This is a genomic window from Streptomyces laurentii, assembly GCF_040635425.1.
GTDB lineage: Bacteria > Actinomycetota > Actinomycetes > Streptomycetales > Streptomycetaceae > Streptomyces > Streptomyces laurentii.
On sequence record NZ_JBEYHT010000018.1, the window covers coordinates 55,647 to 111,351 of the forward strand.

Consider the following 55,705-nt stretch of genomic DNA (forward strand, 5'->3'; position numbering starts at 1 on the left):
GCCGGGGCGGTGCTCACCCTTCCTCCTCGGTCTCGGTGGTCTCGACGATGAATTCCTCGGTGAACCGCTCCCGGAGGCCGCCCGCCGCCCCTTCGTCCTCGCCCACGGCGGGCAGGCACTCCTGGAAGGTCAGGCCGCCCTGGCACCGGCGCAGCGCCCGCTGCCAGGCGGTCACGCTGGTGACGCTGGTGAAGTCCAGGAAGGTGGGCTTGCGTTCGGCGGAGGTGGGGAACCGGGCGAGGGTCCTCGCCCAGGTCCGCTGCTCCTCCCGGGACATCGGGACGAGCGGGTCGGGGAGGGTGAAGCCGCGGTAGAAGACCTGGTCGGGGAGGCCCAGCGACTCCTGCCAGCGCCGTACCTCCGCGAAGGCCGCGACACCGGTCGCGCCGGCGAGGCCGGGGAGCCGGGCGTCGGGGACCTTCCAGGTGCGGCGGGCCAGGACGAGGCTGCCGGAGCGGACCCGCGGGTAGTGGCGTACGGAGTCCGTACCCGAGCCGGCACCACCACCGGCACCGGCACCACCGTCGGCACCGGCACCGGCTTCGCGGCGCTGGTCGACCCGGTCCCACCAGGCGAGGTTGGCGAGGCTGCCCGAGCTGAAGAAGTTGAGGAACTGGTAGAAACGCGGGGCGAGTTCGTTGAGCAGGAAGTTCAGCATGACCAGCCGCAGGACGGGACCGTCCTTGCCCAGGCGCGGCAGCAGCCGGCCCGTGTCCGCGTCGTACACGACCCAGCAGTCCTCCAGGGAGACGCCGGTGTTCCCGCCCCACTCCTCCGGGGTCGCGCAGGGGTAGCGGAGGTGCCGGCCGAGCAGCGGGGAGTGCACGTTGGCGTTGATGCCGAGCACGGCCGCGAGGTCCGTGAGGGGCGCGGACGGGTCGTCGTCCCGGGCGATCTCGGCCGTGACCAGGTCGCCGAAACCGGCGTCCCCGGCGGCGGCGTAGGCGGGCAGGAAGCGGGAGATCGCGCGGCCGAAGCCGATCGATCCGCCGTTCACGACGAGCAGACCGCCGTCGGGGGCGGCGTGGTGCTGGACGTGCCAGCTCGCGCGGGACCAGCGCGGGATCCAGGACGGCAGGTCGTCGGCGAGCCGCGCGGCCCGCTCCGGGTCGACCGTCACCGTGTCCGCGCCGCCGTCGGGATCGGCGAGCGCGAACACCGCGTCCTGAAGGGTGCGCAACCGGGTCGGCAGCGGCGCCGACACGTCGGTGAGCCGCTCGGTGAGGACGGCCTGCACCTTGGCCGAGGACAGCGCCGCGAACAGGGGAAGGAGCCGGTGCGGCCCGGGCCCGAAGTGGGTCCTGACCACGTCGGCGACGATCGCGCGGACGTGCGCGGCGTCGTCGAAGAGCGGCAGCAGCCGGTGCCACGGGGCCAGCGCGGGCAGATGCCGCCCCCACCGGCCGGGCGCCTCGGCGCGCGGGACGGCCACGACCGCGTCCTCGTAGACGAGGGTGCGGGCGACGTCGATCGGCGGGGTGGCCACGCCGGTGAGTTCGGCGACCCGGGCCACGTGCTCCTTGATACGGGAGACGAGTTCCTCGCGCCGTTCGAGGCCGGCGGTCTCGAACGCGGACTCGGCGCCGGCCAGCCCGGTGACGGCCGCGCGCAGGCCGGCGTCGCAGTCCGGGGGGAGGAGGGCGGCCAGGCGGGCGAGGGGGTGCGGGTGCTGGTCGCCGACGCCCAGGTCACGGGCGAGGACGCCCTGGCCGATCAGCGCGTCGAGGGCGGCACCGGCGGCGGCCGGGTCCGTGCCGGGCAGGGCGGCGCACCGTTCCCGCAGCTCCCGCTCGGGTACGGCGGCGTCCGCCGCGAGGGCCAGGACCGCCGTGACCACCACGCCGGGCGGAACGCGGACGAACCGTTCCTTGGCGGCCGGCTCGTGGGTGCCGTCCCGGCCCCGCAGCAGGAAGACGACGCCCTCCTTCGAGGAGCCGACGACCGGTGCGCGGCGCAGGACGGCGACATGCCGGAAGGCGGGCCGGCCGGCGAGGGAACGCTCCACCCAGCTCACGAGCTGGCGGGGGAGCCGGCAGACGGAAACCGGCCGCTCGGCCGCCTCGTCCGTGCCGGGAGCGGTGACGGGAGCGATGACGGGCGTGGCGTCCGTCGCGCGCTTCGGCAGGAGGACCGGCCGGGTGTGCACCAACTGCCCGAAGGGGGAAGGCTTGAGGGTGCTGCGGGTCAGCAGATGGAGGACGGTGGACTCGGTCATCCGCTCCCGCTTGCCGGGGGCGGTGCCCTCGGCGACGGCGGCGGCGTAGCGGTCCATGTTGCGCAGCAGACCGTCCGCGCTCAGCTGGGCTCCGGCACGCAGGGCGGGGTCGAGGGCGGCGGAGGCGAGCACCTTCCGTTCCGCGTTCAGCCCTTCCTCGTACGCGCCCTCCAGGCGGGCCGCGAGGTCGTCGCGGCGCTCGGCGAGGGCCCGCAGCGCGGCGGCCCCGGGCGCCAGGGGCCCGGCCACCGCGGTCCCGGCCGCCCCGGGCCCGTCCGCCGAGGTTCCGTACGCGAGGTTCAGGACGTCGAGGTCGGCGGCCGGGACGTCCGCGGCGCGGTGCAGCCGGCGGCGCAGCGCGAGAACGGTCCGCCGCTCGTCCCGGTCGGTGAGGAGGGGGACCACCTCGGTGAGTTCCTCGGCGACCCGGGGGGCGAGGTCTTGCCAGGTACGCCGTACGTCCCTGAGCTCGTCGCAGACGCGGGCGGCCTCGCGCGAGGACAACTGGGCGATGACGTCGGCGGGTTGGGAACAGACGCGGACGACGCCGTATCCGGCGTACGTGATCTCCGGACTATCCATGGGTGGCCGCTTTCCGGGCGACGGGCTCGGTTCCGGTGCCGGCCTCGGGCGGTACCGCCGGTTCGGCCGCGGCCCTTTCGGCCGCGCGCCGCCGCTCGTGGAAAGCGGTGCGCCCGGCCGTGACCCGGTCGGCGAAGTCCTCGACGGTGGCGGCGAAGACGCGCGGCGCGTCCATCGGTACGACATGGCCGGCCCCGGCGATCACCGCGACGTCGGCACCGGCGGCGGCCGCCGGACCGATCGCGTTCCGCTCGTTCTGGAGCAGTGAGCCGTTGACGAGCTGGACGGGTACCGGGAGGTGCTCCAGGTCCGCGACGCCGGGCAGCCGCAGGCAGCCGTCGGACAGCTCGGCGAAGGTCGCGGTGAGCAGATTCTCCCAGGTGGGGCCGTGCAGTTCGGCGAAATGGCGCTGGGCCGCGGGCTGATGGGAGGCCATTCTGGTGAAGCCCGCCAGCCAGCGGTTCAGGGTGTCCGGCGACACCAGGAACGAGTAGCCCGACATGACGATTCCGGCCACGGTGGCGGGAAAACCGGCCGCGGCCCGGAAGGCCACGGCGGCACCCAGATAGGAAAGCCCCACGACCACGGGAGGTTCCGGCTGTTCGCGGATGGCCTCGCGGACGCGGTCTATCGCCGCGGCGGCGGGATGGGGTGGGATTTCGCCGCCGGTTCCGTGGCCTGGAAGACGTATTTCCGTGACAGGGCGGGTCCACCATTTCCGGCACCCCGCGTAATGCGCGTCTTCCGTGCCCAGGAGACCGTGCACCAGAATTACGGGTCGCACGTGATATCAGCTTTCTGTTGCCGTAAACAGAATAAGGGCCGCTCAATACCCGGCGGAGCGTCATTCGGGGCCCGGCGCACCCGACGGGAAGCCCGTCCGGGCATGCGGGACCGACACTCCGTTCTCTCGGCCGTATGGGGCCGTTTCCGCGGCCATGGGAGGCCGTTTGAACGGACGTGCGAAAGCCGTCCGCGGTGCAATAGGACATGCCGAAGACGTACCGCCGGAACTAGTTGTCCACGCCGTCATCGGGCATAGTGAGGGTGCTCGTCCGGAGGCCGGCGGCGGGTCCGCCGACAGCCTCCGAGCGAGCACGGCCGGAGATGACTCCGGGTCGGGCCCCGGACCTGCTCGACTGCAACGGGCAGGTCCGGGGTACTCCGGGTCGGGCCCCGGACCTGCTCGACTGCAACGGGCAGGTCCGGGTCCCACTCCCGGTTAGATCGCGGACCTGGTCGACTGCAACGGTCAGGTCCGGCGGGCGGGGAGGAACAGTCCTCCGCGCCGGGTGTTACCTCAGGAGCTGCAGCTGCAGGTGCAGATGCAGGTGGTGCAGGAGGCGGACGCGATCATCGTGACGGTCAGGTCCTCACCGTCGAGCAGCGTCTCGTCCATGTAGTCGCTGATCTCCAGGGTGTCGACGTCCAGACCCGTGAGTCCCTCGACACCGATCTCCAGGGCGGCATTGCTCATGCCGTTCACAACCTTTCGGCAAGTCTGCGGTCGCGTCGATCGCGCCGCACGTGGGCCGGCCACGGGAAACTGCTGTAGCCGGCTTCCGGACTCCGTCGCCCGGCTGATCTCGACCATAGGCAAGTCAAGTTGAAGCGCTCAAGGGCACCTCCGGATAAATGGCTGTGACGTAGATCACATACGGAAATGTTTACTCTCCGGCTGAGTCGAGAATCGATCTCTGCATAGGCTCGGTGCAGTGATGCGCCACTTCGGCCGTCGAATTCTGGACACCTATGACGTCCCGAGGCCCTGAGCGTGGCGAAGCCAACCCATGGGGAATCTCGAAATGCATATAGCCAGCTGTTCAATTCCGAACGACTCGGCTCTCGCGCGTTTCCGTGACAGTGGAGAGCACACCCACGCGGAGGCGGCGGAGGTGGCGATCCCGGACCATCGGAGGATCGACGCCAGGGAGCTCGCCCGGCTGACCATGGACCGTCCCAGCCTCACGCCCGACCGGGCGTTCTGGCTGGTCGACCTGTGGATCCGGGTCCAGGGCGTCGTCATGCGCCCCTTCGGCGTCAAGCCCAACACGATGCGCAGCAAGCGGGAACAGCCGCTGCCCCGGGTCGGGGAGCGCCTCGGTCCGTACGAGGTCTTCGAGGCGAGCGAGCGAGAAGTGCTCCTCGGCGACATGGACAAGCTGCTCGAACACCGGATGTCCTTCATCGTCGCCGACGGCAAGGCGTACATCGGTGTCGTCCTGCGGACCAGGAACAAGGCGGGCGACGCCTACTGGGCCCAGTTCCGGCACAACCAGACGGACATCCTGCACTGGTCGCTCCGCCGCGGGATGTCCCGCGCGCTCGGGATCGACGACGAGCCGGCGGCGACGGGTACGCCCACCGCGCCTGCCGCGCCTGCCGCACCCGCCGCACCTCCCGCGTCTGCCGCGCCCGCCGTCGGCGAGGCGACCGAAGGCCGCTGACGCGCGGCCGCGGATCCGTGGTGACCCTCACCCGGGCGCGCCGGCGCCCGGCTCTCTGCGAGAAGAGCCCATGTCGAGTTTGATCGAGACCGCCCACTGGATCGCCTGCGCCCGGGCAGCCGAGTCGCTCCGTCCCGACGGCCGGCTGTTCGAGGACCCGCTCGCGGTGGAGTTCGTCCGGCGCACCGACCCGGACCTCTACGACCGCCTCCGCACCGAACCGAGTTCCCGCTTCGACGTACTCGCCGTGCGGACCGCGTTCTTCGACGACCGTCTGATCCGCGCCGTGACCGGCGGCCCGGCCCGGCAGGTCGTCGTGCTCGCCGCCGGCATGGACGGCCGGGCCTTCCGGCTCCCCTGGCCCCCGGGCGTCACCCTCTACGAGGTGGACCTGCCCGAGGGAGTGGAGGAGAAGAGCGCCTTCCTGTCCCGCTCCGGCCTGGTCGCCGACCGCTGTCGGCGCGTCCCGGTCGCCGCCGACCTGACCGGCGACTGGCCCGCCGCGCTCGCCGAGGCGGGCTTCCGCCCCGGTCTGCCGACCGTATGGCTGGTCGAAGGAGTCCTCTATTACCTGACCGAGGCGCAGGTGGACGCGGTCGTCGACCGGGTCACCGAGCTCTCCGCCGCCGGCAGCGTGCTCTGCCTGGAGCAGGTCAACACCGATCTATACCGGGCCCCTTGGATGCGGGACTGGCTGCGGCAGATGCGGGACGCGGGGCGCCCCTGGCGTTCCGGGGTGGCCGAGCCCGAGGCGTGGCTCGCCGGCCGCGGCTGGCGGGCCGAGGTGCGCGAACCCTGCGACCTGGACGAGGCGGCCGGGCGGATGGTGCCGCGGACCCCGCCGCGCGGGACGCCCGGGGCCGCCCGCACGTGGCTCGTCGCCGCCGAGCTGGTCACCGGCCCGGCCGTCATCGATTCCGTCCCCGATTCCGTCCCCGATTCCGTCCCCGATTCCATCCCCGATTCCGTCTCCGATTCCGTCTCCGAATCCGCCTCCGCTTCACCCACCGTCGCCTGACGTGCGGCCTCCGAACCCGCCTCCGTTTGCGCCTCGTTGTGACCGGCGTCCGTGTGACCGGCGCCTCCGGAGCGACCGGTGTGACCGGCGCCCGGCGAAGGCCCTTCTCCTCGTGACACCCCTCCTCCGACAGCTGGAGTCCTGATGCACCTCCTGATCACCCGGCCGGCCCGGCAGCGGTACGTCGAGCTGGCGGAGGACATGGCCGCGGTCTTCCGCGAGCGGGCCGCCGAGCACGACCGGACGGCCGCGTTCCCGTTCCGCAACATCGACGAACTCCGCGCCGCCGGCTATCTGGCGCTGACCGTGCCGCGCGAACTCGGCGGGCTGGGCGGCACCCTCGCCGACATGGCCGTGGCCCAGGAACGGCTGGCCGCCGGCTGCGCCTCCACCGCCCTCGCCGTCAACATGCACCTCTCCATGGCCGGCCAGATGGCCCGCGCCTGGCGCACCACGGGCGACGAGCGCGCCCGGAAGACGCTGACGGAGATCGTCGAGGGCCGCGTGATCCTCATGGGCGCCACGGCCGAGCCGGGACACGCGCTCGTGCGCACCACCGGCGCCAAGGCCCGCAAGGTGGAAGGCGGTTACCTGGTCACCGGCGACAAGACCTTCGGCACCGGCTCGGCCGTCATGACCCACATGACCTCGATGGCCGAGTACCGCGAACACCCCGACGGCCCGCACGTCCTGGTCTTCCGTATCCCCGCCGACAGTCCCGGCGTCCGGGTCCTCGAAGGCACCTGGAACACCTCGGGACTGCGGGCCACCCGCAGCGAGAACATCGAACTCCGCGACGTCATGGTGCCGGAGGAGAACGTCCTCACCTCCTACCCCGTCGGGAGTCTGGACGGTTCGCTGCTCCAGACCGTGTGGGGCTGGGCGATGCCCACCTTCGCCGCGGTCTATCTCGGCGTGGCCGTCGGCGCGTTCGAGACCTGCGTACGGGACGTCCGGAGCCGCGGCTGGGAGGACCGGCCGTACATCCGCGCGGAGATCGCCGCCTGCGAGGAGCTGATCGAGACCTCGCGCGCCCTGATCGAGCGGACCGCCGGCGAGGTGATGGGCAACGGCTTGTGGAACGCGCTCACCATCCAACAGGGCATGGCCCGTGTCGTGTTGACCAAGAACGTGGGCACCAACAACGCCGTGGAGATCGTCGACCGGGTGATCCGGATCATCGGCACCCCGGCCCTGCGGCCCGGCTCGGTGTACGAGCGGGCCCACCGCGACGTACGGGCCGGGACGATGCACCCGTACAGCAACGCCGACGCGTGCGACCTCATCGCGGCGACGACGCTCGGCGAGGAGACGGCTCCCGTGCATCCGCCCCGGCTGGACCGGCTCGCCGAGCCGGCGCCCGAGGCCGAGGCCGAGGTGGAGGCCGGGGCCAAGGCCGGCGACACGGCCGTACGCCCTGCCGCCTCCTGACACCCCCGGCCTCCCCCGCCCCCCCGTAACCCGTCCTGCCCCGCACACCCACCGGACCGGAAGGCGATCCCCGTGGACCGAGCATCCGTACAGCAGCTCATGGAGCATTTCCTGGCGGCGTACAACGAAGGAGACCCGCGCCACCTGGACCACTGTCTGCACCCCGAGTACCGGCACCCCAACCCGGCCGTCGAGCGCGGCATCGAGGGCATGCGGGCCGCGATCCGCCGCTGGGCCTCGACGGTGGAGGACCTCAGCCTCACCCTCGACGACCTCGTCGTGGAGGGGGACAAGGCCGTCGCGCGGATGACCTTCAGCGGCCGGCAGGTCGGCCCGATCCTCGGCATCCCGGCCTCCGGACGGCGCTTCTCGGTCGGCCTCATCGACATCTTCCTCATCGAGGACGGTCTGTTCGCCCAGCACTGGGACGAGATGGACCTGCTCGGGCTGCACCGGCAGCTCGGCGCGCTGCCGGACTGACCCGGCGGGCGCGCCCACGTACCTCGCGAGTCGTCGGAACGGCAGGGCAACGGCAGGGCAACGGCAGGGCAGCGGCAGGAAAGCGGCAGGAAAGCGGCAGGAAATGGAGGAGGACGGATGTGCGGCATAGCGGGCTGGGTGGCCTTCGGGCGGGACCTGGGCGCCGAGCGTTCCGCGGTGGAGGCGATGACACGGACGATGGCCTGTCGCGGCCCCGACGCCGGGGGCACCTGGTACGGCGGCCCGGTGGCCCTGGGCCACCGGCGGCTCGCCGTCATCGACATCGCCGGCGGCGCGCAGCCCATGCTCGCCGAGGAGAACGGGCAGGTCACGGCCGCCCTCTCCTACAGCGGGGAGATCTACGGCTTCGACGAGCTGCGCGCCCGGCTCGTCTCCGCCGGCCACACCTTCCGCACCCGGAGCGACACCGAGGTCGTCCTGCGCGCCTGCCTGGAGTGGGGCGAGGACGTCACCCGGCACCTCACCGGCATGTTCGCGTTCGCGCTCTGGGACGCCCGCGGCCAGGAACTCCTGCTGATCCGGGACCGGTTGGGCGTCAAGCCGCTCTACTACTACCCGACCCCGGACGGTGTCCTCTTCGGCTCCGAGCCGAAGGCGATCCTGGCCCACCCCGAGGCCCGCGCCCGGCTGACCTCGGACGGTCTGCGCGAGCTGATGACCTGGGTGAACACCCCCGGGCACGCGATCTTCGACGGGATGCGCCAAGTGCGCCCCGGGCACGTCGTCCGCGTCGCGCGCGGCGGGATCACGGAGCGCGCGTACTGGGAACTCCCCGCGCGCCCGCACGAGGACGATCTCGACACCACGATCGGCCGGGTCCGTGACCTGCTGGGGTCGTCCGTCGCCGGCCAGACCGTCGCGGACGTGCCGCTCTGCTCGCTGCTCTCGGGCGGTCTGGACTCCAGCTCCGTGGCGGCGCTCGCCGTCGGGGCGCTGCGGGACCGCGGCGAGGACCCGCTCACCTGTTTCTCGGTCGGCTTCTCCGCCGCCGGCTCCGGTCCGGGCTTCGGCACCGGCCCGCGCGGCGGCGACGACAGCGCGTACGCCGCCGAACTGGCCCGCCACATCGGCGCCCGCCACGAGGACCTGACCCTCGACGCGAAGCTGCTGTCCGACCCGGCGGCGCGGGCGGCCGTGCTCCGGGCCCGCGACCTGCCCCAGGGCCTCGCCGACATGGACACGTCCCTCTACCTGCTGTTCAAGGCGATCCGGCAGCGTTCCACGGTCGCGCTGTCCGGCGAGGGCGCCGACGAACTCTTCGGCGGCTACCCCTGGTTCCACGACGAGAACGCCGTCCGCGCGGAGACCTTCCCCTGGATGTACATGGCGGGCGTGGCCGCCGCCGGCGGCCCGGCGTTCCTCGACCCGGCCCTGCCCGAGCGGCTCTCCCTGGACGCGTACCGGGCCGACCGGTACGCCGAGGCGGTCGCCGCCGTCCCCGTCCTGCCCGGGGAGGCCGAGGAGGACCGGCGGATGCGGAAGGTCGGCCACCTCTTCCTCACCCGCTTCCTGCCGATGCTCCTGGAACGCAAGGACCGGATGAGCATGGCCGTGGGCCTGGAGGTGCGGGTGCCGTTCCTCGACCACGCCCTGGTGGAGTACGTCTTCAACGTGCCGTGGTCGATGAAGACCTTCGACGGCCGGGAGAAGAGCCTGCTGCGCGCGGCCATGGCCCCCGAGCTCCCGGACTCCGTACTGACCCGGAAGAAGGAGCCGTACCCGACGATCGCCGATCCCGCCTACGACCAGCTGCTCAAGGGCCGGCTCGGCGCACTCATGGACGACACCGGGGCACCGGTCCGCGCGCTGATGGACGAGAAGAGCGCGGCCGAGGCGTACGCCGCGGTGCGGAAGGCGTCCCCGGAGGAACTGCGGTTCCTGCGGGTGGGATTCGAGTCCCTGCTGAAGATCAACGACTGGATGCGGGACTACCGGGTGGAGCTGGCGGAGTGACGCCGGGCGCGACGGCGCGCGCGGCTCGGTGGACCGGCGACGAAGGGAAGAGGGAACGATGACCGAGGAGACGACGGCACGGCGGTTCGCCGGCGTCCGGCACCCGATCCATCTGCACGTCTGGCCGCCGGAGACGGCGCCCCGCTATCTCGCGGTGTTCGTGCACGGGTACGCCGACCACGCGGGCCGCTACGGCCGGCTGGCCGACGCGCTGACCCGGCACGGCGCCGCCGTGTACGCGCCGGACCACGCCGGCAGCGGCCGCTCGGGCGGCGCACGCGCGCTCGTGACGGACCACGACGAGCAGGTCGCCGACCTCGCCACGGTCGTCGAGCGGGCCCGCGCGGACCACCCGGGGCTCCCCGTGGTGATGATCGGGCACTCGGTCGGCGGGATGGTGGCCGTCCGGTACGCCCAGCGCCACCCCGAGGACCTCGCCGCGCTCGTGCTCGCCGCGCCCGTGCTCGGCTCCTGGCACACGGCGACCTCGCTCCTCGCCTTCGCGGAGATCCCCGAGATGCCGGTGGACGTCGGCTCGGTGATGTCCCGCGACCCCGCCGAGGCGGCCCGCTACAACGCGGACCCGCTGATCTGGCACGGCGCGTTCGTCCGGGACACCCTGGAGTCCGTCGTCACCTGCCTCGAACGGATCAACGGGGGCGAGAGCCTGGCCTTCCTGCCGACGCTCTGGCTGCACGGCGACGCCGATCCGCTGGCCCTGATCGACGAGACCCGGGCCGGCGTGGAGAAGATCCGCGGCTTCCACCTGGCCGAACGCGTCTATCCGGGAGCGCTGCACGGCCTGTTCCACGACGAGGGGCGCGACCGCGCGACCGCGGACCTCACGGCGTTCCTCGACGACGCCCTCACCGTTCCCACGCGTCCCTGACCCGCGAGGAGGTGCGACGACATGACGGGAGTCACCGAACCGGGAGCGTCCGGCCCGGAGCACCGGCTTTCGCTGAACGAGATGCCGGCCGTCCCCGTGACCGGCCTGGACGAGGCGCTTCGGGACGCGCTGCGCGGGGCGCACCGCTACCCCGACCCGTTCGCCCGGGAGCTGACGGCGGCGATCGCGGCCACCCACTCCGTACCCGAGCACGACGTGGTCACGGGCCCCGGCTCCGCCGTGATCCTCCAGCACGTCATCCAGTGGGCGGCCCCGCGGCGGGGCGAGGTCGTCTACGCCCGGCCGTCGTTCGACGCGTACCCGCTGGCCGTGGCCGCCGCCGGGGCCACCGCCGTCGAGATCCCGCTGCGGGACCACCGGCACGATCTGCCGCGCATGCTGGCGGCCGTCACCCCCGACACCCGCGCGCTCGTCGTGTGCAACCCCCACAACCCCACGGGCACCGCGCTCGGCGCCGACGCCCTGCTCGCCTTCCTCCGCGCGGTCCCGGAGCACGTGGTCGTCGTCCTGGACGAGGCGTACCGGGAGTTCGCCGGGGACAAGGACACCCTCGACGGGCCGGACGTCTACCGCGGCCTGCCGAACGTGGTGGTCCTCCGGTCCTTCTCGAAGGCGTACGGGCTGGCCGGCCTGCGCGTCGGCTTCGCGCTCGCCCGCCGCGAGGTGGCGGACGTCCTGCGCACCCGGCTGCTGCCCTTCGCCGTCGGCACCGTCGCCGAGGCGGCCGCGCGGACCGTTCTCGCCCGGCGGTCCGAGGTGTACGCGCGCGTGGACCGCGTCGTCGCCGAACGGGACCGGCTCACCGCGGAACTGCGCGGGCAGGGCTGGGAGGTGGCGCCGTCGGCCGCCAACTTCTGCTGGCTGCCGCTGGGCTCCCGCTCGGCCGCCTTCGTCGCGGCGGCGGCCCGCGAGGGCATCCTCGTCCGCGCCGTCGCGGGCGAGGGCGTCCGCGTCACCGTCGGCGACCCGGCGGCCAACGACGCCGTCCTCCGGCTGACCGCCCGTCTGGCCAAGGAGCGCGAGGAGCCGGTGGGGCCGGCGGCATCAGTGGAGGGGCCGACGGAGCCGGGGGAGGCGCCGGGAGACTGAGCGGGCACACGCAGAACCGCCCCTGACCTGCTGTCGCAGATCAGGGGCGGTTCGAGAGCGGTAGCGGAGGGATTTGAACCCTCGGTGAGTTTCCCCACACTCGCTTTCGAGGCGAGCTCCTTCGGCCGCTCGGACACGCTACCGAGAGAGAGCTTAGCCCAAAGGCGCCCAGGACTGAAATCCGTATCCCCGCGCAGGTCGGCGGGGTCGTCGGCCGGGTGTCAGCGGGTGCGGAAGAAGGCGGTCAGCTGGGCCGAGCACTCCGCCTCCAGTACGCCGTGGATCACTTCGGGGCGGTGGTTGAGGCGGCGGTCGCGGACCAGGTCCCAGAGCGAGCCGGTCGCGCCGGCCTTCTCGTCGAAGGCGCCGAAGACCACCCGTTCGACCCGCGCCTGGACGAGGGCCCCCGCGCACATCACGCAGGGCTCCAGGGTCACCACGAGCGTGCAGCCGGTCAGCCGCCACTCGCCCGTCGCCGCCGCGGCCCGGCGCAGGGCGAGCACCTCGGCGTGGGCGGTCGGGTCGCCGGTCGCCTCGCGTTCGTTGTGGCCGGTGGCGAGGACGGAGCCGTCCGGGGCGAGCACGACCGCGCCGACCGGTACGTCACCGGCCAGCGCGGCCAGGTCGGCCTCGGCGAGCGCGTACCGCATCGGGGCACGCCAGGGGTCCCGTACGGGATCCCCTACGGGGTCCATCGCGGGGCCCGGTCCGGATCCCGCGGCGGGTTCATGGACCGGTTCCGGGACCGGCTCCCGGATCGGCTCCCGTACGGGTTCGGGGCGAGGGGCGGCGCCGGTGTCCTCGCCGTGTGCTGCGCGGGGCACTAGCGGACGGCCTCCAGGATGTCCGCGGCGCCGATGGCGTCCGCGATCTCCCCGAGGGCGTCGCCGGTCTCCAGACCGAGCAGCGCCTGCTCGTCCATGCCGAGGTCGGCCAGGATGAGCGTCTCGCCGAGCGGCCCGGGCGGGGCGACGGCCGCGGCGCTGTCCGCCGCCTCGTCGTCCTCGTCCGCGGCCTCCGGCTCGCCGTCCTCCGTGCCGTCCAGGTCGGTCAGTTCGTCGAGTGCGTCGTCCGGTTCGTCGCCGAGGATCTCCGAGGTGAGGATCTCCCCGTACGAGGAGCGGGCGGCGGCGGCGCCGTTCGAGACGAACACGCGTGGGTCGTCCTCGCCGTCGACCCGGACGACGCCGAACCAGGCGTCCTCCTGCTCGATGAAGACGATCACGGTCTCTCCGTCGTCGGCGGCGGCCTCACGGGCCAGTTCGGCGAGGTCCGCCAGCGTTTCCACGTCGTCGAGCTCTGTATCGCTCGCTTCCCACCCGTCTTCGGTGCGCGCGAGCAGTGCGGCGAAGTACACCTGACTCTCCCACTGTCCAGAGGTGTGATGACCGGCGGCGCGCTCCTGATGCCCCGCCCAATCGGCATCGTGACAGAAACCTCGCCGTCAGGAGAGGTCTTCGGCTCTTGCGTCGTGCATCAGTCTGAACGACACCGCGATCGGGCGGGCGCGCGACCCCGGCGCACGCAGGGGCGCACGGCCTCGCGGGACTTCCCGCAGGTCACCCGGGTGCACTACCTCGATCGGCCCCTTCACCACCGGAACGAACGCATCCGCATCGCCTGCCGCATCCGGGCCGCCCGGGCGCGCCGGGGCTGGACGCGTTCGCGCAGCGCCTTGGCCTCGTGCAGGTCGCGCAGGAACTGCGCGCGCCGCCGCCGGCGCTCGCTCTCCGGGTCCGCCTCCGGGTCCGCGTCCGGGTCCGCCTCCGGGTTCGCGTCCGGGTCCGGCGTGTCCGGCTCGGGGCCGGGCCCGGCCCCGAGCCCGGCCCCGAGCTCGGGGCTGGGCCCGGGGTTCGACCCGGAGGCCCGGGAAGGGCCCGAAGCCGGTGGGTACTCCCTCGGGAGCGGCGGAGGGTCGAAAGCCTCCGCTCCGGCCGCCTCACCAGGCATTCCGGGCGTTCCGGGCGTCTTCTTCGGGTCGGGCATCGGCCACACCACCCCACGGCTGGGTCCCTGTGTCCCCACCTTCCCCCGCCGCCCCGGGCCGGCACCACCCCGCGGGTCACCCCGGCCGCTGTGCCGCGCCCGTCACCGGCCGGGCTACTGTTGAGGCATGCGTCTCCACGTCGTCGATCACCCGCTGGTCGCCCACAAGCTCACCACTCTGCGCGACAAGCGCACGGACTCCCCGACCTTCCGCCGGCTCGCCGACGAGCTGGTCACCCTGCTCGCCTACGAGGCGACCAGGGACGTGCGCACCGAGCGGGTCGACATCGAGACCCCCGTCACGAAGACGGCCGGCGTGAAGCTCTCGTACCCCCGCCCGCTCGTGGTCCCGATCCTGCGCGCCGGTCTCGGCATGCTCGACGGCATGGTGCGGCTGCTCCCGACCGCCGAGGTCGGCTTCCTCGGGATGATCCGCAACGAGGAGACGCTGGAGGCGTCGACCTACGCGACGCGGATGCCGGAGGACCTGTCCGGCCGCCAGGTGTACGTCCTGGACCCGATGCTGGCGACCGGCGGCACGCTCGTCGCGGCGATCAAGGAACTGATCCGGCGCGGCGCGGACGATGTCACCGCGGTCGTGCTCCTCGCCGCCCCCGAGGGCGTCGCGGTCATGGAGCGCGAGCTGGCAGGTACGCCGGTGACCGTCGTGACGGCCTCGGTCGACGAGCGGCTCAACGAGAACGGCTACATCGTGCCGGGCCTCGGCGACGCGGGCGACCGCATGTACGGCACCGCCGACTAGTCCTCCCCCGCGACACGCGAGGGCGCAAGGGCGCCCGTCCCCCTCGTATGTACGAGGGGGACGGGCGCCCTTCGTGCTGTACCGGCCGCGGCGGGGTCAGCAGCGCCCGGGGGCCGGCTTCGGCTTGTTCAGGGCGGTGAGGGCGGCGTCCGCCGCGGCCTTGGGGTCGAGCTGCTTGAAGGCCGTGCCGATGACGAAGTCGACGTCCGCGGTGGTGCGGGTGTCGACCTTCGTCGTCGCGCCCTTGAGCTGGGTGCCGACGACGGAGAACATGCCCTTGGTCGCGCCGGGCGCGCCGAGCAGCAGGCCCGTGCCGGGGACCTTCTTGTCGAGGGCGGCGGGCGCGTTGCCCACCTTCCCGATGAGGAAGCCGCGCTTCTTCAGCTCGTCCGCGGTCGCCTTCGCGAGGCCGCCGCGCGGGGTCGCGTTGTAGACGTTCACGGTGATCTGGGCCGGCTTCGGGAGCGCCGCGGCGGGCGGTGCGGTCGGCTTGGGCGCGGGCTTGCAGTCGCTGGGCTTGCCGGCGGCCGTCGTCTTCTTACCGTCGCCGCCGGAGAAGACGTCGACGAGCTGGTACGTCCCCCAGCCGGCCGCGCCGAGCACGAGCACGGCGGCCGCCGCCCCGAGAACGATCCTGCGCCGACGCTGGGGGCGGCGCATACGGGGATAGACATCCCCCGTGATGCGGTACTTTCCGCCCATTCCGGGGGGAGTGAGCATGCTCATGGACGCAGCGTAGTGCGGGCTGTCGGGGATGCCTACTGGATGATCATGTGATCGCGTCCGGACGGGCGTGAAGTGGGCCCGAAAGGGTCATCCCACCCGGCCCCCGCACCCCTGGCCGCGGGGGCCGTACGGCCCGGGGCGTCCGGACCGTACGGGGCGGGTCAGCCCAGTTCCAGTACGCGCGCGTGCAGCACCTGGCGCTGCTGGAGCGCGGCGCGGACCGCGCGGTGCAGTCCGTCCTCCAGGTAGAGATCGCCCTGCCACTTCACGACGTGCGCGAAGAGGTCGCCGTAGAAGGTGGAGTCCTCGGCGAGCAGCGTCTCCAGATCCAGCTGGCCCTTGGTCGTCACCAGCTGGTCGAGGCGGACCGGGCGCGGTGCCACGTCCGCCCACTGCCGGGTGCTTTCCCGGCCGTGGTCGGGATACGGCCTGCCGTTTCCGATGCGCTTGAAGATCACACGGAAAGCCTACCGGGCCCGCGGCTCCCGGCGCAGCCACGCGAACTCGGTGCGATGCCGGGGCAAATCGGGACCGATTCGTATGTATGGCATCGGTACGGCTGCGGTACGGCCTCCGTGGACAGGCCGAGGTCCCGCCGCGAAGGAGCGGCGGGACCGGGAACTTCCCGACTCTTACGGCACTTACGGCTCTTACGGCGTCGCCTTCTCCTTCTCGACCACCGGGGCGGAGGGGGCGTTCGCCTTCACCGACTCGATGCCGTGCAGGCAGGAGGCCTTGCTCTCGTACGCCTCGCCCACCGCGATAATCTCGCCGTTGCCCGCTTTGAGACGGAACCGGTACTTGTCCGCCTTGTCCTTGTAGACCTCGAACTTGCCCGCCATTGCGCGTCACCTCTCAGCTCTGCCCCCTGAGGCGACGCTAGGCCGCGGGGTCGGGGCGCGCAGCCGGAAGGGGACCAAGAAGGGGACCAGGAAGGTGACCGGGAGGGAGACCGGGAAAAACTACTCCACTACTCCACTACTCCACTACTCCGCGACGCCGGCGTGACCGGTGTGCATCCCGCCGCTGCCCGTGCCACTGCCCGTGCCGCGACCGGCGTCCTGGGCGGCGCCGTAGCCGTTCCCCTGGGCCGCGACCGGCTTCTTCAGGGAGCTGATGTCGTGGGCGTAGGTGCCGACGGCGTTGGCGATGACGCCGATGTTGATCTCGAACGCCCGCATGTTGATGTTGTGGATGTCGTCGCCCTTGGCGTGGTAGTTCACGTCGTACGCGACACCCGCCTGGCCGCCGAACTTCTTCGCCTGGGCCGCGGTCTTGATGCCCTCGGCGCCGGTGAAGGTACCGCCGGAGGGGATGTTCGCGTCGATGAACGGACCGTAGTCGGAGCGGCCGTCGAAGTCGGTGCCCTCGTGCGGGACGCCGCGCTTGTCGAGGAAGTCGGTGATGCCGCGCTCCAGTTGGGCGGAACCGGCGGGGCCGGCGCCCGAGCCCTCGGCGTCGGAGTCGTCGCCGTCGTAGACGAAGAGCCCGTAGTTCGGCGAGGCGATCATGTCGAAGTTGAGGTAGAGCTTGACCTCCTTCTTGTCGAGGGAGCTCATGTTGGCGACGTAGTGCTCGGCGCCGAGCAGGCCGTACTCCTCGGCGGACCACCAGGCGAAGCGGACCTTGTTGCGGACCTTGTCCTTGCCCTTGTCGGTGGCCTTGGCGAGCTCCAGGGCGGTCTGGAGGAGGCCGGCGGAGCCGGAGCCGTTGTCGTTGATGCCGGGGCCGTCGGTGACGGAGTCGAGGTGGGCGCCGAGCATCACGGTGTTGGCGGCGTTGCCGCCCTTGGTCTCCGCGATGACGTTGTTCGTGCTGCGCGTCCCCTGGAGCTGGCGGATGTCCAGGGACAGCTTCACCGGGCCCTTGGCGAGGTCGGCGGCGAGCCGCTCGCCCTCCGCCTGGGTGATGCCGCCGGTCGGGACCTTGCCGGCACCGGCCTCGCCGAGGGTGCCGTTCAGGGTGCCGTCGGTGTTGTTGTAGATGATCGCGCCGGCGGCGCCGGCCTCGGCGGCGTTCGCCTGCTTGACGGCGAAGGAGCAGCCGCCGCGCTTGACGAGCGCGATCTTCCCGGTGAAGGTGCCGGAGGCGAAGTCGCCCGGCTCGCAGCCGGTGGTGCCGTCGGCGTCGACCGGGACGGCGGCGAGGTCGGCCTGGATGCCGCCGGCCGGGGTGGAGGCGGTGTACGTCATCGCGATGATCGCGAGGTCGCGCGGCGCGGGGGAGACGACGGCGGCCTTCTCGGCCTGCGTCTCCGTGTAGACGAAGTCGAACTTCTGGTACGAGACGTTGTAACCGGCCTGCTTGAGCTGGGAGTACACGTACGCGGCCGAGGCGTCGTGGCCGAGCGAACCGGCCGCGCGGTTGCCGCCGGCCGAGTCGGCTATCGCCTGGAACTTCTGGAGGTGCCGGAAGGCGTCCTTGGCGGTGGTCTCGCCGACCAGCTTCTTCGCCAGCTTCGCGGCGTCGCGGGCCTCCGCGGCCCCGGGAGCGGGGGTGGCGGTGGCGGGGCCGGCGAGGACCAGCGGGGTGGCGAGGGCGGCGGCGGCCAGAACGGCGGCGGCTCTGCGCTGCGAGGCGTTCACAGAAGTCCTTCCCGGTAAGTGCGAGGTTGAGGGGAAGCTAGCGACAGCGAGGTGTTCTTGTGAACAGGTTCGTCACAATTTCTGCCGTGCGGCACAGGATTGGCATGGGGAATGGACAATTCCCGGTGCTTTAAGCCTTTTTGGTGGAGGGCGCGGCCTTCTTCGGCGTGACCTCCGCCGCCCTCGGCTTGCTCCCCGCCGTCTTGGCGGCCTTGGCGGCGGCCTTCAACTCCTGTTTGTGGGCCCGGACTTTGGCGAGCGACTCCGGCCCGGTGATGTCGGCGGCCGAACGGTAGGAGTCCGGCTCCCCGTACGCGCCGGCCGCCTCCCGCCACCCCTCGGGCCGTACGCCGTACTGCTTGCCGAGCAGCGCCAGGAAGATCCGCGCCTTCTGCTCGCCGAACCCGGGCAGCGCCTCCAGCCGGGCCAGCAGCTCCGGTCCGGTGGCCACGCCGCGCCACACCGCCTCCGCGTCGCCCCCGTACTCGTCCACGAGGAAGCGGCACAGCTGCTGGATCCGCTGGGCCATGGAGCCCGGATAGCGGTGCACGGCCGGTTTCTCGGAGAGCAGCGCGGCGAAGGCCTCCGGGTCCTGGGCGGCGATCTCGCCCGCGTCCAGGTCGTCCCGGCCGAGGCGGGTGGCGACGGTGTACGGGCCGGAGAACGCCCACTCCATCGGCACCTGCTGGTCCAGAAGCATGCCGACGAGCGCGGCGAGCGGGGAGCGGCCGAGGAGCGCGTCGGCCTCGGGCTGCTGGGCGAGGTGGATCTCGGGGCTCATACCCCGATCATCACGCCGGGCGGCCCGGCCCGCCCGGCGAGCGGGGCACGGGGCGGACCGGGCCGTCGGGCCTGCCGTTGTGTCGGGCCCACCGTTGTGTCGGGCCTACCGCTCCGGCGTGGTCTCCGTCGCCGCCGTACGTGTCGCCCCCGTCGTCGCCGTATCCGCCGCCGTACCTGTCGCCGTCCCGAAGCGGGCGAGGGCGTCCTTCACGTGCGTACGGGTCCCGTCGACGCCGAGGTGCCCGCCCGAGGCCACGATGTGCAGCTCGGCGTCCGGCCAGGCCTGGGCCAGTTCCCAGGCGGTGGCGGCCGGCCCGCCCAGGTCGAGCCGTCCGTGCACGAGGACGCCGGGGATGCCGGCCAGCCGGTGGGCGTCCCGGATCAGCGCGCCCTCCTCCAGGAACGCGCCGTGCGCGAAGTAGTGCGCGCAGATGCGGACGAAGCCGAGCCGGGTGTCGTCGACGCGGTCCATGTACGGGGTGCCCTGGCCCTCCAGCGACAGGACGGCGTCCTCCCAGGTGCACCAGTCGGCCGCCGCCTTCTCCCGTACGGAGCGGTCGGGATGGTTCATCAGGGCGGCATATGCCCTGATGAGGTCCTGGCCTCCGGTGTGCGGGGGCGCGTCCGCTCCGGCCCGGAACCGTTCGTGCGCCTCGGGGAAGTACCGTCCGACGCCCTCGTACAGCCAGGCCGTCTCGGAGCGGCGCGTGGTGGTGACGGCCGCGATCACGATCTCGGTGACGCGCTCCGGGTGCGTCTCGGCATAGGCCAGGATCAGCGTGGACCCCCAGGAGCCGCCGTACAGCAGCCAGCGGTCGATGCCGAGGTGGATCCGCAGCCGTTCCATGTCGGCGATCAGGTGGTCGGTGGTGTTGACGGACAGGTCCGTGGCCGGGTCGCTCGCGTGCGGGGTGGAGCGACCGCAGCCGCGCTGGTCGAACTGGACGATCCGGTAGACCGCGGGGTCGAAGACCCGGCGCGCGTTCGGGGACGAGCCGGAGCCGGGGCCGCCGTGGACGACGAGCGCGGGCTTTCCTTCGGGGTTTCCGGCGACGGACCAGTACACGTGGTTCCCGTCGCCGACGTCGAGCATGCCTTCGTCATGGGGTGCGAGCTCAGCGAACATCCCGCCGACACTACTGGCCGCCTCCGTCCCGCGCCGCCGGATTCCGACGCGGCACCCGGGGTAGCGTCGCACGCATGAACGACCTTGACGGGTTAGGGCAGTTGGGTGCGGCGGTGCGTGCTCCGGCCGCGGGGGGCGGGGTGCGGGTGGTCGGCCTCGGCGAGTCCACGCACGGCACGGCGGAGTTCTTCCGGCTGAAGCACCGGCTGGTGGAGTACCTGGTCACCGCACACGGCTTCCGTACCTTCGCGATGGAGGCCAGCGCCTCGGCCGCACCCGCGGTCGACGCGTACGTACGGGGCCGGGGCACGGCGGCCGACGGGGCCGCGGCCCTGACCGGGCTCGGCTTCTGGGTCTGGCGGACCCGTGAGGTGCTGGACCTGCTCGACTGGCTGCGCGCCTACAACCGGGGCCGGGCGGCGGCCGACCAGGTCGGATTCGCGGGCATCGACGCCCAGCGGTGCGCGGCGTCGGTGGCGTACTTCGCCTCCGGCGGGACGGACGGCAAGGGGGGCCGGGGTGGGAGCGCCGACGGGCTCGCGGTCCTGGCGGAGGCGCATCCGGGGCAGTATCCGGAGCGACGTGACGAACTGACGGCTCTCGTACGGGCGCTGGTGCCGGCCGACGCGGAAGGAGAGCGCCACGCGCGGATCCTGGTGCGGGCGGCGGACGTCGTCACCTGCGCGTCGCCCGCCGAGGTGGGGCGGGTGCGCGACGGGCATATGACGGACGCGGTCGGCGAACTGCTCACCGCCGACCCGGACGCGCGGATCGCGCTCTGGGCCCACAACGGCCACATCGCCGTCCAGGGCGCCTCGCTGGGCGCGCGGCTGCGCGAGCGGTACGGCTCCGCGTACTACGCCCTCGGCCTCTTCTTCGGCGAGGGCGCCTTCCGGGCCCGCCGGATGTGGCCGGGCCCCTGGGGCCCGCGGACGAGACGCCCCTCACCCGTCGCCGTCAACCGCGTCGGCCCGCCTCCGCCCGGCTCGCTGGAGGCACGGCTCGGGGCCGGCGGCCGGGGCCCGTACGTACACGATCTGCGCGCGTCGGCCGAGTCCTGGCCGCACGAGACCCTGGCGAGCCGCTCGTACGGCGCCTATGTCGCCCGCGGCGTCTACCACTGGAACTCCATGCCGACGACTCCGGCGACGGAATACGACGGCCTGGCATATGTCCCGCTGTCGACCCCGTCGACGCCCCTCTAGCGCGTCTCGTGAGCGTCGTGAGTGCCGTGAGTGCCGTGAGTGCCGTGAGTGCCGTGGAGGTCGAGTGGCGCGTCGCCGTGGAGCAGTTGGCGCATGCCCGCCTTCAGCTCGTCCGCCGTCAGGTGGCGTTCCTCCGTCAGGTGGTGGATCAGGCTCGGGGAGAAGGGGGCCAGGAGGAGGTGGGCGAGGAGGGGCGCGTTGGCGTCCGGGCGGGCCTCGGCGACCAGCAGGGTGACGTGGGCGTGCGTGGCGAGGTAGGCGCCGTTGGTGTAGCGGGCGGTCGGCGCCGCGGACTGGGCGGCGAGCAGGATCGGGCCCTGCTCGACGACGCGGTCCACGTACGCGTCGAGGAAGGCGTCGAGGCGCCGCGCGGCGGGCGCGCCGGGGCCGAGCGGCGGCGGGCCGCTCAGATACGCCTCCTGGAACCGGCGCTCGCGGTCGTCGAGCAGCGCCCACAGCAGCTGCGAGACGTCACCGAAGCGGCGGTAGACCGTGCCGACGCCGATGCCGCTCGCGTGCGCGACCTGGTTCATGGTGACGGCGCCGGGTCCCTCCTCGGCGACGATCCGGGCGGCCGCGTCGAGGATCTTGCGGCGGTTGCGGGCGGCGTCGGCGCGCTCGGGGGCGGGGTCGCCGGGCGTCGGGAGCAGGGTGAGCGCGGGTACGGGCCGGCTCGACGGCGTCACGGCGGCCCGTACCGCCGCCCGCTCGGTCCTCCGCTCGGTCTCCCGTCCCACCGGCCGCTCCGCCGGACCCGTGGTGGCCTGCGGTTCGTTGGTGCTCATCGGCTGGTGCCCGCCTTTCGTCCCGGCTCTCGTCCGCGCGTGCTCCCGGCTTCGGCGGCGCGCCGTCCGGCGGCCGCCCGCGCCTCCCCCTTGGTCGCCTCGTCACTTCGAGCATACCTGGGGCCCTTGCGAAACGGATAGTCCTCCGTTTAGTCTCATCCATCGAAGCGGAAAGCAATCCGTTTCTTCCAGGGGCGTTGTTCCAGGTCTTTTCCCAGGTCCTCAGGAGGGCTCAGCATGTCCGTCAAGGTCGCCGTCATCTACTACTCGGCCACCGGGAACGTCCACCAGCTCGCCCAGGCGGTCGCCGAGGGCGCCGAGAAGGCCGGCGCCGAGGTGCGGCTGCGCCGGGTGGCCGAGCTCGCCCCGGACGCCGCGATCGACTCGAACCCGGCCTGGCGCGCCCACGTGGACGCCACCGTGGACCAGGTCGAGGTCGCCACGCTGGAGGACCTCGAGTGGGCGGACGCGTACGCGCTCGGCTCGCCGACCCGGTTCGGCAACATCAGCGCCCAGCTCAAGCAGTTCATCGACATCAGCGGCGGCCAGTGGCAGCGCGGCGTGATGGCCGACAAGCCGGCCACCGGCTTCACCAGTGCCGGCAACCTGCACGGCGGCAACGAGTCCACGCTGCTCGCGCTCTACAACACCTTCCACCACTGGGGCTCGGTCATCGTCTCGCCCGGCTTCACCGACCCGTCCGTCTCGGCGGCCGGTGGCAACCCCTACGGCACCGCCCACCCGGGCGCCAACGGCGAGCCGGGCGAGAACGTCCTCGCCGCCGCCCGCTACCAGGGTGCGCGCCTGACGAAGATCGCCAAGCGCCTGAACGGTCTCGCGGCCGACTGACGCGCGCCACGCACGGGTGCCTCGCGCACCACGCGCCGCGAATGTGATGTACCCCCGGGGTCGTATACCCCCGGGGGTACTTCTGTTTCTGTTATGGTCGGCTGTATACCCCGGGGGGTAACGAGGGACTATCGGGGGTCCCGTTCCTGGAAGGAGTGCAGGTTTGCTCATCGCCCTCGCGGCCGGTGCCGTCGTCGGGCTTTCGCTCGGGGCACTCGGCGGAGGCGGCAGTGTGCTCGCCGTCCCAGCGCTGATCTACCTGCTCGGCCTCACCCCGACCGCCGCTGCCACGGCGAGTCTGTTCATCGTGCTCGCGACCTCCGCGACCGCACTGTACGGACATGCGCGGGACGGTCAAGTGCGCTGGCGCACCGGCGCGCTCTTCGCGGCCGCCGGAATCGTGCCCGCGGCACTCGGCGGACTGGCCTCCGCCCGGCTGCCGGAATGGCTGCTGACCCTTGGCTTCTCCCTGGTGGCGGGCTTCGCGGCGGTACGGATGGTCCGCCGGACCCCGGAGGCCGAGGCGGTACGGCGTTCGACGCCGGCCGTCGCGGGCGCGGGTGCCGGACTGGGTGCCGTGACCGGTGTCCTGGGTGTCGGCGGCGGGTTCCTCACGGTGCCGGCGCTCGTCCAGGTCGTCGGCCTGAAGATGCGTCCGGCCGTCGGGACCAGCCTCTTCGTCGTGGGGGCCAACGCGCTGGTCGCCCTGCTCGCGCGGTTCGGCAGTGCCGCGCACATGGACTGGCGGATCGTCGCCCCGTTCACGGGCGCGGCGGTGCTCGGTGCCTGGGACGGGCGGCGGCTGGCGAAACGTATCCCCGGAGACAAGCTGCGCCGGATCTTCGGCGTGATGCTGCTCCTGGTGGCGGTGGTGATGCTGGTCGACCTGCTCATCTAGCCGAGAGCCGCCGAGCGGCCGGGCCGGGATGACGCACGAGCTCGCGCTCGTGACGCGGCCCGGAGCCGGACCCGGACTCGGGCCGTGACCCGGATCAGGATCAGGATCCCGGCCTAGGCCAGCGAGAGGAACAGCTTCTCCAGCCTGGCCCGCATCTGGTCGGGGTCCTCCCCGGTCCGCGTTCCCTTCTCCATGTCGGTCAGGCACTGCTGGAGACCGGTCGCGATGATCGCGAAGCCGGCCCGGTCCAGTGCCCGGGAAGCGGCGGCCAGCTGGGTCACGACCTCCTCGCAGTCGCGGCCTTCTTCGATCATCCGGATGACTCCGGCGATCTGCCCCTGTGCCCGGCGCAGCCGGTTCAGTACGGCCTTCAGCTCGGCGCCCGCGAGATCCAGTTCCACAACCACTCCTCCACAGATACCCCCGGGGGTAAGTTACCCCCCGATCCGGGGTCCCGTCGAAGACCAAGGATGACACCTGCCATGACCACCACGACCCGCACCGTCGAGGCCGACCAGATCCGCACCCGCCTCGACGAGCTGACCGTCATCGACGTCCGCTCGCCCGGCGAGTACGCGGGCGGCCACCTGCCCGGCGCCATGAACATCCCGCTCGACCGCCTCAAGCACGCCCTTCCCTCCCTGAAGGAGGCCGCGTCGCGCGGCGAGCTGCTCATCGTCTGCCAGTCCGGCAACCGCTCGCGCAACGCCTGCGCGCAGCTCGCCGCCGAGGGCATCCCCACCCTCGACCTGGTCGGCGGCACCAGCGGCTGGGCCTCCCGCGGCAACGCCCTCGACCGCCCGGCCGGCGGCCCCGTCCGCGTCCCGTGGGCCATGGACCGCCAGGTCCGTCTGGCCGCCGGTTCGCTCGTCCTGCTGGGCCTGCTCCTCGGCGTCCTGGTCCACCCGCTCTTCCAGCTGCTCTCGGCCGGTGTGGCCGGCGGCCTCGTCTTCTCCGCCCTGACCAACACCTGCGGCATGGCGGCGATGCTCGGCAAGCTGCCCTACAACCGCGCCACCTCCTGCGGCGTCGACCTCTCCGCCACCCTGAACCGCCTCAACAACGGCGGTAAGTGAGCCCCGGCGGTTCTTCGCCGCGCGGTCGCAGTGAAACGGACCCGTACGGGTCGCCACGTGAGGGGCGATCCGTACGGGTCCGTCGCTGTGCCGGGGGCCGCGGCGCGCGGCCGTCAGCCGGCCTCCGGCCCCTCGCCCTCGTCGACCGGGCGGATCACCACCGGGTACTCCGGCGCACCGGCCGGCTGCGGACACTGGGCGACGCGGGCCGCGATCTCGGCGACCCGCTCCGGGGTCGCGCAGTCCAGCACCCAGTACCCGGCCGTCACCTCCGTCGTCGCCCCGTAGGGGTTCTCCTGGACCACCGGCCGTCCCTCGGAGTCCGCGGTGACGAACCGGGTCCGGGCGGGCTCGACGAGCCCCCGCGCGTCCACGAGCTCGCCGCTGTCCCGGAGGTCGTCGTTGACCGAGTTCATGTACGCGAACATCGCCCGCAGCTCCGGCTCGCTCCACGCCGGGCTGTGCCCGGAGGACTGCCCTCGCATCGCGTCGTAGTCGGCCTGGGCGCCCTGCACCATCACCAGGTACTTCATGACCTTCTCCTGCCTCCTCTTCCTGACCACCGGACCACCGCGGACCGTGGACCACCGCGGACCGTCGGGGTGGGTCCTTCACAGGAGACGGCAGAGCCGGGCCGGACCGCCCGGCGCTTGGTCCGATCCCCCGGGGGACGCCACCCGAAAGGGGGGACGACCCGGAGCGAGGACGACCCGGAGCGAGGACGACCCGGAGCGAGGACGACCCGGAGGGGCCGGTCCGGTCAGCCGGCGGACAGCTCCTTCTCCAGCGGGGTACGGAAGCGCGGGGTGACCCGGACCTCGCCGAGCCGGCCGGCCAGCCGCGCCGCCTCCGCCTCCACCGCCCGTACGAGAGCCGTCCGGCCGCCCTTCGCCGTGCCCTTGGTGTGCGTGGCGCGCGTGGCGCGCGTGGCGTCCTCCGCGTCCGGCAGCAGCCGCCACACGATCCCGCCGTCCGGGCGCTGCGCCCAGCCGCCCACGATCCGGCCGTTCCACCACACCGTCGGCCCGATGTTCCCGCTCCGGTCGAAGAGGAGCGGACGGTGGGCCGGGTCGAGATACCAGTCGCGCTCCTGCCAGCCCATCGCCGTCGGATCGAGCGCGGGGAGCAGCGCCGCCCACGGTTCGTCCGGGGACGGTACGGGGTCGAGGTCGTCGGGCAGTACGAACCCGGTCCCGTCCTCGCCCCCGGCCCCCGCCCCCGTGAGGGTCACCCGTACGGCGTCGAGCGCGCCCAGGGCACGCCGTACGTCCGTCAGCGTCCAGCCCGTCCACCACTTCAGGTCGGCCTCCGTCGCCGGCCCGTACGCGGCCAGCCAGTGCCGTACGAGCTCCGCGCGCGCCTCGGCGGGCGGCGGGGCGGCCGCCGTGGCCCCCTCCGGCGCGGCCGACCAGCGGAAGCGGTTCGACGTCCAGCCGCCCTGCGGGCGGCCCCGGACGATCAGGCCGCGCATCCCGAGTATCCGCAGGACGCGGGTGCCGACGGACTGCGGTCCCTCCTGGCGGGTGCCGACCCCGTACACGTACGTCGCCCGCAATCGCGGGACGGCGGCGCCGAGTTCGGTCCCGGTCGCCTCGCCCCGCGCCGCCAGTTCGGCGAGGACCAGGCGCTCGGTCTCGGCGAGCCACGGCTCGTCGTAGTCGCTGCCCGCCGCCAAGTGCGCGAGGAGACGGGCGCGTTCGCGGACGCCGGCCGCCTCGGCGGAGGAGGAGTGCACGGCGGCGGCGAGCCCGGACGGCACGACGAAGACGGTGTGCCGCATGCCGTGCATCCGGACCAGCGTCCGCTCCTCGTACAGCGCCCGCTCGGTCCTCGCGACCGGATCCGTGCCGTCGTCCGCGAGGCGCGCGCCGACGGCGAGGAACACCGTCGCCGGATCCGTGCCGTGCAGCGCCACCAGCGCGTCCGCGACCTCTTCGGCCGTCGTCGCCCGCGCGGCCCCGGCCAGCCGGTGCCGTGTCGCGAGCCGCGCCCGGCGCTCCTCGGAGCCGATCACCCTTGGTTCACCCATGGGTTCGTTCTATCGCGCGGAGGGCGGCCGGGACGGGAGTCCGGAGAGGAAATCCGCGATCACGGCGTGCAGCACCTCCGGCCGCTCCAGGTGCAGGTCGTGCCCGGTGCCCGGGACGCCGGACCCGTACAGCCGCGCCGGCTGCCGTCCCGCCATTCGCTCGTACTCCTCCGCCGGGATGATGCCGTGCCGGCCGAGGACGGCGAGGACGGGCACGGCGATCGCGTCCCACTCCTCCCAGCGGTCGCGCCCGGTGTTCTCGGCGAGCGCGGCGGTCATCACCTCGGGGACGAACCTGGGCCACAGTCCGTCGTCCCGTACCTCCAGGCCGTCCGCCCAGCCTTCCCCCACGGGCCCGCCGCCGAGGTGCGCGACCGCCGCCTCCCGCGTCGGGAACGGCACCGGCCAGGCCCGCAGCCGGCCGCCGACCTCCGCCACGGTCCCGGGCGTGGTGCGGGCTGGGCCGGCCTCGACCAGGACGGCCGCGGACAGCAGGGCGGAGTGCGCGGCGGCGGTCAGCAGGGCGGCGTGGGCGCCGTACGACTGGCCGATCAACACCGGCCGTTCCAGCCGGAGTTCTTCGATCACGAAGAGGACGTCGGCGACGTACGCCTCGCGCGAGACGTCCCGCGGACGCCGCTCGCTCGCGCCGTGCCCGCACCTACAACCACCACCGCAGCCACACCGCACTCGGCGGAAACCCACCCAGCACCCGTGTCAACAACCCTGCGAGTCAATACACCTAGAGGTTGCGAGAGTAGGCGACGAGGGCGTTGGCGTGACCGTGGCCCAGACCGTGTTCGGTCTTCAGCCACTTCACGAGCTCCATGTGCTTGACGAGCGGGGAGGCCTCGATGAGCTCCAGCCACTCGGCGACGGGACGCCCGTACTTCTTCTCGATGGAGGGGAAGTAGCTGGCGGGGTTCGGAGCGGTGACGGCGGCCATGGCAGGACCTCTTCCTCGGTTCACGGTGACGTGGTGTCCCGTATTGACAGGGCAGACCGCGGCCTGATCGAAAACTCATCGGTGAACCGAAGATGTTTGCCGATGAATTCCGGACGGCCTGTCGCGTGCCCCCGTCCCCCGGCCCGTACGGACTCCTAGGCTCGGCGCGTGACCGAGAACGAGATCAAACTCAAGGCCATCGCCGCACTGACGGCGCTGCGCGGCGGGGTCGACGAGAGCCTCGTCTCGGACCTGCTCGGGGAGGTGATCCCGGGGCAGTTCGCGGTGCCGGCGGGGGCGGGCGCCGAGGAGGTCGGCATGGCGGTCCTCGCCCAGCTCTCCGAGCCGCTGAGCGCGCTCGTCAACGGCTTCATCGTGGCGTTCGACGCGGTGGCCGAAGCCCACGACTCCACCGGGGCGGATCCCGACACCGCGCACATCCTCCAGGAGCTGGCGCTGCGGCTGGCGAGCGACAACTTCGAGTGACCGCTTGCCCGGTGGGCGAGGGGAGCAGGGGGGGCGGGGCCGCGTAGGTCAAGGGCTGACCGGCCCGCCTGGCAGGGACCGTGAGGGACGGTCGCCCCGGGAAAAAGGCGGGACCTCATGGGGCGGCCTGGCGTACCGTCACCTCTCGATCTTGGCCGGATCTCCTGTGGCCGGATTTCCCTGGGCAGGTGTTCCCGGGCGGGTCCTCCCCAGAGCGGATCCCCGACCCTGACGACGGAGTCACCGACGTGTCGATACGCCTCACCCCGCTCGCCGACCCCGAACCGACCTCCCTCGGACACCGCCTCGCCTGGGTGGCGAGCGGCCCGGACGGAACCCCGCTGGGGCACGCGTTCCTGCGGTTCTTCACGAAGGACGGCCAGCGCCATCTGGCCGGGGTGGACGTACGGGTCCATCCGGCCGAACGCCGCCACGGCGCCGGGTCGTTGCTGCTCGACGCGGCCGTCGCGGCGGCGCGCGAGGACGGGCGGCGCAGCCTGGTCGCGCAGGCGGAGGCCGGGTCGCCCGGCGCGGCGTTCCTCGCCGCGCGGGAGTTCGGCGTGGCGATGCGGCTGACGTACGCGCGGCTGCCGCTGGTCGACGCCGACCTGCCCTTCCTGACCGCGCTCACGCGGCAGGAACATCCTGGCTACCGGCTGGTGGAGTGGACGGGCCTGGTCCCGGACGAGCTGGCCGCCAGTTACGTGGCGTCGCGCCGGGCCATGGACGACATGCCGATGGGAACGGTCGACTACGGCCGGGTGGTCTGGGACCTCGAACGGGTACGGGCGGCGGCGGCCGCGGTCGCCGGGCGCGGCGAAGTGCTGCACACGGTGGCGGCGGTGGCCGAGGCGGACGGGGCCGTCGTCGGGTTCACCGAACTGGTGACGCCGGGCGATGGAACCGGCGACGGCCTGCACTACGGGACGGCCGTCCTGCCCGAACACCGCGGCCACGGCCTCGCCCGCTGGATGAAGGCGGCGTCGATCGTACGGGCGCGCGAGCGGCAGCCGGGACTGGCCGGACTCGTCACCGACACCGCCGACACCAACCCGTACATGCGCCGCGTCAACGACGCTCTCGGCTACCTCCCGACCCACGAGGCACACGAGTTCCAGCGCGCGCTGTGAGCGCGCTCCGGGGCGTGATCCGGAGCGCGGGTCACCCCTCAGGGTGATCGGCGGTGCGCCTGCGTGAAGGGCCCGGGCGCGGCCTTCGAGGATGCGCCCATGCGCCTTTCCTCCCCGTTCCCCTTCGCCCTCCCCTCCTTCTCCCGTTCGCTGTCGCGCCGAGCGCTGCTGCCCGCGCTCGCGCCGTTCGTGGCGGCCGTCGCCGTTCTGACCACCGGGGTCTCGGCCACGGCCGCCGCGGCGGAGGCCTGCGGCTCGATCATCACGGCCCCGCTCGCCCGCCCGGTCCCGGCGAACGACCCCTGTCCCAGTACCGACCCGGTGGTGTGCCGGATCCGCGTCATGCCGATGGACGAGAAGGTCGAGGCCCAGCGCATCCGCATGCGCTACCACCAGCTCCTGGAGGACATGCACCGCACCGAGGCCGACATGCGCGCGGCGGGCGCCACCGAGGAGGAGGTCGCCCGCGAACTCGTCGACATGCGCAACCAGGCCAAGGAGATCACCCGCGCCGGCATGACCCCCGCGGAGGTCCGCATCCTCGAAGAGCGCAACCAGGCAAAGTACGGCAACCCCCTCGGCCCGACCGCCGACCAGCTCTACGCCAAGTACGGCTCCTGGGAACTGGTCTCCGACGCCGCGATGCGCACCAGCTACGCCGTCGACCGCGAACTGAGCCTCGAATACCGCCCCTGCCCGGTCTGACGGGGAGACGGACCCGGATACGCCGCAGGGCCGGACTCGCTGTCCGGCCCTGCGGGCTGACGGGGGACGTGGCGGATGCCGTGCCGGGGCCCCGGGGGTGCCGGGGGTGCCGGGTGCCGGACCGGCGGCCCCGCGTCTACGGCTTGCGGACCAGCCGGTCGAGACGCGCCTGGCTGAGCACGAGAGGAAGCCGGAGCTGCGGTGCCGAGCCGATGACCAGAGGGCGCATCATCTCGATGGCACCACCCGTCGAGGCGCCGTCCTCGTGGGAGAGGATGTGGCAGTGCCAGACCGATGTGCCCGGGATGGTGTACGTGCCGACCCAGGCGGTGATGTGGTCCGGTGGAGCCACGAAGGTGTCCTTGGGCCCGGATTCGTAGGCTTTCGCCGGCTCGAAGGCGCCCACCGTGCCGGGCACGGGCTTCCCGTCGGCGTCCCACTGGCCGACGGGCCACCGTCCGATCAGACGGAGCTCCGCGAGGTGTTCGTGGAAGGGGTGCGCGTCCGGAGTGCGGTTGCGCATCGCCCAGACCTCCGTGGAGCCGAGCTGCGGCGTCTCGGTGGCGGCGTCGAAGTAGTTGAGCAGCCGGTTCGCGTCCCCGAGCTGCGCGACGCCGGGCGTGCTCTCCGCGGCCTGCACGGTCCGGAGCCGTGCCTTCGCCAACTGCCCGGTCAGCGACTCGTCGTTGTTGGTCTCCACGATCGTCCCCGGTACGCGTGAGCGGTCCGGGGACGTCACGGCGCGCGCCACGTCGAAGCGCATCAGCCGGGGAATCAGGGCGGCGGTGTTCGGGCCGGGGTAGGGCGCGGCGGCGTCGTTGGCCAGCACCCACCGCTGCCCTTCGTGACCGGTGAAGTCGACGACCACCTTGTAGCGCTCTCCGGGGGAGATCAGCAGGTCGCCGACGGGAGCGGGATGCCGCAGATAGCCCACGTCGTTGCCGACCACGGTCATGGCCGGCGCGGCTGCCGCACGCGATCCGTCGGCCGGCTGGAGGCTGAGGTGGTAGAAGCGCGAGTCGGAGCCGTTCACCAGAGTGAAGGTGTAGCGCCGCGGCTGTACGGCCTGCTTGGGGGCGATGGTCCCGTTGATCACCGGCAGGTCGCCGAAGAACTCCGGGTCGGCGTGCGTGTAACACAGCGAGTGGTCGGCGTTGAAGGACTTGTCCTGGAGCACGTACGCCTTGGCGAAGTCGCCCTGGGGCAGTCCGAACGACGGCTCCAGTTCGTCGGTGTGGGGCGCCAGTCCGGCCAGGCCCTCGTAGACGTGGTACGAGTCGTGCGCGTCGGCGTGGTCGTGGTACCAGACGGTCGCCGCCGCCTGGTGGTTCGGGTACTCCTGGGTCTGCGATCCCCCCGGGGGCACCTCCGCGCCGTTGGGGACCGGGACGCCGTCGCTGTCCGCGGGCTGGAGACCGCCATGGCGATGTGTGGTGATGGTGTTCTCGTCGCGGGGCTGGTCGAACGGGAAGACCGCCGTCCCGGCCGCGGGCAGGGCGTTGACGACCCGCACCTTGATGGGGCGGTCCTTCCGGGTGACGATGGTCGGCCCGAGGTAGTCCATGGCCGCGTTGGCCGTGCTGTAGGCCAGGGTCTTGGTCGGCCCCCACGCGCTGCTGAACCGGTGGGTGTGGTGGACGCCCGCCGTGAGGGTGTAATGGTCCTGTCCGTCCGGTGCGGCGACCGGCGGTTGCCGCACGTCGTCGAGGAAGGGCGTCACCGCGGGCGAGGGGCCACAGGACGGGGGGACGGCGGCCTCGGCCGGCACCGTGACCGGACCGGACACCGGAAACAGTCCGGTCCCGAGCACGAACATCCCCGCGAGAGCCGCCGGCCGTGGCGGAAGCAGTCGTCCGCCGGCTCGCCGGAGCCGGTCGCGCCATGTCGCTCTGAGCAAGAGAACCTCCCGCGAAGCGTGATCGGGGCTCGCGCACGACGTGTCCGCCGACCGGCGGGACGATGCGGGGCGGGCGCCCGAGGGCCGTATCGGCGCAAGGATGGACGACCGGATGATCGGCCCCCGCGCGACGCGGCTTCCAGGGCTTCGAACGAGCGACAGGAGCACCCGAATGCGGCGCGAGATGCCGGGGACTGACGACTTGTCAGGACGTGCCCGGGATGGTCAGCACGATCGCCGCCGGGCCGGGCCGGGCCGATTCGGCACCGGCCTCGGCACCGGCGCCCGCGTCACACCGGCCGGGTCGCGGTGACGACGTAGTAGTCGAGGACGTGGTCCTCGTAGGCGCGCAGGAAGTTGCGGGGCCAGGTGCCCGGGGCCCACCACTGGGCGAGCCACCGGTCCCAGCCCGGCCAGACGTCCGGGCCGATCGACTCGACGCGCACCCGCTTGAGCCCGGCGGCCGTGAACGCGTCGGCGAGCGCCTGGACCGGCCGGGCGATGTCCAGGCCGTTCGCGTACGTCTCCAGGAGCCGGGCCGGCTCCTCGGTCCGGCCGGGCGCGTCGTCGACGGTGAAGAAGCTGGTGACGGCCACCCGGCCGCCCGGGCGCAGCACCCGCGCCGCCTCCGCCGCGAAGGCGTCCAGGTCGGGGAAGTGCTGAGCGGCCTCGACGCTGATGAGCGCGTCGAACTCGCCGTCCGTCATGGGCATGCGTTCCGCCGCTCCCCGGACGAACCGCAGCCGCTCCCCGTCCGCCGCGAGCAGACCGGCCTGGGCGTCGCGCGCCCGCTCCAGCTGGTCCGGGTGGATGTCCATGCCGGTGACCGCCGCGGGCCCGTACTCGCGCAGGGCGACCGCGCATCCCATGCCAAGGCCGCAGCCCACGTCGAGGATCCTCGGGTGTTCCGGCAGCTCGGCCGCGGTCAGGGAGTCGAGGACGTGCCGGTAGAGATCCTCCTGGCTGCGGACCCGCTCGGGCTCGCCGACCGGATGGTCCAGGTCGATGTCCCGCCAGTATCCGAAGTTGATGAATCCCCCGGCGAAGATCGGCTCCCGGCTCAGATCCACCGGACCGTACGTCCGCTCCACCATGGGCCCCATGGCGGGCACAGCCTGCCGCATGTCGTCGTCCGTCACCGTGCCGTACCTCCAGAGAACCCGACCCGAGCCGACCTGTCCGTACGCGATCCACCCCACCGCAAGAACTCCCCGCGCGACAGACGAGTAACGGCCAGGCTGAAAGTGAGGTGAGCCGAGACGGGAACACGCACCCGGCGGTCACGCAGACGGGCCGGTGCGTCGCACCGGCCCGTCTCAGTGGTACCCGCGGCTGTCCGCAGGTGGTCGTGTGTGATCAGTGGAGCCTGGAACGGCGCCTACGGGTCACGACGACGACAGCCGCGCCCGCCCCGACCAGCAGGGTGGTGACGGCGAGGATCATGCCCGTAGGGGACGTGCCCGTGTGGGCGAGGGAGCCCGAGCCGCCGCCGTTCGGGACCGGGCCGGCGGGCGCCGTGGAGGCCGGCGGCACCGACGGCGTGGGTGCCGACGGAGTGCTGGTCGACGGCGCGGACGGCGTCGGGGTCGGGGTGGGCGTCGGCGGGGTCTTCTCGGGGATGTACACGCCGGCGTCGATCGTGTGGTCGACCTCTCCCGGGTTCTTGGGCGCCGTGACCGGCGCGGATCCGTCGCACAGCTGCCCGCTGGTCGGCGGCGTCACATTGGAGTCGTGTGCCCGGTCGTCACCGGCTTGGGGGAGCGTGAAGCGCAGATCGGTGGCCGCCGGCCGGCCGGGCACCTGGCTGGTGTCCGCCGTACACACGTTGAACTGCACCGTGTAGTCGGCACCCGGCGTGAGCTCGTACGCCGCGCCGACCCCGCCGAAGTAGTACTCGCCCGCGGCGTCGGTCTTGGTCGTGGCGACCTGCTTGCCGTCGGCGTCCAGCAGGTTGATCGTGGCGCCCGGCAGCAGCACGTGCCCGGGGTCCTGGATGCCGTTGTGGTCGCCGTCGAACCAGACCACGTTGCCGATCTGGATCGGCGCGTTCGCCGCGGCGTACGCGATGTCGCCGAGGCCGCCGGCCTTGCCGAACCCGTTGGCGTCGACGAACTGGAACGCGTTGCCGTTCGGGTCGTTGCCGGGACCGGCCCCGGTGGTGACGTCGTAGAAGCCGGCACCGGCGGTGTTGACGTGGACGGTCGGGTCCATCTGGGTGCTGATGACCCACTGCTGCTGCGGGATGTAGGCGACCGAGCCGAGCGAGGTCTCCTGGTGCAGCCCGCGCTGGTTCGGGGCCGGGGTGGTCGCGCCGGAGAAGAAGTCGCCGGGGAAGTACTCGACGACGCCTTCCGCCTCCTGGCCGTTGTTGGCGGGAGTCGCGTGGTTCGGGCAGTCCTCGGTGCCCTCCCAGGCGTACCCGCCCGTGGGCTTGGCGCACGCCATGGTGATGTCACCGCCGGCCATGCCGCCCTGCCGGGTGTCCTTGCCCGGCCTGGGGTCGAGCCCGCCGGCGACGTCCATGAGCCGGTCGCGGAAGCCGAGGATCATCGAACCGTCGCGGGCGAAGGCCATGCTGGCCAGCTCCGGCTGCGGACCGACCATCGTGCTGCCGACCACGCGGCTGTCCCAGGTCTCCAGGCGGGTGTCCCACGGGTTCCAGAAGCGGGACGCCTCGTGGCCCGGGAAGCCGACGAACACATCGCCGCGCTCGGCGGTCAGCGGATGGTTCAGCACGGGGGTGAACTGCTTGCCGTCGTACGTGGAGACGACGGCCTTCAGGTCCGCGCGCTTCTGCGTGCTCTCGGCGCTGCACACGCCGCCGACGTACAGGGTGTTGTCGCGGACGGCCAGGCCGGTCGGCCGCCAGTCGCCGGCGGAGGCGCAGCCCGGGTCGGGGATGGCCACCGTGGCCTTCGGCGCCGAGGCGCTCGCCCCGGTGGCGTCGAAACTGACCAGCTCGCGGGTGAGCATGTTCACCGCGTACAGCGTCGAGCCGTCCTCCGACAGGGCCACGCCGCCGATGCTCTCCTTGCCCGGCGCGTCGGTGAACCCGGCGTCCTTGAGCGGGGTGGCGCTGTCGTGCGCCGTCTTCGTGGCGCCCGGCACCTTCGCGAACAGCTTCGGGGCGCCGCCGCCGTCGGCCGGCACGGTGTAGATGGCGTTGCCGCCCTCCGGCCCGTACACGGCGAACCGCCGGGCGAACGCCGCCTGGAACAGCCGCTTGCGGTACTTGTCATAGGCCAGCCCGTTGGTGGTCCCCACCTGCGCCTGTGTGGCGAGCACGGTCGGGCAGGCCTTGTCGCCGGGACAGGTGCCGCGGGAGTCCGTCCCGAACGCCACCAGGGCCCGGGTGTCGGACGCGCCGGGACCGGTCTGGACCGGCACGAAGTAACGGGTGTCCGGCAGCGCGTAGTCGGCCGCGTCCCAGACCCCGGTGACCACCGAGTCGTCCTTGCCCTCGGAGACGTCCACGAACGACGTGAAGCTGTCGAAGTGGTTCTCCGCGGTGGAGGCGGGCGCCGCCCGCAGATAGCGGTCGTACGGCGCCGGGACGCTGACGTCGACGCGGTACCGGCCACCGGTCAGTTCGGCCGACGGGGGCACCACGACCTTGCCGGTGGCGTCCGTGGTGCCGGTGACGTGATGGCCGGCCGGGTCGGAGACGTCGACCTTCATGCCCCGCTGCGGCACGTCCATGGTCGTGTTGATCACGCCGGTGCCGAAGAAGTCCCGCAGCACCTGGACCGTCAGTGTGCCGTCGGAAGTGGCGGCGCCGGCCTGCCCGGCGCCGGTCGCGATGGTGCCGGCGGCCCCACCGATCAGTAACAGACCGGACAGCCCCACGCGTGCCAGTCTTGGAATCGCCATGTACGGGCACTCCTCTTTGTCGTCCTATGTCCCTACGGACACAGCAACCGCCCGCAATATCCCACAAGTTGACGCATGATCAGGTCGGAAAGCGGAATTTGCCGGTGACGCCCGCGAAGCCCTGTTAGCGTCGCGTCGCGTGCGGAGCATCAGAATGAGGCGAGGTCTGCCGCGAGGCGCGGCGGACCGGCGTGGCAGGACACGGCCCCGGGCGCGCTGGGCAGCGGTCGCCGGCATCGGCGTCGCGGCTGCGGCGGCCCTCGCGTTCGCACTCTCCGACGGCGGCGACGAGCCCGCCGTCCGGCGTGCGCTGACCTCGGACGAGGCGAACCGGCTGGCGGTCGCGCGGTTCCGTAACTACGAAGCGGAAGGCCGTGCGGTGACCATCACCGTGCCGGGCACCGCCGGCGAATCGGTCGTCACCGGGTCCGTCGACTACCACGCGAAGACGGGGTACGGGGTGGTGCGCGGCAGCGGACGCGACGCGTCCGGCGACGGCCTGATCGAGTGGACGGCCACCACCGTCCGCTTCCACCCCCTGGCGAACGCCCCGGCGACCGCACCGGCCTCGCCGCCCGCGACCGGCTGGTACGACCGCCCGCTGCGGACGGCCGGCAACACCCTGGACGGTTCGCTGGCCATCGCCCTCGGCCTGGGCAACGACCGCCCGGACAATCCCCAGTTGCTGCCGCAGAACGGTGCCGAGTGGGTCGGGTCCGGCCAGGTGCGCGGCCGGCCGACGGACGTCATGACCGGCCCGGACGCCCGCGGCAAGGCGGGGACGGCGGACACCGTGCGCTACTGGATCGGCGCGGACGGCACCATGTACCGGGTGCAGGCCGACGTGGCCTCCGAGCCGCGGCCGGTGGTCATCGAATTCGACACCCAGAAGTACGTCCCCGTCCGCCGGGCACCGAAGGCGACGCCGACGCCGGGCCCGACGCCGAAGCGGTGACCCCGGCCTCGATACCGACGCCGAAGCGGTGACCCCGGCCCGGGCGCCGGGGCCGGGGCCGGGGCCCCGGGCGCTCAGGTGTCGGCGGGCTCGGGGGTGTCGTCGACGGGGCTCGGCTCCGCCGTCTCCTGCCGCTGGGACGGGATCGCGATCTCGACGGGATGGGTGCAGCGCCACAAGGCCCTCGCCCCGGTTTCCGCGCGGACGGTCTCCTTGAAGCCCTGCGGGTCGCAGTGGGCGCACGCGGCGATGACCTCGCGGTCGTACACCCGGCGGATGTCCGCCCGCAGCCGCCGGAAAGCGCCGAGGGCGAGCGGCGCCTGGTGCCGGCGAGGCGTCTCGTACTCGGGAATGGAGTGCTGGAACTCGATCGCCTTGTCGATCTTTCCGCCGAGGATCGTCACCGAGGCGGACGCCGCCTCCGGCGGACCCACCTGGGGATTGCGCTCCCTCCACGTCGCGGCGGAGTCGGCGGCGCGCCACGCGAAGCAGATCATCTGGCCGGGGGTGTATCCGTGCCGGAAGCCCTTCCGGATGACGTCCGCGAGTTCCTCGCGCCGCGCGTACGGCACCTCGGGACAGCCGTACCGCTGGGTGAGCCGGCCGTCGAGGTAGGCCGTGATGTCGGCGATGTCGATCCGGTCCATCAGCGCGGCGAAGGCGTCACGCGCCGCCGCTCCCTGCGGCCCGGGCCGGGTCCGGAGGCCGTACGCGATGTCCTCGGCGAGCTCCCGCGCGGCGGCCGGGCCGCCGACGAGCCGCCAGCCGACCTCCGTGGAGCTGAACGTGAGGCCCGCGCCGTCCCGGGACGGAGTGAACGCGTGCGACGGGCTCTCCGCCGAGACGGCGAGCAGGCCGGCGCCGTAGAGCTCCAGGAGGAGTTCCCTGTCCTGCTCGCTGTCGCCGGTCCAGCCCCGGGGGCCGATGGCGGCGAGGCTGGGGAGCGCCGTGCCGGGATCGTTCGCGGCGTAGTCGGCCAACGCCGTATAGAGGGCCAGGGCCAGCGGATTCTCCACCGTGAGGGGGCCGGCCGGTGCGCTCTTCGCATCCTCGTCCGCGATCGCCCCGGCGATCAGGCGCGCGAGCCGCTCGCCCTCCTGCCGCTCCCGCTCGCGCTCGACGGCCGTGCAGTCCGGGCAGAAGTACGTGGGAGCCTCGGCGTCGAGGCATCTGCCGCCCACCTTGTTCGCCCAGGACCGGTTGGTGACGGCGATGGGCTCGGAGCAGGTCGCGCACGGGCAGCCGAGCAGGACGGCGTGCGAGTGCGCCGCGACCACCTCGCCGACATCGCTGGTCACACCGAGGCTGCCCACGGTCCGCGCCCAGGTGCCGTTGTCCTTGACCTCCCAGTAGAGGACACAGAGCCGCTGGGCGTCCTCGGGAGCGTCGTGCGCGATCACGACACGGAGACGCGGAGCCCCCGCCGGAAACTCCCGCACGACCGGCTGCGGAACCGCCACCCGCCGCTCCGCCCGATGCGCGCCGACCCGCTCACGCTTCCGGCGGGGCTCGCGCTTACCCATGGGTCTCTTCCAGGTCCATAGGGGGATGTTGACGCATATCCCATGCGAGCGGGGCAGGTTTCCGCCATATACGACAACTCCCGTCCACAGCGGATCCGGTACCACCCGCGCACGAGCGGCATATGCCAGGCCCCGCCCGCTGAGCGGCCAAGCTCGGATCCGGGCTACTTGCGGCCCTCCGGGCCGTACCACTGAAGGGGCTGGCCCGTCACCGCGGCGATGCATTCGAAGTCGTGGTCACAGTGGAGGAGGGTGAGTCCCTGCAACTCGGCGGTCGCGGCGACGACGAGGTCCACCGCACCGGCACTGTGGTGCTTGCCCTGTCTGGTGAGGGCCTCCTGGACCTGCCAGGCCCGGTCGTAAGCGCGGTCGTCGACCGGGGCCCAGCCGAAGAGCAGCCGCATGTCCTCGACGCCGCGCGCCCGGTCGGCCGCTGATCGGGCGCTGTAGAAGAACTCCAGCTCGGTGACGGGGCATGTGGCGATCAGGCCGGCGGCCGCCGCCTGGTCCCAGCCGTACTGCTCCGCGTCGCCCCGCATGAAGCGGGCGAGGGCGCTGGTGTCGATCAGGTAGAGAGCGGCGTTCACCGTCGGTAGTTCCGCTTGTCCTCGAAGAGGGTCAGATCGAACGCGCCTTCGTCGGCGGCGGCGCGCAGGCGGGCCAGGGCCAGTGCCCGCCGCCTGTTCTCCAGCACCTCGCGCAGGGCTGTGTTGACCGTCTCCTTCTTGGTGCTGGTCCCCAGGGCTTTGGCTACATCCGCCACCAGCTCGTCATCGAGGTCGATCACTGTCCGGCTCATGTGCACCTCCTGTATATCAATTATGGGATTAAGTATATCTCCCATGGTTCATCGATGTCATGGGTGCACGTGCCTGTCATGGGTGCGCGTGCCTCATGACGCCGTGGATGTCGGAGGGGGCGAAGACGCGTTCGTCTGCTCACAGGTGGCGCCAGGCCAGGCCGAGGAACGGGGTCGCCGGCACTGGGGTTGCTCGGTGGCATGCGTGGCGGGTCCGTCGGGAACGGTGCCTACGGACAAAGGTCAGAACAACGAGACCTGAGGAACGTCGAAGGGCCCCACTGCAAGCAGTGGGGCCCTTCGACTTAGTGCCCGGTGAGGCACTTGGCGGAGGATACGAGATTCGAACTCGTGAGGGGTTGCCCCCAACACGCTTTCCAAGCGTGCGCCCTAGGCCACTAGGCGAATCCTCCGCGGCAAACATTACATGACCGGAAGGGGTGGTCGCGACCATGATCAGTTCCGGGGAGGGGGCGGGGAGCGGGCGGTGATCGGGGTGGGGGAGTGGGGGACGGGCAGGGGCGGGGATCGGGTACTCTGGGCGGAGCCCCTCACGTGGCGCTATCTGACTGAACTCCCCCAGGGCCGGAAGGCAGCAAGGGTAGGTCGGCTCTGGCGGGTGCGTGGGGGGCGCTTGTGTTTCCGGGGCGCGGTCGGCGTTCCCGGGTTGTCGGTGCGCGCCTATAACCTCGTATACGTGTCGTCTCTCGCGCTGTACCGCCGCTACCGCCCCGAGTCCTTCGCCGAGGTCATCGGTCAGGAGCATGTCACCGACCCGCTGCAGCAGGCGCTGCGGAACAACCGGGTCAATCACGCGTACCTGTTCAGCGGGCCGCGCGGCTGCGGAAAGACGACCAGTGCCCGCATCCTCGCGCGGTGTCTGAACTGCGAGCAGGGCCCCACCCCCACCCCCTGCGGGGAGTGCCAGTCCTGCCGCGACCTCGCGCGCAACGGGCCGGGCTCCATCGACGTCATCGAGATCGACGCCGCGTCGCACGGTGGTGTGGACGACGCCCGTGACCTGCGCGAGAAGGCGTTCTTCGGGCCCGCGTCGAGCCGGTACAAGATCTACATCATCGACGAGGCGCACATGGTCACCCCGGCGGGCTTCAACGCCCTGCTGAAGGTGGTCGAGGAGCCCCCGGAGCACCTCAAGTTCATCTTCGCGACGACCGAGCCCGAGAAGGTCATCGGGACCATCCGGTCGCGCACCCACCACTACCCCTTCCGGCTCGTGCCGCCCGGCACCCTGCGGGACTACCTGGGCGAGGTCTGCGGCCGCGAGGGCATCCCCGTCGAGGACGGGGTGCTGCCGCTGGTCGTGCGCGCCGGTGCCGGGTCGGTGCGTGACTCGATGTCCGTCATGGACCAGCTGCTGGCCGGTGCCACCGACGACGGTGTGACGTACACCATGGCGACGTCCCTGCTCGGCTACACGGACAGCTCGCTGCTCGACTCGGTCGTGGACGCGTTCGCGGCCGGCGACGGGGCCGCGGCCTTCGAGGTCGTGGACCGGGTGATCGAGGGCGGCAACGACCCCCGCCGGTTCGTCGCCGACCTTCTGGAGCGGCTGCGTGACCTGGTGATCCTCGCCGCGGTGCCGGACGCCGCCGAGAAGGGCCTGATCGACGCCCCGGCCGATGTCATCGAGCGGATGCAGGCGCAGGCGTCGGTGTTCGGCGCCGCCGAGCTGAGCCGGGCGGCCGACCTCGTCAACGCGGGGCTGACCGAGATGCGCGGTGCCACCTCGCCGCGGCTCCAGCTGGAGCTGATCTGCGCGCGCGTGCTGCTGCCCGCCGCCTTCGACGACGAGCGGTCGCTGCAGGCCCGGCTCGACCGGCTGGAGCGCGGCGTGGCCGCCGCGCCGCCCGCCGCCGCTGCCGCCGTGTTCACGCCGCCGCCGTCCGCGCCGCAGATGGGGTACGTGCCGACGCCGGACGCGCATGTCCCGCCCCCGCCCCCGGCTCCGGCCCCCGCCGCGCCCCCGCGGGCTCCCGCCCCGCAGCAGGCCCCCGCGCCCGCTCCCGCACCCCAGCAAGCGCCCGCCCCTGCCCCCGCCGCCGAAGCGCCGCGCCCCGGGGCCTGGCCCGGTGCCGCCCGGCCCGGTTCCGGCGCGCCCGGCGCGTGGCCCGGCGCCTCCGCGCCCCAGCAGCCCCAGGCTCCCGTGCAGGCCCCGGCCCCCGCCGCCGCGCCCGCGCAGGCCGCCGCCCCCACGGGCGACGCGGCCGCCGGCGCCGTACAGGTGCGGAACATGTGGCCGGCGATCCTGGAGGCGGTCAAGAACCGGCGGCGTTTCACCTGGATCCTGCTCTCGCAGAACGCCCAGGTCGCCGGCTTCGACGGCACCACCCTCCAGCTCGGCTTCCTCAACGCCGGCGCCCGCGACAACTTCTCCGGCAGCGGCAGTGAGGACGTCCTGAAGACGGCCCTCGCCGAGCAGTTCAACGTGCAGTGGAAGATCGAGGCGATCATCGACCCGTCGGGCGGCGCCAACCCGCCCCCGGCCGCCGGCGGCTTCGGCGGCGGCCGGCCGGCCGCGCCGCCCGCCCCGCCCCGCGGCCCCGCGCCGCAGCAGGCGGCCCCGGCCCCCGCGCCCGTACAGGCGGCACCGCAGCCCTACCAGGCCCAGCCGCAGGCCCCGGCGTCCCAGCCCGCGCCGCGCGCCGCCGCGCCGCAGGCTCCGGCGGCCCCCGCCCCGGCGCCGGTGGCGCCGGAGGACGACGTTCCGGAGGCGGACGACCCGGACCTCGTCGACTCGGCGCTCTCCGGCCACGAGCTGATCGTGCGCGAGCTCGGCGCCACGGTCCTGGAGGAATACACGAACGAGTAGCCGCGTCCCGCTCGGTGGCCCGCACAAAGGGCATACCGCCGAGCGGGCTACCCTGGCTGCCGTGAAGGTCCTCGTCATCGGCGGCGGCGCCCGCGAACACGCCCTGTGCCGCTCTCTCTCCCTCGATCCCGACGTCACCGCTCTGCACTGCGCGCCCGGCAACGCCGGAATCGCCGAGGTCGCCGAGCTGCACGCCGTCGACCAGCTCGACGGCGCGGCCGTCGCCGCGCTCGCCACCGGCCTCGGCGCCGACCTGGTCGTCGTCGGCCCGGAGGCCCCGCTGGTCGCCGGTGTCGCCGACGCCGTCCGCGCCGCCGGCATCCCCGCCTTCGGCCCCTCCCGGGAAGCCGCTCGGCTGGAAGGCTCGAAGGCGTTCGCCAAGGACGTCATGGCCGGCGCCGGCGTGCCCACCGCCCGCAGCTACGTGTGCACCACCCCCGCCGAGATCGACGAGGCGCTGGACGCCTTCGGCGCTCCGTACGTCGTCAAGGACGACGGTCTCGCGGCCGGCAAGGGCGTCGTGGTGACCGCCGACCTGGCCGCGGCCCGCGCGCACGCGGTGTCCTGCGTGGGGGCACCTCCCGCGCCCTCAGGGCGCAGGGGGAGCGTCGTGATCGAGGAGTTCCTGGACGGCCCCGAGGTCTCCCTCTTCGCCATCACCGACGGCACCACCGTCGTCCCGCTGTGCCCCGCGCAGGACTTCAAGCGCGCGCTCGACGGCGACGAGGGCCCGAACACCGGCGGCATGGGCGCCTACTCGCCGCTGCCGTGGGCCGACCCGGCGCTGGTCGACGAGGTCCTGGAGACCGTCCTGCAGCCCACCGTCGACGAGCTGCGCCGCCGCGGCACGCCGTTCTCGGGCCTGCTGTACGCGGGGCTCGCGATCACCAGCCGTGGAGTCCGGGTCATCGAGTTCAACGCCCGGTTCGGCGACCCCGAGACCCAGGTCGTCCTGGCCCGTCTGCGGACCCCGCTGGCCGGTGTCCTGCTGAACGCCGCCAACGGCACCCTCGCCGACCAGGAGCCGCTGCGCTGGAGCGACGACGCCGCCGTCACCGTCGTGGTCGCCTCGCACAACTACCCGGGCACCCCGCGCACCGGTGACCCGATCGGGGGCCTGGCCGAGGTCGCGGAGCGGGACGCCCCGCACGCGTACGTCCTGCACGCCGGTACGAAGCGCGACGGCGAGGCGGTCCTGAGCGCGGGCGGCCGGGTCCTGTCGGTCACCGCCACCGGTTCGGACCTGACCGAGGCCCGCGAGCGCGCCTACGCGGCGGTCGGCCGAATCCGTCTTGACGGCTCGCAGCACCGCACGGACATCGCGGAGAAGGCCGCCCGGGGCTGACGCCCCGGCTTTGCCCGGCCCGTCGCGTCCCTTCCCGGGCCGTTCCGCGGCCCGTTCCCGGCGTGTCCCCGGCCTGTTTCCGGGGGTACGTCCGGGACCCCTCCCGGGGCCGCACCCAGGTCCCTCGGGGCACGGTCGCACAGTGAACCGTACGACCGTGCCACCGTCATCACCTTTACCCAAAGCCATTCCATCGGGTGACGACTTGCCCATCCGGATGACGCCCGCCGACGCCCCAACTAGGGTGCGGCGCAGGCGTTCCCGGGCATGCTCCGGCACTTGGCCCACCGGCATTGCGATGTCGGGGCCGGGTGCCACAGTGGGGGAGTGAGCAACACCGCCACGGGCAGTCCCGACGAGGACAGGAGGGGGTGATGTACGGCGTGACCGGCACGAACGGCAACACAAGTGGCACAAGTGGCACAAGTGGCACAAGTGGCACGGGTGGCACGGGTGGCACGAGGGGAACCAGCGGCGCGGACGATTCCCGCGGACCGGCCCCCGCGCGGCGGGTGGACCGGGCGCACCGCGCGAGCGGACCGGGCGGCGGCCCGCGCGGCCCCGTCGGCCCGGGCGGTTCGCGCGCGACCCCCGGCTACGCGACCGGTGACGAACTCGGCGCCCGCGCCGCCCGCGCCCGCGCCCTCGCCGTGCTCCGCGTCCGCGGCCGGGCCCTCGGCCTCGCGGTGCTCCCCGCCGCCGTCGCCGCCGTCCTGTACGCGGGCGGCGTCACCGGCCACTTCACCGGCCCCGGCTGGGACACCGCCCGCTGGGTGGTGACCGTCCTCGCCGTCGTCGTCCTGCTCGTGGCGGCGGCCGTCGCCCTGGTCGTGGCCCGTTCCCGGCCGGCCGTGACACCGACGGTGGAGCTCGCCGAGAGCGCCGCCCCCGACCTCTACCGGCTGGTCCGCGACCTTGCCGACCGGCTCGGCGTCCCGCCGCCCTCCGCGATAGCCCTGACGCCGGACTGCGACAGCTGGCTGGAGGACCGCTCGCACCGGGCGCACGGCGCCCGCCGGGTCGGCGACGCGCCGGTCCTGGTCATCGGCTCGCCCTTCCTCTGGTGGATGCGGGTCGGCGAACTGCGCGCCGTCCTCGCCCCCGTCGTCGCCGGTACGGGCCCGGCCGCGCACCCCGACATAGCGGCCGCCCGGCGCTTCGTCCGCGGCCTGGACGCGGCCGTCGCCGTGCCCCGTACGCCCGGACTCGACCCGGTCCGCCGCCTCGGCGCGCACGGGGTCGGCCGGCTGGCCCGGACCCTGCTCCGGGGCTGCCGCGGCCACGCCGCCGAGATGGAGCGCGGGGTCGCCGCGGCCGGCTCGGAGCGCGCGCAGACCGTCGACTACGGGGTCCGGATCGTCGCCCAGGAACAGGTCGGCCTCGCCTACGCGGGCTGGGACCGGCTGCTCACCCGGGTCGCGCTGCCCGCCTGGCGGATGGGCCGCTGGCCCGCCCGGCTCGACGCCGGCGTGGTCTCGGCGCTCACCGAACTGTCCCGCCGCGACCGGCTCGCCGAGGGCTTCACCTCCCGGCTCGGTGAACGGCCCGCCTGCGACCTCCTGGAGGAGCCGGGCGCGGTCGACGAGGCGACCTCACTGCTCGCCGCCCGCCTGTTCCACGGCGCTCCGGCCGGGCCGGGGGCGAACTGGGCGCCGGTGGAGTGGGGCGCGTACGCCGAGGAGGTCGTCGACCGTACGTGGCGTGCCGACGCGGCCCGCCTCCACCAGGTCCTCGACCGCGTCGCCCCGGACCCGGCGGCCCCGCCCGCCGAACGCCCCGCGGCGCCCGCCCCCACCGACGTACCGGACGCGCCGCCCACCCTGGCCCGGATCATCACCCACCTCACGGCACCCGAGCGGCCCGCCCCCGGACACCGCCCGGAGAGTCCGCAGAGCCCGGAAGGCCCGCGGGGCACGGAGAACCCGGACAGCACCGACGGCCTCGATGATCCGGACGGCGGCCTGGAAAGCCCCGCCGCCGACGAGCTCGCCGCCGCGCTCACCGCGCAGGCCGCCCGCGAGGAGCGCGGCCGCCCGGTCGCCCAGGCGCCGGAGGGCTTCGACGGCCCCGGCCCGCTGTTCCCGCTCCAGCCGCCCCGCAGCGGCCGGGACCTGCTCGCCGACCACGTCACGGCCATGGTCTGCTGCGCCGCCGTCGACACCACCGAGGCGGCCCCCGGCCTGGACTGGCTGGACGGACCGGCCCTGTTCGTCCGGGGCGAACGCTGCACGGACCTGACCGCCACCGTCCTCTCCCTCGTCGAGGACGGCGACCCGAAGCCGCTGCGCACCTGGCTGACCAGGGCCGGAGTCCGCCCCGAGAAGCCCGTCCGGCTGGTCTGAGCGAATACGGCCGAATCTCACCGAACGAATCGTTGGGTTATCCACCCAACGATTCACGACGAACGGTGACGGATCGCATGCGTTATGTGATGTGCTGGAGACAGACACGGACACAGCGGCGGTGACGGACCGCGGGCACCGGCAGGCCGACCGGGAGCCGAGCGCCCGGCCGACCGGGGGACCGAGGGAGGGGCGCGTCATGGGTACGGAGCAGATCAGGCGCTGGGATTCGGGAGCGCTCGCCCACGCCGTGTCCGATCCTTTCGGCCAGGGCCCGCTGCCCTGGCTGCGCGGCTCGGACAACTACTTCGACGGCACCGGCCAGCTGGTGCCCTGGTACGCCGACGAGACCCTGGCCCGCGGCGGCGCCGGCGGCCCGCGTACCGCCGACGACATGCACGGCCAGATCAAGGGCTTCGCCTCGAATGGCGCGGTGGCGCCCGGCGAGGCGATCGACTTCCACGTCACGGTGGACCCGCCCCAGCAGTTCTCGGTCGACATCTACCGGATCGGCCACTACTCCGGCGACGGCGCCCGCAAGATCAGCACCAGCCCCCGGATCGCCGGCATCGTCCAGCCCGCCCCGCTGGCCGCCGACCGCACCGTGTCCTGTCACCACTGGTGGCAGTCCTGGCGTCTCCAGGTCCCGCCGCACTGGAAGATCGGGGCATATGTCGCGGTGCTCACCACCGCCGGCGGCTACCGCTCCCACATCCCCTTCACCGTCCGCGACGCCCACCACGCCGACCTGCTGCTCGTCCTGCCGGACGTGACCTGGCAGGCGTACAACCTCTATCCGGAGGACGGGCACAGCGGCGCCAGCCTCTACCACGCCTGGGACGAGGACGGCCGGCTGCTCGGCGAGGAGGAGGCGGCGGTGACCGTCTCCTTCGACCGTCCGTACGCGGGCGCGGGCCTGCCGCTGCACGTGGGCCACGCCTACGACTTCATCCGCTGGGCCGAGCGCTACGGCTACGACCTGGCCTATGCCGAGACGCGCGACCTGCACGCGGGCCGGATCGACCCCAGCCGCTACCGGGGCCTGGTCTTCCCCGGGCACGACGAGTACTGGTCGGCGCCCATGCGCCGTGCCGTCGAACTGGCCCGCGACCAGGGCACGTCGCTCGTCTTCCTCTCCGCCAACACCATGTACTGGCAGGTGGAGCTGGGCCCGTCGCCGTCCGGCGCCCCGGACCGGCTGCTCACCTGCCGCAAGCGCCGCGGCCCCGGCCGCCCGGTGCTCTGGCGCGAGGTGGACCGGCCCGAGCAGGAGCTGCTCGGCATCCAGTACGCGGGCCGGGTGCCCGAACCGCACCCGCTGGTCGTACGGAACGCGCGGCACTGGCTCTGGGAGTCCACCGGCGCCGGCGAGGGCGACGAGATCCCGGGCCTGGTCGCGGGCGAGGCCGACCGCTACTACCCGCGCACCCCGCTGCCCGAGCACGAGAGCCGCATCCTGCTCGCCCACTCGCCCTACCGGGACGGCGACGGCGTCACGCGCCACCAGGAGACCAGCCTGTACCGGGCCCCGTCCGGTGCCTGGGTCTTCGCCTCGGGCACCTTCGCCTGGTCCCCGGCGCTCGACCGGCCGGGCCATGTGGACGACCGCATCCAGCGCGCCACCGCCAACCTCCTGGACCGCATCTGCAAACAGGACTGAGCGGCTGAGGACGGGCTGAGCAGCAAAGACCGAAGCGGACCCCGGGGCCCGGCGCTCGGATCCACGCCCGCGTACGAGACAATCGGACCCGCTCCTGGATCAACCTACGCGGAGGAACCGTGTCCGGATTCGTAGAAAAGCCCGAACCCGTCCAGGTCCCGGGCCTGACCCATCTCCACACGGGCAAGGTCCGCGACCTGTACCGCAATGAGGCGGGCGACCTCGTCATGGTGGCGAGCGACCGCATGTCCGCGTACGACTGGGTGCTGCCCACCGAGATCCCGGACAAGGGCCGCGTCCTCACCCGGCTCTCCCTGTGGTGGTTCGACCGGCTCACCGACCTCGTGCCGAACCACGTCCTGTCGACCGACCTGCCGGCCGGCGCCCCCGCCGACTGGGCGGGCCGCACCCTGATCTGCCAGTCCCTGGACATGGTCCCGGTCGAGTGCGTGGCCCGCGGCTATCTGACCGGCTCCGGGCTCGTCGAGTACAAGGAGTCCCGCACGGTCTGCGGTCTCGCCCTCCCCGAGGGCCTGACGGACGGCTCCGAGCTGCCCGCGCCGATCTTCACCCCGGCGACCAAGGCCGCCGTCGGCGACCACGACGAGAACGTGCCGTACGAGGAGGTCGCCCGTCAGGCCGGCGCCGAGACCGCCGCGCTGCTGCGCCAGGCGACGCTCGCCGTCTACTCCCGGGCCCGGGACATCGCCCGCGAGCGCGGGATCATCCTGGCGGACACGAAGTTCGAGTTCGGCTTCGCGCCCGGCGCCGAGGGCGAGCAGCGGCAGCTGGTCCTCGCCGACGAGGTCCTCACCCCGGACTCCTCCCGCTTCTGGCCGGCCGACCAGTGGCAGCCGGGCCGCGCCCAGCCCTCGTACGACAAGCAGTTCGTGCGCGACTGGCTGACCTCGCCGGCCTCCGGCTGGGACCGGACGAGCGAGCAGCCGCCGCCGGCCCTGCCCGAGGAGGTCGTGGCGGCGACCCGGGCGAAGTACCTGGAGGCGTACGAGCTCCTCACCGGCGAGAAGTGGGCTTAAGGAAGCAGGGAAAACGGGGGACGGGGACACGAGAAAGCCCCCGGTCGATTCGACTGGGGGCTTCTTCATGGAGCGGACGACGAGATTCGAACTCGCGACCCTCACCTTGGCAAGGTGATGCTCTACCAACTGAGCCACGTCCGCATGCGCCGTAGCGCGCTGCTAACTATACACAAGCCCGGGAGGGGCCGGGCCACGGTTCTCCGCCCGGCGGTACGTGACGGTCGCCACGCACGTGTCAAGGGTGCGAAACGGATGGGAAACGGCGCGAGAGGGCATGAGAGGGCATGGCATGACGAAAGCCCCGGTTCCTGAGAACCGGGGCTTTCGCTCCCTGAGCGGACGACGAGATTCGAACTCGCGACCCTCACCTTGGCAAGGTGATGCTCTACCAACTGAGCCACGTCCGCATGCTCCCGATCGGCTTTCACCGGTCGGTGCGAACACCACTCTACCCGACGCACCGGAGTGCTTCGGCCGAGTAGTGCAGAGCGGGTGACAGGGATCGCACACTGCGCCTTCCCCCTGGAAGGGGGCTGTTCTGCTACTGAACTACACCCGCACGCTGCTGGGGGTTCGGCTTTTCGGCTTTGCCCCTCGGCGTGATCCAAACTCTAGCGGATCATGGGGGGTGGATGGCAAATCGGGGTGCGACCCCCACCGGAGACGGGCCCGAGGGCCCGCCGACCCGCGGTCCGGCCGATCGGCGGGCCACAGGGCCGACCCTCCGACCCCCGGCCCGCCCCTCGCCGAAGCCGGCCCGGCCGGAGCGGCCGACCCGTCAGCTCGCGGCCTGGAAGGCCTCGTACACACGCTTGGGGATACGGCCGCGGGCCGGCACGTCCATCTTGTTGGACTGGGCCCAGGCGCGGACGGCCGCCGGGTCGGGGGCCAGGGCGCTGTACTTGTACTCGCCCTTCGCGGGGCCGCCGGCCTTGCCGGACCGGGGGCCGGGACGGGTCCCGACCCTGCGCCCGGCCGCCAGGTAGGGGGCCAGGACCTTGCGCAGTTTCTCTGCATTGGCGGGATTCAGGTCGATCTCGTACATCTTCCCGTCGAGGCCGAACGCGACTGTTTCCGCCGCCTCTCCTCCGTCGATGTCATCGGAGAGAGTGACCACCACACGCTGTGCCACGGATATCGGTCCTTTCCTGCGGATAGCCCGTCCGTATCGTGGTCCTCGCCGCCCTGACGTGCGGCGATGTCGATACGGCGGTCCCCCGGAGGGCAATGGTGTGTTCCTCTGGATTCCTTTGTACAGCGCGCGGTGTCGCAGGGGGAAGCCCAGGCAATTGTTTCCGCGTGTCCCGGGCCGCCGGCGTTATTCTTCTTGAATTCACCGCTGTGCTCTTTGGGTGCGTTTTGTAGGATCCTTCAGATTTCTACCCGCGTAGAATTTGGAGGCAGGTACGCTGAGGGAACCGCCCACGCAACACACCACCGGGAGTGCCAGTGGCACGCGTCGTAGTCGACGTCATGCTCAAGCCGGAGATCCTCGACCCGCAGGGACAGGCGGTGCAGCGTGCACTGCCCCGCCTCGGTTTCGACGGGATCGCCGACATCCGCCAGGGGAAGCGCTTCGAGCTGGAGGTGGAGGGGCCGGTCGACGACGCCGCCCTCGCCCGCATCCATGAGATGGCCGAAACCTTCCTTGCCAACACCGTGATCGAGGACTTCACCGTGAAGGTGGAGTCGTGACCGCACGCATCGGCGTCGTCACGTTCCCCGGAACGCTGGACGACCAGGACGCGCTGCGCGCCGCCCGCCTCGCGGGTGCCGAGCCCGTCTCGCTCTGGCACCGCGACAAGGACCTCAAGCAGGTCGACGCCGTGGTCCTGGCCGGCGGCTTCTCCTATGGCGACTACCTGCGGGCCGGAGCGATCTCCCGCTTCTCGCCGGTGATGGAGTCGATCATCGAGCAGGCGAAGGCGGGCATGCCCGTCCTCGGCATCTGCAACGGCTTCCAGGTCCTCACCGAGGCCCACCTGCTGCCGGGCGCGATGCTGCGCAACAACCACCTGCACTTCATCTGCCGCGACCAGAAGCTGCGGGTGGAGAACGCGGAGACCGCCTGGACCGCCGACTACGAGCAGGGCCAGGAGATCTCGGTCCCGCTCAAGAACATGGACGGCCGGTACGTCGCCGACGAGCGCACGCTCGACGAGCTGGAGGCCGAGGGCCGGGTCGCCTTCCGCTACCTGGACATGAACCCCAACGGCTCGCTCCGCGACATCGCGGGCGTCACCAACGCCGCGGGCAACGTGGTCGGCCTCATGCCGCACCCCGAGCACGCCGTCGAGCCGCTGATCGGCACCGGTGGCACCGACGGTCTCGGTTTCTTCACCTCGATCCTCAAGAAGCTGGTCAACGCCTGATGACTCTCGACACCGTTACGCATGCGGCCGAGACGCCGGACAGCGAGCAGCCCTGGAAGGAGCTCGGCCTCAAGGAGGACGAGTACGCGCGCGTCCGCGAGATCCTGGGCCGCCGTCCCACCGGCGCCGAGCTGGCCATGTACTCCGTCATGTGGTCCGAGCACTGCTCGTACAAGAGCAGCAAGGTCCACCTGAAGCAGTTCGGCGAGAAGGTCCCGCCGAACGACGCGATGCTCGTCGGCATCGGCGAGAACGCGGGCGTCGTCGACGTCGGCCAGGGGTACGCGGTCACCTTCAAGGTCGAGTCGCACAACCACCCCAGCTACATCGAGCCCTACCAGGGCGCGGCCACCGGCGTCGGCGGCATCGTCCGCGACATCCTCGCCATGGGCGCCCGCCCGGTCGCCGTGGTCGACCCGCTGCGCTTCGGCGCGGCCGACCACCCCGACACCCGGCGCGTGCTGCCCGGCGTCGTCGCGGGCATCGGCGGCTACGGCAACTGCCTCGGCCTGCCGAACATCGGCGGCGAGGTCGTCTTCGACTCCTGCTACCAGGGCAACCCCCTGGTCAACGCCGGCTGCATCGGCGTGATGAAGCACGAGGACATCCACCTCGCCAAGGCGTCCGGCCCGGGCAACAAGGTCATCCTGTACGGCGCCCGCACGGGCGGCGACGGCATCGGCGGCGTGTCCGTCCTCGCCTCGGAGACCTTCGACGACACCAAGCCCACCAAGCGCCCGGCGGTCCAGGTCGGCGACCCGTTCCAGGAGAAGCTCCTCATCGAGTGCACCCTGGAGATCTTCCAGGAGAAGCTGGTCGCGGGCATCCAGGACCTCGGCGGCGCCGGTCTGTCCTGCGCCACCTCCGAGCTGGCGAGCGCCGGTTCCGGCGGTATGCGGGTCGACCTGGAGAAGGTGCACCTGCGCGACGCGACGCTCTCGCCCGAGGAGATCCTCATGAGCGAGTCGCAGGAGCGCATGTGCGCGATCGTCGAGCCCGAGCACGTCGACCGCTTCCTCGAGATCTGCGAGAAGTGGGACGTCATCGCCACCGTCATCGGTGAGGTGACGGAGGGCGAGCGGCTGGAGATCTTCTGGCACGGCGAGCAGATCGTCGACGTCCCGCCGCGCACGGTCGCGCACGAGGGTCCGGTCTACCACCGGCCGTTCGAGCGCCCGAGCTGGCAGGACACCCTGCAGGCCGACGACGCGGGCAAGCTGCCCCGGCCGCAGGACGGCGCCGAGCTGAAGGACCAGGTCCTCCGGCTCGTCGGCTCCCCGAACCAGGCCTCCAAGGCGTGGATCACCGACCAGTACGACCGCTTCGTGCAGGGCAACACCGTCCTCGCACAGCCCGAGGACGCGGGCATGGTCCGGATCGACGAGGAGTCGAACCTGGGCGTGGCCATGGCGACCGACGGCAACGGCCGGTACGCCAAGCTCGACCCGTACGCGGGTGCGCAGCTGGCGCTCGCGGAGGCGTACCGCAACGTCGCCGCGACCGGTGCCAAGCCGCTGGCCGTGTCCGACTGCCTGAACTTCGGTTCGCCCGAGGACCCGGCCGTCATGTGGCAGTTCGCCGAGGCCACCCGCGGTCTCGCGGACGCCTGCTTCACCCTGGGCACCCCGGTGACCGGCGGCAACGTGTCGCTGTACAACCAGACCGGTGAGGCCGCGATCCACCCGACGCCCGTCGTGGCGGTCCTCGGTGTGATCGACGACGTCAACCGCCGTACGCCGATGGCGTTCGCTCAGGAGGGGCAGCTGCTCTACCTGCTGGGCGACACCAAGGAAGAGTTCGGCGGTTCGGCCTGGTCCGAGGTCGTCCACCAGCACCTCGGCGGTCTGCCGCCGGCCGTGGACCTCGACCGGGAGAAGCTGCTCGGCGAGATCCTGATCTCGGCCTCCCGCGACGGCATGATCGACGCGGCGCACGACCTGTCCGACGGCGGTCTCGTCCAGGCGGTCGTCGAGTCCTGCCTGCGCGGCGGCAACGGCGCGCGTCTGGTCGTCCCCGAGGGCCTGGACGCCTTCACCTTCCTCTTCTCGGAGTCGGCGGGCCGCGCGGTCGTCGCCGTCCCGCGCAGCGAGGAGCTCCGCTTCACCGACATGTGCGGTGCGCGGGGTCTGCCGGCCACCCGGATCGGTGTCGTCGACGGCGACACGGTCGACGTGCAGGGCGAGTTCAGCGTCTCCCTGGAGGAGCTGCGCGCCACGCACGAGGCGACGATCCCGGGCCTGCTGGCCTGACCGGTCCCGTACACGAGCCGTACGTACGCGGCGAAACCCCCGCCCCCGGCGGGGGTTTCGCCGTTCCCGGGCTTCCCTGCCTTTAGCTTGGGACCATGCCGCCTGCCAAGAAGCGCGTCCAGCGCCTCCGCCGTTACGACTCCGCCAAGACCCGGGCCGCCGTGCTCGCCCAGTTCGGGCATGTCCGCAACGCGGTGCGGACGCTGCCGCCCGAGGCGTTCGACAAGCCGACCCGGCTGGGGGAGTGGACGGTACGGGAGCTGGTCGCACACGTCTCGTGGATGGTCGACTGCGTGCCGCGGCTGCTGGGCCGGCCCGAGCCGGCCCGCCAGGAAGTCGCGCTGCTCGACTGGCCGTTCGTGACGGCCGGCACCGCCGAGTGGATCGACGAGCGCACCCGGCAGGTCGACGCGTCCGACCCGGCCGCGCTCATGGACCGGACCGGGCAGGCGTACGAGGCGGCGGTGGCCGTCGCCGCCGACGAGCGGCTGATCCCGCTGGGCTTCGGCGCGATGACGCTCGCCGACTTCCTCGTCACCCGGACCGTCGAACTCGTCGTGCACACCGACGACCTGAGCGCCGCGACCGGCGTCGAGATCCCGTACGACCGGCAGGCGCTGGCCGCCTGCACCCGGCTGCTCGCGGACGCGCTGGCCGCGAAGGCGCCCGGCGGGGCGGTGGAGGTGCGGATCCCGCCGTACGCGGTCGTGCAGTGCGTGGAGGGCCCCCGGCACACCCGCGGCACCCCGCCCAACGTGGTGGAGACCGATCCGATGACCTGGATCCGGCTCGCCACCGGCCGGGCCGTGTGGGCGGCGGAGAGGGACGCGGCGCGGGTGAGCGCGAGCGGCGAGCGGGCCGGTCTGGAAGGGCTTCTGCCGCTGATGAGCTGACTCGCGCGCGTACGGCCGCACACGGTCCGTGTTCGGAGGTTCGTACGATGGGTGGTCGCGGTCCCGCCCACCCGTACGGGTCGGCCGGAACACGTCCTCAGGGGTCGGGATCCGGCCACCCGGGAAGCCCCGAAACGGGCCCTGTCAGGGCGTCAGCGGCCCTGTTCCGCCGTGGACTCCGTCACATCCCGGCCCTCTGCGGGCCACCTCGCCGGCAGGCGTCCGCCCCCGGGCCGTTCGCGCCGACCGGCCGGTAACCCTTGGGGCGCTTGCTTTGTGGGCTCCGACAAGCGGCGAAGGATCAGTTTGGGGCTTCGTACAAGCAGGTCGGCGGCCTCTATCACGGTCCATTCGTCAATTCGGACCAGTGGTCGATCTCGCCTACACTCGGTGGCGTGCCACGCGGAGACGGTCGACTCAATCACGATCTGCTCCCCGGTGAGAAAGGCCCCCAGGACGCATGTGGCGTCTTCGGTGTCTGGGCTCCGGGTGAAGAGGTCGCAAAGCTCTCGTATTTCGGGCTGTACGCCCTCCAGCATCGGGGTCAGGAATCCGCGGGAATCGCGGTGAGCAATGGCTCCCAGATCCTCGTCTTCAAGGACATGGGACTTGTCTCCCAGGTCTTCGACGAGACTTCTCTCGGTTCCCTTCAAGGTCATATCGCGGTCGGTCACGCCCGCTACTCGACCACCGGGGCTTCCGTGTGGGAGAACGCGCAGCCGACGTTCCGGGCGACCGCCCACGGCTCGATCGCGCTCGGCCACAACGGCAACCTGGTGAACACGGCGCGACTCGCCGAGATGGTCGCCGACCTCCCCAAGAAGGAGGGCCGGGCCACCCAGGTCGCCGCCACCAACGACACCGACCTGGTCACCGCGCTGCTCGCGGGCCAGGTCGACGAGGACGGCAAGCCGCTCACCATCGAGCAGGCGGCCGCGAAGGTCCTCCCCGAGGTCCGGGGCGCCTTCTCCCTCGTCTTCATGGACGAGCACACGCTCTACGCGGCCCGCGACCCGCAGGGCATCCGCCCGCTGGTGCTCGGCCGGCTGGAGCGCGGCTGGGTCGTCGCCTCGGAGAGCGCCGCCCTCGACATCTGCGGCGCGAGCTTCGTCCGGGAGATCGAGCCGGGCGAGCTGATCGCCATCGACGAGAACGGCATCCGCACCCAGCGATTCGCGGAAGCGAAGCCCAAGGGCTGTGTCTTCGAGTACGTGTACCTGGCGCGCCCGGACACCGACATCGCCGGCCGGAACGTGTACCTCTCCCGGGTGGAGATGGGCCGCAAGCTGGCCGCCGAGGCTCCCGCCGACGCCGACCTGGTGATCGCGACGCCGGAGTCCGGCACCCCCGCCGCCATCGGCTACGCGGAGGCATCCGGCATCCCGTTCGGAGCCGGCCTGGTCAAGAACGCGTACGTCGGCCGGACCTTCATCCAGCCCTCGCAGACCATCCGCCAGCTGGGCATCCGGCTGAAGCTGAACCCGCTCAAGGAAGTGATCAAGGGCAAGCGCCTGGTGGTCGTCGACGACTCGATCGTCCGCGGCAACACCCAGCGCGCCCTGGTCCGCATGCTCCGCGAGGCCGGCGCGGCCGAGGTCCACATCCGGATCTCCTCGCCGCCGGTCAAGTGGCCCTGCTTCTTCGGCATCGACTTCGCGACCCGCGCGGAGCTGATCGCCAACGGCATGACGGTCGAGGAGATCGGC

General features: G+C 72.6%; 52 protein-coding genes, 5 tRNA genes and 1 other RNA gene (2 of these 58 only partly in view). 27 read left to right on the forward strand and 31 right to left on the reverse strand.

What is annotated here, in order from left to right; all coding sequences use genetic code 11:
* The 4 genes from ABZ693_RS14315 to ABZ693_RS14330 form a co-directional block, all read right to left on the reverse strand.
* Positions 1-17 carry the beginning of a lantibiotic dehydratase C-terminal domain-containing protein gene (locus ABZ693_RS14315; RefSeq protein ID WP_359876287.1) on the reverse strand. It extends 1,024 nt beyond the left edge of the window, so the window shows 17 of its 1,041 coding nt (coding positions 1-17); it begins with the start codon at positions 15-17; the stop codon falls past the left edge of the window.
* Positions 14-2,797, reverse strand: coding sequence for a lantibiotic dehydratase (locus ABZ693_RS14320; RefSeq protein ID WP_359876289.1), 2,784 nt, complete (start codon positions 2,795-2,797; stop codon positions 14-16). The genes ABZ693_RS14315 and ABZ693_RS14320 overlap by 4 nt, the downstream gene beginning before the upstream one ends.
* Positions 2,790-3,581, reverse strand: coding sequence for an alpha/beta fold hydrolase (locus tag ABZ693_RS14325; RefSeq protein WP_359876290.1), 792 nt, complete (start codon positions 3,579-3,581; stop codon positions 2,790-2,792). Before ABZ693_RS14325 ends, ABZ693_RS14320 begins: the two co-directional genes overlap by 8 nt.
* A 516-nt stretch (positions 3,582-4,097) precedes the next feature.
* On the reverse strand, positions 4,098-4,274 hold the full coding sequence (locus ABZ693_RS14330; RefSeq protein ID WP_359876292.1) for a thiocillin/thiostrepton family thiazolyl peptide: 177 nt from the start codon (positions 4,272-4,274) through the stop codon (positions 4,098-4,100).
* A 313-nt stretch (positions 4,275-4,587) separates the two neighbouring features.
* On the opposite strand from ABZ693_RS14330, the gene ABZ693_RS14335 reads away from it, so the two are divergent.
* From ABZ693_RS14335 to ABZ693_RS14365, 7 genes are all read left to right on the forward strand, one after another.
* Positions 4,588-5,244: a DUF2867 domain-containing protein gene (locus ABZ693_RS14335; RefSeq protein WP_359876294.1), complete on the forward strand. Its 657-nt coding sequence runs from the start codon at positions 4,588-4,590 to the stop codon at positions 5,242-5,244.
* A gap of 70 nt (positions 5,245-5,314) precedes the next feature.
* Positions 5,315-6,262 carry a class I SAM-dependent methyltransferase gene (locus ABZ693_RS14340; RefSeq protein ID WP_359876295.1) on the forward strand — a complete coding sequence of 316 codons (948 nt, stop codon included), beginning with the start codon at positions 5,315-5,317 and terminating at the stop codon, positions 6,260-6,262.
* 144 nt (positions 6,263-6,406) lie between these two features.
* Positions 6,407-7,693: an acyl-CoA dehydrogenase family protein gene (locus tag ABZ693_RS14345; RefSeq protein WP_359876297.1), complete on the forward strand. Its 1,287-nt coding sequence runs from the start codon at positions 6,407-6,409 to the stop codon at positions 7,691-7,693.
* Between the two features lie 72 nt (positions 7,694-7,765).
* The gene (locus ABZ693_RS14350; RefSeq protein WP_359876299.1) at positions 7,766-8,173 is read left to right on the forward strand and encodes an ester cyclase; all 408 of its coding nucleotides are present in this window, start codon (positions 7,766-7,768) and stop codon (positions 8,171-8,173) included.
* Positions 8,174-8,290: 117 nt separating this feature from the next.
* Positions 8,291-10,147, forward strand: coding sequence for an asparagine synthase (glutamine-hydrolyzing) (gene asnB, locus ABZ693_RS14355; RefSeq protein ID WP_359876301.1), 1,857 nt, complete (start codon positions 8,291-8,293; stop codon positions 10,145-10,147).
* Between the two features lie 58 nt (positions 10,148-10,205).
* Entirely contained in the window at positions 10,206-11,036 is an 831-nt protein-coding gene (locus tag ABZ693_RS14360) for an alpha/beta fold hydrolase (protein WP_359876303.1), read from the forward strand.
* Positions 11,037-11,057: 21 nt separating this feature from the next.
* Complete coding sequence (locus ABZ693_RS14365) at positions 11,058-12,146, forward strand: histidinol-phosphate transaminase (RefSeq protein WP_359876305.1); 1,089 nt, start codon at positions 11,058-11,060, stop codon at positions 12,144-12,146.
* A 58-nt stretch (positions 12,147-12,204) separates the two neighbouring features.
* Here the strand turns inward: ABZ693_RS14365 and ABZ693_RS14370 are convergent.
* From ABZ693_RS14370 to ABZ693_RS14385, 4 genes are all read right to left on the reverse strand, one after another.
* Positions 12,205-12,289: transfer RNA gene (locus ABZ693_RS14370), tRNA-Ser, on the reverse strand.
* A 78-nt stretch (positions 12,290-12,367) separates the two neighbouring features.
* Complete coding sequence (tadA, locus tag ABZ693_RS14375; RefSeq protein ID WP_359876374.1) at positions 12,368-12,841, reverse strand: tRNA adenosine(34) deaminase TadA; 474 nt, start codon at positions 12,839-12,841, stop codon at positions 12,368-12,370.
* Positions 12,842-12,969: 128 nt separating this feature from the next.
* A complete protein-coding gene (locus tag ABZ693_RS14380) occupies positions 12,970-13,503 on the reverse strand; it encodes a tRNA adenosine deaminase-associated protein (RefSeq protein WP_359876307.1) in 534 nt (177 codons plus the stop codon).
* Between the two features lie 233 nt (positions 13,504-13,736).
* The gene (locus ABZ693_RS14385) at positions 13,737-14,132 is read right to left on the reverse strand and encodes a hypothetical protein (RefSeq protein WP_359876380.1); all 396 of its coding nucleotides are present in this window, start codon (positions 14,130-14,132) and stop codon (positions 13,737-13,739) included.
* A 127-nt stretch (positions 14,133-14,259) separates the two neighbouring features.
* On the opposite strand from ABZ693_RS14385, the gene upp reads away from it, so the two are divergent.
* Positions 14,260-14,895: a uracil phosphoribosyltransferase gene (upp, locus tag ABZ693_RS14390; RefSeq protein ID WP_359876308.1), complete on the forward strand. Its 636-nt coding sequence runs from the start codon at positions 14,260-14,262 to the stop codon at positions 14,893-14,895.
* Positions 14,896-14,991: 96 nt separating this feature from the next.
* On the opposite strand, the gene ABZ693_RS14395 is transcribed toward upp, so the two are convergent.
* The 6 genes from ABZ693_RS14395 to pip form a co-directional block, all read right to left on the reverse strand.
* Positions 14,992-15,621, reverse strand: coding sequence for a LytR C-terminal domain-containing protein (locus tag ABZ693_RS14395; RefSeq protein ID WP_359876309.1), 630 nt, complete (start codon positions 15,619-15,621; stop codon positions 14,992-14,994).
* Positions 15,622-15,782: 161 nt separating this feature from the next.
* Positions 15,783-16,079 (reverse strand): type II toxin-antitoxin system VapB family antitoxin, encoded by a 297-nt coding sequence (locus ABZ693_RS14400; RefSeq protein ID WP_003955420.1) that lies wholly within the window; start codon positions 16,077-16,079, stop codon positions 15,783-15,785.
* A 192-nt stretch (positions 16,080-16,271) separates the two neighbouring features.
* Positions 16,272-16,463 (reverse strand): YegP family protein, encoded by a 192-nt coding sequence (locus ABZ693_RS14405; RefSeq protein ID WP_359876310.1) that lies wholly within the window; start codon positions 16,461-16,463, stop codon positions 16,272-16,274.
* A 144-nt stretch (positions 16,464-16,607) separates the two neighbouring features.
* Positions 16,608-18,206 (reverse strand): M28 family metallopeptidase, encoded by a 1,599-nt coding sequence (locus ABZ693_RS14410; protein ID WP_359876311.1) that lies wholly within the window; start codon positions 18,204-18,206, stop codon positions 16,608-16,610.
* Between the two features lie 130 nt (positions 18,207-18,336).
* A complete protein-coding gene (locus tag ABZ693_RS14415; RefSeq protein ID WP_359876312.1) occupies positions 18,337-18,987 on the reverse strand; it encodes an HhH-GPD-type base excision DNA repair protein in 651 nt (216 codons plus the stop codon).
* Positions 18,988-19,092: 105 nt separating this feature from the next.
* Positions 19,093-20,115 carry a prolyl aminopeptidase gene (gene pip, locus ABZ693_RS14420; RefSeq protein ID WP_359876313.1) on the reverse strand — a complete coding sequence of 341 codons (1,023 nt, stop codon included), beginning with the start codon at positions 20,113-20,115 and terminating at the stop codon, positions 19,093-19,095.
* A 74-nt stretch (positions 20,116-20,189) separates the two neighbouring features.
* On the opposite strand from pip, the gene ABZ693_RS14425 reads away from it, so the two are divergent.
* The gene (locus ABZ693_RS14425; RefSeq protein ID WP_359876315.1) at positions 20,190-21,320 is read left to right on the forward strand and encodes an erythromycin esterase family protein; all 1,131 of its coding nucleotides are present in this window, start codon (positions 20,190-20,192) and stop codon (positions 21,318-21,320) included.
* On the opposite strand, the gene ABZ693_RS14430 is transcribed toward ABZ693_RS14425, so the two are convergent.
* On the reverse strand, positions 21,317-22,105 hold the full coding sequence (locus ABZ693_RS14430) for a TetR/AcrR family transcriptional regulator (RefSeq protein WP_359876317.1): 789 nt from the start codon (positions 22,103-22,105) through the stop codon (positions 21,317-21,319). The two genes, ABZ693_RS14425 and ABZ693_RS14430, sit on opposite strands and share 4 nt — an antisense overlap.
* Positions 22,106-22,342: 237 nt before the next feature.
* Between ABZ693_RS14430 and wrbA the strand changes: the two genes are divergently transcribed.
* Together wrbA and ABZ693_RS14440 are read left to right on the forward strand one after the other, a co-directional pair.
* Positions 22,343-22,954, forward strand: coding sequence for an NAD(P)H:quinone oxidoreductase (wrbA, locus tag ABZ693_RS14435; RefSeq protein WP_359876318.1), 612 nt, complete (start codon positions 22,343-22,345; stop codon positions 22,952-22,954).
* 163 nt (positions 22,955-23,117) lie between these two features.
* Complete coding sequence (locus tag ABZ693_RS14440) at positions 23,118-23,852, forward strand: sulfite exporter TauE/SafE family protein (protein ID WP_359876319.1); 735 nt, start codon at positions 23,118-23,120, stop codon at positions 23,850-23,852.
* A 113-nt stretch (positions 23,853-23,965) separates the two neighbouring features.
* On the opposite strand, the gene ABZ693_RS14445 is transcribed toward ABZ693_RS14440, so the two are convergent.
* The gene (locus ABZ693_RS14445) at positions 23,966-24,253 is read right to left on the reverse strand and encodes a metal-sensitive transcriptional regulator (protein WP_359876321.1); all 288 of its coding nucleotides are present in this window, start codon (positions 24,251-24,253) and stop codon (positions 23,966-23,968) included.
* A gap of 81 nt (positions 24,254-24,334) precedes the next feature.
* Here ABZ693_RS14445 and ABZ693_RS14450 point away from each other — a divergent pair, with 81 nt between their 5' ends.
* Positions 24,335-24,928: a rhodanese-like domain-containing protein gene (locus ABZ693_RS14450; RefSeq protein WP_359876323.1), complete on the forward strand. Its 594-nt coding sequence runs from the start codon at positions 24,335-24,337 to the stop codon at positions 24,926-24,928.
* 113 nt (positions 24,929-25,041) lie between these two features.
* Here the strand turns inward: ABZ693_RS14450 and ABZ693_RS14455 are convergent, their stop codons facing one another.
* From ABZ693_RS14455 to ABZ693_RS14470, 4 genes are all read right to left on the reverse strand, one after another.
* Complete coding sequence (locus ABZ693_RS14455) at positions 25,042-25,461, reverse strand: YciI family protein (protein ID WP_359876324.1); 420 nt, start codon at positions 25,459-25,461, stop codon at positions 25,042-25,044.
* A 227-nt stretch (positions 25,462-25,688) separates the two neighbouring features.
* Positions 25,689-26,957 (reverse strand): winged helix DNA-binding domain-containing protein, encoded by a 1,269-nt coding sequence (locus ABZ693_RS14460; RefSeq protein WP_359876325.1) that lies wholly within the window; start codon positions 26,955-26,957, stop codon positions 25,689-25,691.
* Positions 26,958-26,966: 9 nt separating this feature from the next.
* Positions 26,967-27,647: an alpha/beta fold hydrolase gene (locus ABZ693_RS14465; RefSeq protein ID WP_359876376.1), complete on the reverse strand. Its 681-nt coding sequence runs from the start codon at positions 27,645-27,647 to the stop codon at positions 26,967-26,969.
* A gap of 52 nt (positions 27,648-27,699) precedes the next feature.
* Positions 27,700-27,903 (reverse strand): DUF4287 domain-containing protein, encoded by a 204-nt coding sequence (locus ABZ693_RS14470; RefSeq protein ID WP_359876326.1) that lies wholly within the window; start codon positions 27,901-27,903, stop codon positions 27,700-27,702.
* A gap of 168 nt (positions 27,904-28,071) precedes the next feature.
* On the opposite strand from ABZ693_RS14470, the gene ABZ693_RS14475 reads away from it, so the two are divergent.
* The 3 genes from ABZ693_RS14475 to ABZ693_RS14485 all read left to right on the forward strand — a co-directional run bounded on the left by ABZ693_RS14475 (position 28,072) and on the right by ABZ693_RS14485 (position 30,224).
* Complete coding sequence (locus ABZ693_RS14475) at positions 28,072-28,389, forward strand: hypothetical protein (protein ID WP_359876328.1); 318 nt, start codon at positions 28,072-28,074, stop codon at positions 28,387-28,389.
* 248 nt (positions 28,390-28,637) lie between these two features.
* On the forward strand, positions 28,638-29,519 hold the full coding sequence (locus tag ABZ693_RS14480; RefSeq protein WP_359876330.1) for a GNAT family N-acetyltransferase: 882 nt from the start codon (positions 28,638-28,640) through the stop codon (positions 29,517-29,519).
* A gap of 99 nt (positions 29,520-29,618) precedes the next feature.
* Entirely contained in the window at positions 29,619-30,224 is a 606-nt protein-coding gene (locus ABZ693_RS14485) for a hypothetical protein (protein ID WP_359876332.1), read from the forward strand.
* A gap of 136 nt (positions 30,225-30,360) precedes the next feature.
* Here the strand turns inward: ABZ693_RS14485 and ABZ693_RS14490 are convergent, their stop codons facing one another.
* The 3 genes from ABZ693_RS14490 to ABZ693_RS14500 form a co-directional block, all read right to left on the reverse strand.
* Positions 30,361-32,040 (reverse strand): multicopper oxidase family protein, encoded by a 1,680-nt coding sequence (locus ABZ693_RS14490; RefSeq protein WP_359876333.1) that lies wholly within the window; start codon positions 32,038-32,040, stop codon positions 30,361-30,363.
* A gap of 371 nt (positions 32,041-32,411) precedes the next feature.
* Positions 32,412-33,260, reverse strand: coding sequence for a class I SAM-dependent methyltransferase (locus tag ABZ693_RS14495; RefSeq protein ID WP_359876334.1), 849 nt, complete (start codon positions 33,258-33,260; stop codon positions 32,412-32,414).
* Positions 33,261-33,477: 217 nt separating this feature from the next.
* Entirely contained in the window at positions 33,478-35,991 is a 2,514-nt protein-coding gene (locus tag ABZ693_RS14500) for an SdrD B-like domain-containing protein (RefSeq protein ID WP_359876335.1), read from the reverse strand.
* Between the two features lie 154 nt (positions 35,992-36,145).
* Between ABZ693_RS14500 and ABZ693_RS14505 the strand changes: the two genes are divergently transcribed.
* A complete protein-coding gene (locus tag ABZ693_RS14505) occupies positions 36,146-36,946 on the forward strand; it encodes a hypothetical protein (RefSeq protein WP_359876336.1) in 801 nt (266 codons plus the stop codon).
* A 74-nt stretch (positions 36,947-37,020) separates the two neighbouring features.
* On the opposite strand, the gene ABZ693_RS14510 is transcribed toward ABZ693_RS14505, so the two are convergent.
* From ABZ693_RS14510 to ABZ693_RS14525, 4 genes are all read right to left on the reverse strand, one after another.
* On the reverse strand, positions 37,021-38,346 hold the full coding sequence (locus ABZ693_RS14510; RefSeq protein WP_359876338.1) for a hypothetical protein: 1,326 nt from the start codon (positions 38,344-38,346) through the stop codon (positions 37,021-37,023).
* 287 nt (positions 38,347-38,633) lie between these two features.
* A complete protein-coding gene (locus ABZ693_RS14515; RefSeq protein ID WP_359876340.1) occupies positions 38,634-39,056 on the reverse strand; it encodes a PIN domain nuclease in 423 nt (140 codons plus the stop codon).
* Entirely contained in the window at positions 39,053-39,268 is a 216-nt protein-coding gene (locus tag ABZ693_RS14520; RefSeq protein ID WP_359876341.1) for a type II toxin-antitoxin system VapB family antitoxin, read from the reverse strand. The genes ABZ693_RS14515 and ABZ693_RS14520 overlap by 4 nt, the downstream gene beginning before the upstream one ends.
* A 325-nt stretch (positions 39,269-39,593) precedes the next feature.
* Positions 39,594-39,681: transfer RNA gene (locus tag ABZ693_RS14525), tRNA-Ser, on the reverse strand.
* A gap of 129 nt (positions 39,682-39,810) precedes the next feature.
* On the opposite strand from ABZ693_RS14525, the gene ffs reads away from it, so the two are divergent.
* From ffs to ABZ693_RS14555, 6 genes are all read left to right on the forward strand, one after another.
* Positions 39,811-39,909: signal recognition particle sRNA small type (gene ffs, locus ABZ693_RS14530), an RNA gene on the forward strand.
* A 56-nt stretch (positions 39,910-39,965) separates the two neighbouring features.
* Complete coding sequence (locus ABZ693_RS14535; protein ID WP_359876343.1) at positions 39,966-42,098, forward strand: DNA polymerase III subunit gamma and tau; 2,133 nt, start codon at positions 39,966-39,968, stop codon at positions 42,096-42,098.
* 61 nt (positions 42,099-42,159) lie between these two features.
* Positions 42,160-43,443 carry a phosphoribosylamine--glycine ligase gene (gene purD / locus ABZ693_RS14540; protein WP_359876345.1) on the forward strand — a complete coding sequence of 428 codons (1,284 nt, stop codon included), beginning with the start codon at positions 42,160-42,162 and terminating at the stop codon, positions 43,441-43,443.
* A 650-nt stretch (positions 43,444-44,093) separates the two neighbouring features.
* Positions 44,094-45,785 carry a M48 family metalloprotease gene (locus tag ABZ693_RS14545; RefSeq protein WP_359876378.1) on the forward strand — a complete coding sequence of 564 codons (1,692 nt, stop codon included), beginning with the start codon at positions 44,094-44,096 and terminating at the stop codon, positions 45,783-45,785.
* A 199-nt stretch (positions 45,786-45,984) separates the two neighbouring features.
* Positions 45,985-47,445: a N,N-dimethylformamidase beta subunit family domain-containing protein gene (locus ABZ693_RS14550; protein ID WP_359876347.1), complete on the forward strand. Its 1,461-nt coding sequence runs from the start codon at positions 45,985-45,987 to the stop codon at positions 47,443-47,445.
* Positions 47,446-47,564: 119 nt separating this feature from the next.
* A complete protein-coding gene (locus tag ABZ693_RS14555) occupies positions 47,565-48,482 on the forward strand; it encodes a phosphoribosylaminoimidazolesuccinocarboxamide synthase (RefSeq protein WP_359876348.1) in 918 nt (305 codons plus the stop codon).
* 68 nt (positions 48,483-48,550) lie between these two features.
* Here the strand turns inward: ABZ693_RS14555 and ABZ693_RS14560 are convergent.
* The 4 genes from ABZ693_RS14560 to ABZ693_RS14575 form a co-directional block, all read right to left on the reverse strand.
* Positions 48,551-48,626, reverse strand: a tRNA-Gly gene (locus tag ABZ693_RS14560).
* A gap of 193 nt (positions 48,627-48,819) precedes the next feature.
* Positions 48,820-48,892 (reverse strand) — tRNA-Gly (locus ABZ693_RS14565).
* A gap of 80 nt (positions 48,893-48,972) precedes the next feature.
* A tRNA-Gly gene (locus ABZ693_RS14570) sits at positions 48,973-49,044 on the reverse strand.
* A 219-nt stretch (positions 49,045-49,263) separates the two neighbouring features.
* Positions 49,264-49,617: a histone-like nucleoid-structuring protein Lsr2 gene (locus ABZ693_RS14575; protein ID WP_359876349.1), complete on the reverse strand. Its 354-nt coding sequence runs from the start codon at positions 49,615-49,617 to the stop codon at positions 49,264-49,266.
* Positions 49,618-49,934: 317 nt separating this feature from the next.
* Between ABZ693_RS14575 and purS the strand changes: the two genes are divergently transcribed.
* The 5 genes from purS to purF all read left to right on the forward strand — a co-directional run.
* Positions 49,935-50,180, forward strand: coding sequence for a phosphoribosylformylglycinamidine synthase subunit PurS (gene purS, locus ABZ693_RS14580; RefSeq protein WP_359876351.1), 246 nt, complete (start codon positions 49,935-49,937; stop codon positions 50,178-50,180).
* Positions 50,177-50,857: a phosphoribosylformylglycinamidine synthase subunit PurQ gene (gene purQ, locus ABZ693_RS14585; protein WP_359876352.1), complete on the forward strand. Its 681-nt coding sequence runs from the start codon at positions 50,177-50,179 to the stop codon at positions 50,855-50,857. Before purS ends, purQ begins: the two co-directional genes overlap by 4 nt.
* Complete coding sequence (gene purL / locus ABZ693_RS14590; RefSeq protein WP_359876354.1) at positions 50,857-53,106, forward strand: phosphoribosylformylglycinamidine synthase subunit PurL; 2,250 nt, start codon at positions 50,857-50,859, stop codon at positions 53,104-53,106. Before purQ ends, purL begins: the two co-directional genes overlap by 1 nt.
* 95 nt (positions 53,107-53,201) lie before the next feature.
* Positions 53,202-53,999, forward strand: coding sequence for a maleylpyruvate isomerase family mycothiol-dependent enzyme (locus ABZ693_RS14595; RefSeq protein WP_359876356.1), 798 nt, complete (start codon positions 53,202-53,204; stop codon positions 53,997-53,999).
* A gap of 395 nt (positions 54,000-54,394) precedes the next feature.
* Positions 54,395-55,705 carry the 5' portion of an amidophosphoribosyltransferase gene (gene purF, locus ABZ693_RS14600; protein ID WP_359876357.1) on the forward strand. The gene runs 216 nt beyond the window's last position, so 1,311 of the gene's 1,527 nt are visible here — the first part of the coding sequence; its start codon is at positions 54,395-54,397; its stop codon lies off the right edge, out of view.

Excerpts from the sequence above, each read along its gene's own strand:
- ABZ693_RS14405 (WP_359876310.1), bottom strand. The coding sequence starts at position 16,463 with ATGGCGGGCAAGTTCGAGGTCTACAAGGACAAGGCGGACAAGTACCGG.
- wrbA (WP_359876318.1), top strand. The coding sequence starts at position 22,343 with ATGTCCGTCAAGGTCGCCGTCATCTACTACTCGGCCACCGGGAACGTC.
- upp (WP_359876308.1), top strand. The coding sequence starts at position 14,260 with ATGCGTCTCCACGTCGTCGATCACCCGCTGGTCGCCCACAAGCTCACC.
- ABZ693_RS14470 (WP_359876326.1), bottom strand. The coding sequence starts at position 27,903 with ATGGCCGCCGTCACCGCTCCGAACCCCGCCAGCTACTTCCCCTCCATC.
- ABZ693_RS14415 (WP_359876312.1), bottom strand. The coding sequence starts at position 18,987 with ATGAGCCCCGAGATCCACCTCGCCCAGCAGCCCGAGGCCGACGCGCTC.
- ABZ693_RS14360 (WP_359876303.1), top strand. The coding sequence starts at position 10,206 with ATGACCGAGGAGACGACGGCACGGCGGTTCGCCGGCGTCCGGCACCCG.
- ABZ693_RS14460 (WP_359876325.1), bottom strand. The coding sequence starts at position 26,957 with ATGGGTGAACCAAGGGTGATCGGCTCCGAGGAGCGCCGGGCGCGGCTC.
- ABZ693_RS14395 (WP_359876309.1), bottom strand. The coding sequence starts at position 15,621 with ATGAGCATGCTCACTCCCCCCGGAATGGGCGGAAAGTACCGCATCACG.
- ABZ693_RS14425 (WP_359876315.1), top strand. The coding sequence starts at position 20,190 with ATGAACGACCTTGACGGGTTAGGGCAGTTGGGTGCGGCGGTGCGTGCT.
- ABZ693_RS14430 (WP_359876317.1), bottom strand. The coding sequence starts at position 22,105 with ATGAGCACCAACGAACCGCAGGCCACCACGGGTCCGGCGGAGCGGCCG.
- ABZ693_RS14490 (WP_359876333.1), bottom strand. The coding sequence starts at position 32,040 with ATGTTCGTGCTCGGGACCGGACTGTTTCCGGTGTCCGGTCCGGTCACG.
- ABZ693_RS14330 (WP_359876292.1), bottom strand. The coding sequence starts at position 4,274 with ATGAGCAATGCCGCCCTGGAGATCGGTGTCGAGGGACTCACGGGTCTG.
- ABZ693_RS14595 (WP_359876356.1), top strand. The coding sequence starts at position 53,202 with ATGCCGCCTGCCAAGAAGCGCGTCCAGCGCCTCCGCCGTTACGACTCC.
- ABZ693_RS14385 (WP_359876380.1), bottom strand. The coding sequence starts at position 14,132 with ATGCCCGACCCGAAGAAGACGCCCGGAACGCCCGGAATGCCTGGTGAG.
- ABZ693_RS14340 (WP_359876295.1), top strand. The coding sequence starts at position 5,315 with ATGTCGAGTTTGATCGAGACCGCCCACTGGATCGCCTGCGCCCGGGCA.
- ABZ693_RS14365 (WP_359876305.1), top strand. The coding sequence starts at position 11,058 with ATGACGGGAGTCACCGAACCGGGAGCGTCCGGCCCGGAGCACCGGCTT.
- ABZ693_RS14520 (WP_359876341.1), bottom strand. The coding sequence starts at position 39,268 with ATGAGCCGGACAGTGATCGACCTCGATGACGAGCTGGTGGCGGATGTA.
- ABZ693_RS14550 (WP_359876347.1), top strand. The coding sequence starts at position 45,985 with ATGGGTACGGAGCAGATCAGGCGCTGGGATTCGGGAGCGCTCGCCCAC.
- ABZ693_RS14320 (WP_359876289.1), bottom strand. The coding sequence starts at position 2,797 with ATGGATAGTCCGGAGATCACGTACGCCGGATACGGCGTCGTCCGCGTC.
- ABZ693_RS14335 (WP_359876294.1), top strand. The coding sequence starts at position 4,588 with ATGGGGAATCTCGAAATGCATATAGCCAGCTGTTCAATTCCGAACGAC.
- ABZ693_RS14485 (WP_359876332.1), top strand. The coding sequence starts at position 29,619 with ATGCGCCTTTCCTCCCCGTTCCCCTTCGCCCTCCCCTCCTTCTCCCGT.
- ABZ693_RS14345 (WP_359876297.1), top strand. The coding sequence starts at position 6,407 with ATGCACCTCCTGATCACCCGGCCGGCCCGGCAGCGGTACGTCGAGCTG.
- ABZ693_RS14500 (WP_359876335.1), bottom strand. The coding sequence starts at position 35,991 with ATGGCGATTCCAAGACTGGCACGCGTGGGGCTGTCCGGTCTGTTACTG.
- ABZ693_RS14455 (WP_359876324.1), bottom strand. The coding sequence starts at position 25,461 with ATGAAGTACCTGGTGATGGTGCAGGGCGCCCAGGCCGACTACGACGCG.
- pip (WP_359876313.1), bottom strand. The coding sequence starts at position 20,115 with ATGTTCGCTGAGCTCGCACCCCATGACGAAGGCATGCTCGACGTCGGC.
- ABZ693_RS14450 (WP_359876323.1), top strand. The coding sequence starts at position 24,335 with ATGACCACCACGACCCGCACCGTCGAGGCCGACCAGATCCGCACCCGC.
- ABZ693_RS14505 (WP_359876336.1), top strand. The coding sequence starts at position 36,146 with ATGAGGCGAGGTCTGCCGCGAGGCGCGGCGGACCGGCGTGGCAGGACA.
- asnB (WP_359876301.1), top strand. The coding sequence starts at position 8,291 with ATGTGCGGCATAGCGGGCTGGGTGGCCTTCGGGCGGGACCTGGGCGCC.
- purL (WP_359876354.1), top strand. The coding sequence starts at position 50,857 with ATGACTCTCGACACCGTTACGCATGCGGCCGAGACGCCGGACAGCGAG.
- tadA (WP_359876374.1), bottom strand. The coding sequence starts at position 12,841 with ATGGACCCCGTAGGGGATCCCGTACGGGACCCCTGGCGTGCCCCGATG.